The sequence below is a fragment of the Oceanobacillus massiliensis str. N'diop genome (assembly GCF_000285495.1).
Taxonomy (GTDB): Bacteria; Bacillota; Bacilli; order Bacillales; family Amphibacillaceae; genus Oceanobacillus; species Oceanobacillus massiliensis.
Map to the genome: position 1 here is coordinate 190,201 of NZ_HE610977.1, position 42,819 is coordinate 233,019.

Annotated in this window: 39 protein-coding genes, 3 pseudogenes and 1 other annotated feature (1 of these 43 only partly in view); of the genes and pseudogenes, 1 reads left to right on the forward strand and 41 read right to left on the reverse strand. The window is 41.9% G+C overall.

Features of this window, described 5'->3' with window-relative positions; translation table 11 throughout:
- The 15 genes and pseudogenes from spoVM to OMHG_RS06630 form a co-directional block, all read right to left on the reverse strand.
- Positions 1 to 30 carry the beginning of a stage V sporulation protein SpoVM gene (spoVM, locus tag OMHG_RS06560; protein WP_010649391.1) on the reverse strand. Its footprint begins 54 nt before the window's first position, so 30 of the gene's 84 nt are visible here — the first part of the coding sequence; it begins with the start codon at positions 28 to 30; the stop codon falls past the left edge of the window.
- A gap of 33 nt (positions 31 to 63) precedes the next feature.
- On the reverse strand, positions 64 to 720 hold the full coding sequence (locus OMHG_RS06565; RefSeq protein WP_010649394.1) for a thiamine diphosphokinase: 657 nt from the start codon (positions 718 to 720) through the stop codon (positions 64 to 66).
- The gene (gene rpe / locus OMHG_RS06570) at positions 720 to 1,382 is read right to left on the reverse strand and encodes a ribulose-phosphate 3-epimerase (RefSeq protein ID WP_010649395.1); all 663 of its coding nucleotides are present in this window, start codon (positions 1,380 to 1,382) and stop codon (positions 720 to 722) included. Before rpe ends, OMHG_RS06565 begins: the two co-directional genes overlap by 1 nt.
- Before the next feature lie 3 nt (positions 1,383 to 1,385).
- Positions 1,386 to 2,267: a ribosome small subunit-dependent GTPase A gene (gene rsgA / locus OMHG_RS06575; protein ID WP_010649396.1), complete on the reverse strand. Its 882-nt coding sequence runs from the start codon at positions 2,265 to 2,267 to the stop codon at positions 1,386 to 1,388.
- The gene (pknB, locus tag OMHG_RS06580) at positions 2,268 to 4,346 is read right to left on the reverse strand and encodes a Stk1 family PASTA domain-containing Ser/Thr kinase (RefSeq protein WP_010649397.1); all 2,079 of its coding nucleotides are present in this window, start codon (positions 4,344 to 4,346) and stop codon (positions 2,268 to 2,270) included. It abuts the gene before it with no gap.
- Positions 4,343 to 5,101: a Stp1/IreP family PP2C-type Ser/Thr phosphatase gene (locus OMHG_RS06585; protein ID WP_010649398.1), complete on the reverse strand. Its 759-nt coding sequence runs from the start codon at positions 5,099 to 5,101 to the stop codon at positions 4,343 to 4,345. Before OMHG_RS06585 ends, pknB begins: the two co-directional genes overlap by 4 nt.
- A gap of 95 nt (positions 5,102 to 5,196) precedes the next feature.
- Positions 5,197 to 6,543 carry a 16S rRNA (cytosine(967)-C(5))-methyltransferase RsmB gene (gene rsmB, locus OMHG_RS06590; protein ID WP_044476811.1) on the reverse strand — a complete coding sequence of 449 codons (1,347 nt, stop codon included), beginning with the start codon at positions 6,541 to 6,543 and terminating at the stop codon, positions 5,197 to 5,199.
- 1 nt (position 6,544) lies between these two features.
- Positions 6,545 to 7,492: a methionyl-tRNA formyltransferase gene (gene fmt, locus OMHG_RS06595; protein WP_010649400.1), complete on the reverse strand. Its 948-nt coding sequence runs from the start codon at positions 7,490 to 7,492 to the stop codon at positions 6,545 to 6,547.
- A gap of 39 nt (positions 7,493 to 7,531) precedes the next feature.
- Positions 7,532 to 9,940: a primosomal protein N' gene (gene priA / locus OMHG_RS06600; protein ID WP_010649402.1), complete on the reverse strand. Its 2,409-nt coding sequence runs from the start codon at positions 9,938 to 9,940 to the stop codon at positions 7,532 to 7,534.
- Positions 9,937 to 11,154, reverse strand: a complete 1,218-nt coding sequence (gene coaBC / locus OMHG_RS06605; protein WP_010649404.1) for a bifunctional phosphopantothenoylcysteine decarboxylase/phosphopantothenate--cysteine ligase CoaBC — start codon at positions 11,152 to 11,154, stop codon at positions 9,937 to 9,939. The genes priA and coaBC overlap by 4 nt, the downstream gene beginning before the upstream one ends.
- A 169-nt stretch (positions 11,155 to 11,323) precedes the next feature.
- Complete coding sequence (rpoZ, locus tag OMHG_RS06610; RefSeq protein WP_010649405.1) at positions 11,324 to 11,518, reverse strand: DNA-directed RNA polymerase subunit omega; 195 nt, start codon at positions 11,516 to 11,518, stop codon at positions 11,324 to 11,326.
- Positions 11,515 to 12,135, reverse strand: a complete 621-nt coding sequence (gene gmk / locus OMHG_RS06615; protein WP_010649406.1) for a guanylate kinase — start codon at positions 12,133 to 12,135, stop codon at positions 11,515 to 11,517. The genes rpoZ and gmk overlap by 4 nt, the downstream gene beginning before the upstream one ends.
- Before the next feature lie 32 nt (positions 12,136 to 12,167).
- Entirely contained in the window at positions 12,168 to 12,428 is a 261-nt protein-coding gene (gene remA, locus OMHG_RS06620; RefSeq protein ID WP_010649407.1) for an extracellular matrix/biofilm regulator RemA, read from the reverse strand.
- 184 nt (positions 12,429 to 12,612) lie between these two features.
- Entirely contained in the window at positions 12,613 to 13,509 is an 897-nt protein-coding gene (locus OMHG_RS06625) for a YicC/YloC family endoribonuclease (RefSeq protein ID WP_237566158.1), read from the reverse strand.
- Positions 13,510 to 13,638: 129 nt separating this feature from the next.
- A pseudogene (locus OMHG_RS06630) lies at positions 13,639 to 16,292 on the reverse strand (calcium-translocating P-type ATPase, SERCA-type).
- Positions 16,293 to 16,386: 94 nt separating this feature from the next.
- Between OMHG_RS06630 and OMHG_RS06635 the strand changes: the two are divergent.
- Complete coding sequence (locus OMHG_RS06635; protein WP_010649411.1) at positions 16,387 to 18,099, forward strand: Rqc2 family fibronectin-binding protein; 1,713 nt, start codon at positions 16,387 to 16,389, stop codon at positions 18,097 to 18,099.
- Positions 18,100 to 18,124: 25 nt separating this feature from the next.
- Here OMHG_RS06635 and OMHG_RS06640 read toward each other — a convergent pair whose 3' ends face one another.
- The 26 genes and pseudogenes from OMHG_RS06640 to spoIIGA form a co-directional block, all read right to left on the reverse strand.
- Positions 18,125 to 18,550, reverse strand: coding sequence for an organic hydroperoxide resistance protein (locus tag OMHG_RS06640; protein WP_010649412.1), 426 nt, complete (start codon positions 18,548 to 18,550; stop codon positions 18,125 to 18,127).
- Positions 18,551 to 18,632: 82 nt separating this feature from the next.
- The gene (locus tag OMHG_RS06645; protein ID WP_010649413.1) at positions 18,633 to 19,520 is read right to left on the reverse strand and encodes a LysR family transcriptional regulator; all 888 of its coding nucleotides are present in this window, start codon (positions 19,518 to 19,520) and stop codon (positions 18,633 to 18,635) included.
- A gap of 400 nt (positions 19,521 to 19,920) precedes the next feature.
- On the reverse strand, positions 19,921 to 20,292 hold the full coding sequence (locus OMHG_RS06650; RefSeq protein ID WP_010649414.1) for an iron chaperone: 372 nt from the start codon (positions 20,290 to 20,292) through the stop codon (positions 19,921 to 19,923).
- Between the two features lie 199 nt (positions 20,293 to 20,491).
- Positions 20,492 to 21,106, reverse strand: a complete 615-nt coding sequence (pyrE, locus tag OMHG_RS06655) for an orotate phosphoribosyltransferase (RefSeq protein ID WP_044476813.1) — start codon at positions 21,104 to 21,106, stop codon at positions 20,492 to 20,494.
- Positions 21,090 to 21,803, reverse strand: coding sequence for an orotidine-5'-phosphate decarboxylase (pyrF, locus tag OMHG_RS06660; RefSeq protein WP_010649419.1), 714 nt, complete (start codon positions 21,801 to 21,803; stop codon positions 21,090 to 21,092). Before pyrF ends, pyrE begins: the two co-directional genes overlap by 17 nt.
- Complete coding sequence (locus tag OMHG_RS06665) at positions 21,800 to 22,717, reverse strand: dihydroorotate dehydrogenase (RefSeq protein WP_010649421.1); 918 nt, start codon at positions 22,715 to 22,717, stop codon at positions 21,800 to 21,802. The genes pyrF and OMHG_RS06665 overlap by 4 nt, the downstream gene beginning before the upstream one ends.
- Positions 22,714 to 23,469 carry a dihydroorotate dehydrogenase electron transfer subunit gene (locus OMHG_RS06670; RefSeq protein WP_010649423.1) on the reverse strand — a complete coding sequence of 252 codons (756 nt, stop codon included), beginning with the start codon at positions 23,467 to 23,469 and terminating at the stop codon, positions 22,714 to 22,716. The genes OMHG_RS06665 and OMHG_RS06670 overlap by 4 nt, the downstream gene beginning before the upstream one ends.
- Positions 23,466 to 26,669: a carbamoyl-phosphate synthase large subunit gene (gene carB / locus OMHG_RS06675; protein WP_010649424.1), complete on the reverse strand. Its 3,204-nt coding sequence runs from the start codon at positions 26,667 to 26,669 to the stop codon at positions 23,466 to 23,468. The genes OMHG_RS06670 and carB overlap by 4 nt, the downstream gene beginning before the upstream one ends.
- A complete protein-coding gene (locus OMHG_RS06680) occupies positions 26,662 to 27,762 on the reverse strand; it encodes a carbamoyl phosphate synthase small subunit (protein ID WP_010649426.1) in 1,101 nt (366 codons plus the stop codon). Before OMHG_RS06680 ends, carB begins: the two co-directional genes overlap by 8 nt.
- Positions 27,755 to 29,037: pseudogene (locus OMHG_RS06685) on the reverse strand (dihydroorotase). Before OMHG_RS06685 ends, OMHG_RS06680 begins: the two are co-directional and overlap by 8 nt.
- On the reverse strand, positions 28,991 to 29,917 hold the full coding sequence (locus OMHG_RS06690; RefSeq protein ID WP_010649431.1) for an aspartate carbamoyltransferase catalytic subunit: 927 nt from the start codon (positions 29,915 to 29,917) through the stop codon (positions 28,991 to 28,993). Before OMHG_RS06690 ends, OMHG_RS06685 begins: the two are co-directional and overlap by 47 nt.
- Before the next feature lie 140 nt (positions 29,918 to 30,057).
- The gene (gene pyrR / locus OMHG_RS06695; protein WP_010649433.1) at positions 30,058 to 30,600 is read right to left on the reverse strand and encodes a bifunctional pyr operon transcriptional regulator/uracil phosphoribosyltransferase PyrR; all 543 of its coding nucleotides are present in this window, start codon (positions 30,598 to 30,600) and stop codon (positions 30,058 to 30,060) included.
- Positions 30,601 to 30,764: 164 nt separating this feature from the next.
- Positions 30,765 to 31,673 carry an RluA family pseudouridine synthase gene (locus OMHG_RS06700; RefSeq protein WP_010649435.1) on the reverse strand — a complete coding sequence of 303 codons (909 nt, stop codon included), beginning with the start codon at positions 31,671 to 31,673 and terminating at the stop codon, positions 30,765 to 30,767.
- The gene (lspA, locus tag OMHG_RS06705) at positions 31,670 to 32,140 is read right to left on the reverse strand and encodes a signal peptidase II (protein WP_010649437.1); all 471 of its coding nucleotides are present in this window, start codon (positions 32,138 to 32,140) and stop codon (positions 31,670 to 31,672) included. The genes OMHG_RS06700 and lspA overlap by 4 nt, the downstream gene beginning before the upstream one ends.
- Before the next feature lie 143 nt (positions 32,141 to 32,283).
- The gene (gene ileS, locus OMHG_RS06710) at positions 32,284 to 35,040 is read right to left on the reverse strand and encodes an isoleucine--tRNA ligase (RefSeq protein WP_010649439.1); all 2,757 of its coding nucleotides are present in this window, start codon (positions 35,038 to 35,040) and stop codon (positions 32,284 to 32,286) included.
- A 133-nt stretch (positions 35,041 to 35,173) separates the two neighbouring features.
- On the reverse strand, positions 35,174 to 35,317 hold the full coding sequence (locus OMHG_RS18270; protein WP_154648221.1) for a hypothetical protein: 144 nt from the start codon (positions 35,315 to 35,317) through the stop codon (positions 35,174 to 35,176).
- A 60-nt stretch (positions 35,318 to 35,377) separates the two neighbouring features.
- Positions 35,378 to 35,598: a binding site (T-box leader), on the reverse strand.
- A gap of 62 nt (positions 35,599 to 35,660) precedes the next feature.
- Positions 35,661 to 36,160 (reverse strand): annotated as a pseudogene (locus OMHG_RS06715) (DivIVA domain-containing protein).
- Between the two features lie 103 nt (positions 36,161 to 36,263).
- A complete protein-coding gene (locus tag OMHG_RS06720) occupies positions 36,264 to 37,040 on the reverse strand; it encodes a YlmH family RNA-binding protein (RefSeq protein ID WP_010649445.1) in 777 nt (258 codons plus the stop codon).
- 17 nt (positions 37,041 to 37,057) lie between these two features.
- Positions 37,058 to 37,324, reverse strand: a complete 267-nt coding sequence (locus OMHG_RS06725; RefSeq protein WP_010649446.1) for a YggT family protein — start codon at positions 37,322 to 37,324, stop codon at positions 37,058 to 37,060.
- 6 nt (positions 37,325 to 37,330) lie between these two features.
- On the reverse strand, positions 37,331 to 37,762 hold the full coding sequence (locus OMHG_RS06730; protein WP_010649448.1) for a cell division protein SepF: 432 nt from the start codon (positions 37,760 to 37,762) through the stop codon (positions 37,331 to 37,333).
- Positions 37,763 to 37,789: 27 nt separating this feature from the next.
- Positions 37,790 to 38,461 (reverse strand): YggS family pyridoxal phosphate-dependent enzyme, encoded by a 672-nt coding sequence (locus OMHG_RS06735; protein WP_010649450.1) that lies wholly within the window; start codon positions 38,459 to 38,461, stop codon positions 37,790 to 37,792.
- A gap of 27 nt (positions 38,462 to 38,488) precedes the next feature.
- Positions 38,489 to 39,298: a peptidoglycan editing factor PgeF gene (pgeF, locus tag OMHG_RS06740; RefSeq protein ID WP_010649452.1), complete on the reverse strand. Its 810-nt coding sequence runs from the start codon at positions 39,296 to 39,298 to the stop codon at positions 38,489 to 38,491.
- A gap of 71 nt (positions 39,299 to 39,369) precedes the next feature.
- Entirely contained in the window at positions 39,370 to 39,630 is a 261-nt protein-coding gene (locus tag OMHG_RS06745; protein WP_010649453.1) for a YlmC/YmxH family sporulation protein, read from the reverse strand.
- Between the two features lie 157 nt (positions 39,631 to 39,787).
- On the reverse strand, positions 39,788 to 40,570 hold the full coding sequence (gene sigG, locus OMHG_RS06750; protein WP_010649454.1) for an RNA polymerase sporulation sigma factor SigG: 783 nt from the start codon (positions 40,568 to 40,570) through the stop codon (positions 39,788 to 39,790).
- Positions 40,571 to 40,693: 123 nt separating this feature from the next.
- Positions 40,694 to 41,407 (reverse strand): RNA polymerase sporulation sigma factor SigE, encoded by a 714-nt coding sequence (sigE, locus tag OMHG_RS06755; RefSeq protein WP_044476853.1) that lies wholly within the window; start codon positions 41,405 to 41,407, stop codon positions 40,694 to 40,696.
- A gap of 20 nt (positions 41,408 to 41,427) precedes the next feature.
- Positions 41,428 to 42,348: a sigma-E processing peptidase SpoIIGA gene (gene spoIIGA / locus OMHG_RS06760; RefSeq protein WP_010649458.1), complete on the reverse strand. Its 921-nt coding sequence runs from the start codon at positions 42,346 to 42,348 to the stop codon at positions 41,428 to 41,430.
- Positions 42,349 to 42,819: the final 471 nt, after the last annotated feature.

Sequence of the window (42,819 nt, forward strand, 5' to 3'; positions counted from 1 at the left end):
TCTTGGAAGTTTAATAGTATAAAATTTCATAAGCTGGGACCCCTCCTGTTCTACAATTCAAACTTATGCCTGAATCGCATCACAACTCTTTACTAGTAATAGTATGCCTTTTTCAAAAGAAAAAGTACCACTTTTTGAAAGAAGCTTGTTTGAGATGCAAAGAGTAGATCCCCATGATATATCCGCTTCGGTGAGAGGGTAGTAAAAACCTGTTAAATGGATGCCCTCCACCGTTTTTGTATATGGGATAAATGAAATATACGGATACATTTCATCTCTTAGAATCGTATAGCTGCCCGGCGAAATCATCTCCAGTTGGTTGGTTTTATCTACAATGTATCCATGAATCCCTTTATCCTCTATTAAGTAAAGTAGCTGAATATTAATCAATTCATGGTCCAATCTTCCACCTGTAACCCCGAATAAATAAATGCGTTCGGGATGAAGCATGAAAGCCTTGTTTAGGGCGATTTCCAAATCTGTTTCATCTTTTTCGGATGGAAACTCTTCGATGGATATTGCATGCTGGATGATGGCCGCTTTCTCAGCTGCTGTTATGGAGTCAAAATCCCCAACCGCATAATCTATTGGAATTTTGTTTGCAGCCAATACATATGCCCCTCGATCGGCACCAATCCATATATCAACCTTATCCTTATAGTGAGACAGTTCTGGCAGCAAGGCATCCGGACCATTGCCGATAATTCCCACTGAAAGCATTAATTGAGCCCCTTTGAAGCCTGCAGAATATCTTGTATAGCTTGTTTACGATCACGCTGGTTGAAAACGGCGCTTCCCGCGACGAGTACGTCTGCACCTGCATCCGTACATAGTTTTGCGGTTGTCGTATTGACACCGCCATCTACTTCGATTTCAAATTCAAGGTTGAGTTCTTGACGCCAAATGTTGACCTGTTCAATCTTTTCAATCGTTTTATGGATAAATGATTGCCCGCCGAAACCTGGATTTACTGTCATGATCAAGACGAGATCGATTTCAGATAAAATGGGCTTTATCAGCTCAACCGATGTCGCTGGATTGACTACAACACCAGCCTTTGATCCACTTGCCTTGATCAGTTGAATCGTCCGGTGCAGATGGCGGCATGTCTCCTGATGAACCGTAATGATCGATGCTCCAGCTTTTGCGAATTCAGGAATATAGGCATCCGGATTTTCAATCATGAGATGGACGTCGAGCGGTAGTGCCGTTTTTGGTTTGATCGCTTCTACTATCAGTGGTCCGATTGTGATATTCGGTACAAAATGGCCATCCATTACATCAACATGAATGTAATCGGCTCCTCCAATTTCTACTTCCCTTATCTCTTCACCCAGCTTTGCGAAATCAGCAGATAATATTGATGGTGCGATTTTTGTCATTGTTTAATACCTCGGCTTTCTTGATTGGATCTCTTCGAGGAAGCTTAGATAATGATCATAGCGGAATTGTGGGATTTCCTCTTTTTCCACTGCTTCCTTCACTGCACATTTAGGTTCTTTATGATGCATACATCCGCGGAATTTACATTGCTCTCTTCTATCCCGCATCTCCGGAAAACAATCGGTCAGTTCTTCTGCTTCGATTTCACTAAAGTCAAGAATACTGAAGCCAGGTGTATCTGCAACAAGTCCCCTATTGATCTGCATGAGTTCCACATGTCTTGTCGTATGCTTTCCTCTTCCTAAACTTTTGGATATCTCTGCTGTCTTTAGCAGCAGAGATGGTTTTAGGACATTTAGCAGCGAAGATTTACCCACACCTGATTGGCCGGCAAATACGGATACCTTATCCGCAAAGTACTCCTCGAGGTCCGGCAGGCTATCTGGTTCTTTCGATGATAGCAGCTCCACGGTATAGCCAATATTTTCATAAATCCCCTTAAATTCTTCAATCTGCCTTCGTTCTTCCTCAGAAATTAAATCAATTTTAGTAATAAATATTAATGGTTGAATATGTTTTGATTCAATCAATACGAGAAAACGATCCAGCAAAACGGTGCTAAAATCAGGAGAAACAGCAGAGCTGACAATAATGGCTTGATTGATATTCGCTATTGGCGGCCGGATAAGTTCGTTTTCCCTTTCTGCTATTTCCATGATGTAACCTTCACCGGGATTACTCTCCTCGAACTGGACAAAATCTCCCACAAGCGGCGTGATTTTTCTGTTTCGAAAAACCCCTCTCCCTTTACAGGAGTAAATTTTATCCCCTGATTTAACATAGTAAAACCCGCTTAAAGCTTTTACAATTCTGCCTTCTGCCATTTAGTCACCCTCTTCACCTTCATAGGTTACTGTTTTATCTACAACGATTTCTTCATCTCTCGTTATTTTGTATTCACCTACATTTCCAGGTGAAATTGTCAGTGTAAATTCAACTTCCGTATCTTCTGTAATGGTCTGTTCCTTATAAACATCCGTTATATTATTATTTGTATCACCAATATAGATACGAATTATCTGTTCAGCAGGCTCTGCTGCTTCCTCCCCGTCTGCTTCTTCTGATTCACTTTCCTCATCAGAAGCTGGTTCAGGGTTATATGGAACAAGATATGTTACGGAATGGGAACGCGGCGGTTTCTCCTCAGGACCAATGGATATATATACATTGACCGTTGAACCTTCCTCAAGCTCCGTACCAGTCTTTGGATCCTGACTGATAACTTCTCCTGCAGGCACCGTTTCAGAATTCCTCTCACTTACATTCATCACCAGATTTTTACTGTCCAGATAATCTTTTGCTTCTTCCCGTGTCATTCCGGTAAGATTGTTCAGACTGATCAGTTCCGGTCCCTTACTAACTTCAAAGATGACTCTTTCATCACTTGGTATTACTTCCGTGCCTGGTACAGGTTGAATCTGATTGATAATCTCACCAGCGGGCTGGTCCGAAAATTCTTCATAGATTTTAATGTCCGTATATCCTGCGGTTTCGAGCAGTCTCTCAACTTGTCCAATATCACGTCCCACATAGTCATCAAAGGCGACCTTTTCTTTGCCCTGACTGACATAAAGTGTAACAGTGGAACCCTCTTTGGCAGTCCTTCCGGCACGGGGATCAGAACTGACGACAAACCCTTCCTCGATCTCCTCCGAAAAAACATCTTCCTGCTCGACAACAAGCCTCTGCGATTCCAGTAGTTCCGTAGCCTCATCAGCTTCCATCTCGACAACATCGGGAATGGAAATATCCTTTGGCTGGGCAAAGTAGTAGGCAGCCGCACCACCAGCAAGCAATAGCAATAGAATCAGCAAACCAATTAGCCATTTTTTCTTGCCCTTTTTTTCTTTAACAGGCTTCTTTTTCTTTTTGAGCTGCTTATCTACTTTCTTTTTCTGCTTGCCCTGTTTCTGTGTTTTCACCAGGTTTTCTTCCGGATAGTTTTTCGTCCCATCATTCGTTTGATGAACCAATGTCGCCTGTTCCATGTCTTCCTCTAACTGATGATCCGTGATGATAGGAATCGCTTTTGTTTCTTCACCTGCTTCGATTGGCGGCGAAAAAGGTACTGCATTAAGATTAGCAGGATCCAATGCTTGTTCGATCGCTTCTTCCAGTGCATAAATACTGTCATAACGATGAAAGGGGTCCTTGGCAGTTGCCTTAAGTACAATATTCTCCACACTCTGCGGGATGTCCTGATTGAATCTCCGTACCGATGGCGTATTGCTTTGCAGGTGTTTTAACGCAATGGAGACAGGGGATTGTCCAGAAAAAGGCAAACGCCCTGTCAGCAATTCAAAGAGCACGATACCCATGGAGTAGATATCTGACTTTTTAGTAGCCGTTCCACCCCTTGCCTGCTCTGGTGATAGATAATGAACAGATCCAAGGATCGAATTAGTCTGGGTCAATGATGTCGCACTTAATGCTATCGCAATCCCGAAATCGGTAACCTTCACTTGACCAAAGCTGTTAATTAAAATATTTTGCGGTTTGATATCCCGATGCACAATTTCATTTGCATGGGCATGGGCAATGGCTGACGAAATCTGTTTCATGATATCGAGAGATTCCTGTACTTCGATTGGGCCATACTGCTGTATGTATTCTTTCAGTGTCATTCCATCCACATATTCCATTACCATGTATAGTAGATGCTCTTCCTCGCCAACATCATAAATATTTACGATATTCGGATGTGAAAGGCTTGTTGCAGACTGTGCTTCTCTGTCGAATCGGGCAATAAATTCCTGGTCATGGATGTATTCCGTCCGCAAAGCCTTTACGGCGACATCCCGATCCAGAATGATATCCCTTGCCAGATAAACATTGGCCATTCCGCCTCCGCCTATCTTTTCCTTGATTTTATATCGTTCATTTAAGAGGTGACCACTTATCATTCGTTCTCACCTGCTTTCAGTGATGAATCATGCTGTACCAAAATAAGTGAAATATTATCTTCCCCGCCCCGTTCATTGGCAAGTTCAATCATTTCTGAACCAATATCTCCCAAGTCTTTGGCTTCCCGGATAAATGCTGCCAAGTCTTCATCGTTCAACTTATTGGACAGACCATCAGAACATAGAAGCAGCCTGTCACCCGCTTCCCATTCTACTGTCAATATATCTTCAGACACGTTGGTTTCCGTGCCCATCGCCTTTAATAAAACATTTTTCCTTGGATGCTGTTCTGCATCATCTTCTGAAATTTGTCCTGATCTGACCAGTTCATTGACCAGCGAATGATCATTTGTTATTTGTTTAAAACCGTTCTCATTCAAAATATAGCACCGGCTGTCGCCGACATGGGCAATGGTAACAAATTCCTCCAAGCATATTGCGATTACAATCGTAGTCCCCATACCTTCACATTCTTTATTTTTCAGTGAATATTCATATATCGAATGGTTTACCTCCGACACCGTATTCGATAACCATGTTTCAATCTTTTCAGGTGAACTGATACCGGTCTGCGGCAGCCACTTATCCCTTACTAGGTCGATTGCCAGCTGACTGGCAACATCACCAGCCTGGTGTCCTCCCATTCCGTCAGCGATAACAGCTAGCAACTGCTGATTGGAATTATAAAATATGCCACCAGAATCTTCGTTATGACTTCTAACCTGACCACGGTCAGTCAGAAAGTGACCTTCCATGCTTTTTCCCCCTCACATTTGAGCAAGTAACTAAATGAATAGCAACAACGCACTTACATAGAGTATTGCACAATTTTACCAATAAAAGAACTAAATTATCCCATTTTTTTTAGGCGTGTCAAAAAGAAACCATCCGTTTGAAACGTTTGTGGAAATAACTGAAGTCCCTGTTCCGTAATCCCTGGCGACTCTTTTAATTCGGAAGGCAATGTTTCGAAAAACGACGGATCGATTTGGAAACCAGTGTTGTTTAAGAGGAACTGTTTTATAACATTTTCGTTTTCTTCAGCATCCACCGTACAAGTACTGTAGATCAGCAGACCATCTTTTTTGAGCAATGGTGCAGCACTCTCCAGAATTTCTGTTTGGATTTCCGATAACCGGTGGATGTCTTCTTCTCTTTTATCGTATTTGATTTCAGGCTTGCCCCTTATTACTCCTAGCCCTGAGCATGGCGCATCAATCAGAATTCGATCAAAGCTTTCTCGCTCATGCATGTCCTCCAGCTTTCGCGCATCTCCCGGCTTCGCATCGATGATGGACAGATGGAGCAATGCAGCCTTGTCATCAATCAGTTTAACCTTCTTCTTATGAAGGTCATATGCGTGGATAACACCTTCGTTTTCCATTTTTTCAGCAATATGGGTCACTTTGCCTCCAGGGGCGCTGCATCCATCGAGTACATGCATTCCTGGCTGCGGATCCAGCATTTCGGCGACTAGCATAGAGCTCTGGTCCTGAATTGTCACATAGCCTTCTTTAAAAAGCATAGTATTTAAGATATTTCCCTTATCGACTATGATTCCCTGCGGTGAAAAAATGGACTTCCTCACTTCAAAGCCTTGCTCCCTTAAAACCTGCATCGCTTTTTCACGAGTGATCTTAAGTGGCTGTACCCTTATGGAACTATGTTTTTTGGTTAAGTTTGCCTCGCACATTGCTTTTGCCGTTTGCAAGCCATAAGTAGAAACCCAGCGCTCAACCAGCCATTTCGGATGACTTGTTTCAATCGATAGTCTCGTTGCATCGTTTTTGATGGAAGCTGTTTCCGGCACACCATTTCGCTGCACATTTCGCAAAACACCATTGACTAGCGAGGAAACACCTTTATGTCCACGCTGTTTTGCTATTTCAACAGCTTCGTGAATAATGGCATGATCAGGTACTTTGTCGAGATAGATCATTTGGTAAATGGACATTCTTAGCAGCATCCGTACCCATTGATCCATTTTCTTATTGGCGTTCACAAAGTGATTCAAAAAGTAATCCAATGTCATTTTTCTCTGAATCGTTCCGTAGACGACTTCCGTCAGCAGGCCTTCGTCTTTAGGAGCAATACGTTTTGATTTCAATTCGTTGTCTATTACCAAGTGGCTGAATCCGCTGTCTTTTTCGATTCTGATCAGCAAATCAAGGATGGTATTTCGCAATTGATATTTCATATTATTCACCTAATATAATCCCAGTTTTTATTCGATCCTGTGATCCCTGTAAATATTCTTTTACGGTCATCCTCTTTTTTCCGGCGGGTTGAATCTCTATAACGTTTATTCCTTTTCGATCACCACATACGACGATAAAGCTTTCATTATTATCCGCTATTTCAGCAATTTCTCCGGGTGCCTTGTCCCTATAGCTGGCATCTGCAGGTTCGCCCCACCAGATTTTCATTACCTTTCCCTCATAAGTGGTAAAGGCTACGGGCCATGGATGCAGGCCGCGAATTTGATCATAGACAGAATCACTATCTTTTTTCCAGTCGATTTTCTCCTGGTCCCTCTTGATATTGGAAGCAAAGGTCGCTTTGGTTTCATCCTGTTTTTCAGGGTTCAGCTGATTCGCAAATAGTCTTGGCAAGGTGTCTATCAAAAGCTCTGCACCGGCCTTTGACAGTTTTTCATGCATGGAGCCAACATGATCATTTCGCCCAATCGGTACCGAACGCTGGGTTAATATGTCCCCCGCATCCAGTTTCTCAACCATATACATAATGGTGATGCCTGTTTCTTTCTTCCCTTGCATGATTGCATAATGGATTGGTGCACCACCACGCAATTCAGGTAATAATGATGCATGGACATTGATACAGCCGAATTCCGGTGCATCAAGAATTTCATTTGGCAAAATTTGGCCATATGCCGCTGTCACAATTAAATCTGGCTCATACCGCAGGATTTCTTCATAATCGTTTCGAAGTTTTTCCGGCTGGAATACGGGAATGTCATGACTTTCAGCCTCTACTTTAACTGGTGGAGGGGTTATGATGCGTTTTCTGCCCTTTGGACGGTCCGGCTGAGTGACAACAAGCACCACTTCATATTCTGACTCGATTAAATTCCTTAAAACAGGAACTGAAAAATCCGGGGTTCCCATAAATACTATGCGTTTCATAATTTACTACCTTCTTTCACTTCTCTAACTCAATATTAGCTACATCATATGATATGGCTGCATATCCACTGTAATCAATAAGTTGTTTTTCCGAACATCATCTGCAAATATTGTTTTTATTTTATTGATGTATTTCCGTAAATGTGGTTCATTTCTATATTTTATCATGCATTGATAGCGATATCTATCTTTGATACGCGGCACGGGAGATGGCGTCGGTCCCAATACCACGGTATTATTCCCAACATTTTTCAATAACAATTGTGCAATCTGCTGGGTCGTTTGGACTGCCTTTACATGGTTTTCATGCGATACGGTAATCAGTGCCAAATAAAAGTAAGGAGGGTACTGAAATGCCTTTCGCATCCCCATTTCCCGTTTGTAAAAATCATTGAAATTGTATTCACTCGCCATCTCAATGCTGTAGTGTTCCGGGGTGTACGTTTGAACGATAACTTCTCCCGGAAGTTCATGTCTGCCAGCACGTCCGCTTACCTGCGTAAGCAGCTGGAAAGTCTTTTCCGATGAACGGAAATCTGGCAAATGAAGCATCGAATCCGCTGTAAGGACACCGACTAGCGTTACATTCTCAAAGTCCAAACCCTTGGCAATCATCTGGGTTCCTAAAAGGATATCTGCCTTTTTATCAGCAAATTGGCCCAGCAGCTTTTCATGAGCACCTTTCCTTCTCGTTGTATCTACATCCATCCGGATTACCCTTGCTTGCGGAATAAGAGTCGTTAATGTCTCTTCCACTTTCTGTGTTCCGGTCCCGAAGAATCGGATGAGGTCGCTGCTGCATTCAGGACAGACTTGAGGCACCTTCTCTTCATATGAACAGTAATGGCATTTCAGCTGATTGCTGTTTTTATGGTAGGTCAATGCGATATCGCAATGCGGGCATTCTTTCACATGTCCGCAATCTCTGCACATAACAAATGTGGAATAGCCTCTCCGATTCAACATAAGCACTATCTGCTCGCCCTTTTCCAGGCACTGTTCGATTTTTTCCTTAAGCGTTCTGGAAAACATGGAACGGTTGCCAGCATGGAGCTCGTTTCTCATATCGATCACATCCACTTTCGGCATGGCCTTGTGATTTGTCCGTTCACTTAATGTTGAAAGCTTATAGACACCTTTTGCTGCGCGGGCATAGGATTCCAATGCCGGAGTAGCACTTCCCAGCAAAACAGGGCAGCTATTGGTTTGTCCTCTGTGAATCGATACATCGCGGGCATGATAGCGAGGCTGATCTTCCTGTTTATATGTCGTTTCATGCTCTTCATCAATGATAATGATACCAAGATTTTCAAATGGCGCGAACACGGCTGATCGTGCTCCAACAACGACTTTTACTTCTTTCCGCTGGATTCTGCGCCATTCATCAAATTTTTCACCTGCAGAAAGTGCACTATGCATTACGGCAACATTTGAACCAAATCTCCCTTTAAACCTTTTCACCATCTGAGGTGTCAATGATATCTCGGGAACAAGTACGATTGCTTCCTTGCCCTTGCTTAAGACCTTTTGGATTGCCTGCAGATAGATTTCGGTTTTTCCGCTTCCGGTTACTCCATGGATTAGGAATACGTCATGTTTATTAGCTTCGATCGCTTCATCGATCGGATCGATGGCCTTTTGCTGCTGTTCGGTCAACGGGAGTGGGGCTGTTCTTTTGAATTCATCATCATTATATGGATTCCTCATTATTTCCTGTTGGTATGTTTCCAGCAAGCCCTTTTCGACCAATGCTTTTACAGTGCTTGTCGTTGTCTGGATTTCTTTCAGCAGCCGCTGTTGCTCTATCGGTTTCTCAAATTCTATAAAATATAGTAAGAGCTGCCTTTGTTTCTTTGCTGTCTTGGCTAAATCCGCTAAAGCCTCTTCCAGTAAATGCATTTCTTTTGCTGGTCTAACCATGGTTACCTTCTTTTTGGTAATTCTTGATTTCACTAGGTAGTCGATCGATACTTCTCCAGCTTGAACTAGCTTCTGAAGCTGATAATAGCTGATCGGAGAGGCTTCGAATTCTTCATATGGAATATAATCTCTCCCAGCAAACAGATATTCCATATCATCCGGAAGCCTCCCTTCCGTCAAACGAACCAATTCTTTTTTGTACTGCGATTTCAGTACTTGCGGCAGCATCGCCTGGAGTGCAGTAATCGATAGACTAAGTGTTTCATTCGCAACCCATTTTCCGAGTTCCAGCAATTCCTCTGTCAAAACAGGGACTACATCAAGCACATCAGAGATACTTTTCAATTTATCAAAGGTTGATTCTGAAGTGATATCGACGACAAATCCCATAATTTTTCTTGGACCGAATGGAACAATCACACGCATCCCCACCGCGAGCATGTCTGTGAACTTATCTGGAATCATATAATCAAATGTCTGATTTGTTGAACTTGCAGGTACATCCACAATTACTTTAGCAATATTCAATGCAATTCATCCTTCATATCCCGATTGATTAAGGTGAGTATTTTTTCTGCAACTTCCCTTTTCGAGGCAATTGCCACCTCATCCTGTTTCCAATGTTTATTTACATACGTAACGCTATTGGTATCCCCTTCAAAACCTGCACCGGCAGAAGAAACATCATTGATTACAATAGCATCCAAATTCTTCTTTTCTAATTTTTTCTTCCCGTATTCCAATAAATTGTTTGTTTCTGCTGCAAAACCGACCAAATACTGCTTTGTCTTCACTTTTCCTAAGGATTGAAGAATATCCCTTGTCCGTTCCATTTCAACCAGCCATTCTCCATCCTTTTTTTTCAATTTTTCTGCATACACTTGTTTTGGCCGATAATCGGCTACCGCTGCCGCTTTAATGACAATATCCTGACCAGGAAAATAACGGTGCATTTCGATATACATTTCATCAGCAGTTGTAACATTGATCCGTTTAATGTTAGGATGCATAATGTTTTCCGAAACCGGGCCGGATATAAGTGTTACCTCTGCACCACTGTCCGCTGCCGCTTCGGCAAGTGCATATCCCATCTTACCTGATGATCTGTTCGTAAAAAATCGGACAGGATCAACCCTTTCTCTTGTAGGCCCTGCTGAAATGAGGACCTTTTTCCCTGAAAGGATAGGTTCTTTTTCACGGTTCTCCTGATGTTTCTGGATTGCTTTCATGATACTCTCAGGTTCCTCGAGGCGTCCTTTTCCTACATAGCCACAGGCAAGATATCCGTCCCCTGGCTCAATAAAGTGATAGCCCCATTCTTCCAGCTGCTTCATGTTCTTGATTACTGCTGGGTGGGCATACATATGTACGTTCATTGCTGGAGCAATATAAACATCTGCCTGTGTCGCAAGCAAGGTTGTCGACAGCATATCATCTGCGATTCCATTTGCCAGCTTTCCAATAATATTTGCAGTAGCAGGTGCTATCAGAACGATATCCGCCCAATCTGCAAGATCGATATGCGCTATTTTCTGTGGATTCTTTTCATCAAATGTATCTATATATACGGGATTTCTCGATAAAGCCTGAAAAGTCAGGGGTGCGACAAATTCTGCAGCACTTTCTGTCATGATGACTTTTACGTTTGCACCCTTTTGCGTTAATTTACTTGCCAGTGCACACGCTTTATATACTGCTATCCCACCGGAAACACCTAATAGAATGTTCTTTTGATCAAACAAGGTTCAAACCCCTTTCCGGAACTTATTACAATTTTATTCTGGTTTATTTATAACATATTGAGAACTCATTTGCCTTTTTAGAAGCCTGGTATTCATACTCGGGCATTCCTTTCATCACGTAAAAAATAAACCTCCCACTGTAATATGCGGGAGGTTTAAGTTTAAAAAATTAATTATCCAAGTATAATTTGCCGGCTTCTATTTCTTCCAAAGCCTTTCCAACATACTTGTGTGATTTAGGATGTTCTATCATTAAGTCGTCTGTTTCACTTAATATTCTGGCGCGTCTTGAAGACAATGTAACCAGTGTATATTTCGATTTGATTTTCTCCTGCAGGGCATCTATTGATGGTTCAAGCATCATGATAATTCATCCTCCAATATTTTCTTGTATTGTTTTGCAACGCGTTCCCGTTTCAGATGTTCACTTTGGATAATTGCCTTTACCTTATCGACAGCATGTTCAACATGATCATTGACGACGACATAATCATAGGCATCCATCATTTCAATCTCTTTGCGGGCTTCTTTTAAGCGATTAAGCACCAATTCCTGTGATTCCGTACCGCGGTTTACAATACGGTTCTTCAATTCTTCCAGACTTGGCGGAAAAAGGAAGATAAATACGCCTTCAGGGAAATTCTCTTTAACCTGTAAAGCGCCCTGTACTTCTATTTCCAGAAAGACATCCTGCCCTTTCTCAAGCGTCTCCTCCACATAGGCGCGCGGCGTCCCATAATAATTGCTTACGTATTTCGCATATTCCAGAAGCTGGTTCTGTTCGATCAGGTTTTCGAATTCCTGGTTGGATTTATAAAAATAATCAACACCATCTACTTCACCTGGACGCATGTTTCTAGTCGTCATGGAAATGGAATACTGCAATTCGGTCGCTTCCTCAAAAAGCCTTTTTCTAACTGTGCCCTTCCCAACTCCGGATGGACCAGAAAGAATAAATAAAATCCCTTTCTCCTCAATCAACATATTTCCTCCTAAAGCTCTTCTATAATGGTTTATTCATCTGAAATTTCATCGTTACTGATTACGCGTTGTCCGACAGTTTCAGGCTGAACAGCAGAAAGAACGACATGGTCACTGTCTGTAATAATCACAGCACGGGTACGTCTTCCGTATGTAGCATCAACCAGTTTATTATTTTCTCTAGCTACTGTAATAATTCGTTTTATTGGTGCTGATTCTGGTGAAACAATCGAAATAATACGATTTGCAGAAACAACATTTCCAAAACCGATATTAATCAAACTCAAATTCAACTTACTTCCCCCTTGAACAAACTCCAACGATATTCAGTCATTTTTGTATAATAGTATCATTATACTTTATCTGAGCGGAAATTTATACTATTAAATTTCAATAAGGCTGTTTTTATGCTACATGTTCCCAGCAAGCTTGTGGGATGACTGCGAAAAGCTGGCCATAAAAGCCGGCCGGTATCTGCTATTCTATATTCTGTACTTGTTCCTTCACTTTTTCGATCTCACTTTTCAGCTCGACAGTCCATTCGCTGATTTTGGCATCCGTAGATTTGGACCCGATTGTATTTGCTTCACGATGCATTTCCTGCGTAATAAAATCAAGCTTTCTTCCGGCAGCCGTTTTACCTGACATCATCCTTCTAAAATGTTCAATATGGCTAGAGAGTCTCGTTATCTCTTCTGTAATATCTCCCCTATCAGCGAGCAATACGACTTCCTGCATGATTCTTGCATCGTCCTCCGGTATCTTCCCTTCCAGATACCCATGAACTCTCTCCGTTACTCTTCTCTGATATTCGATCCGGACACTACCCCTCCGATGATGAAGTTCACTGACGATATCATATATCGTTTCGAGTCTTTTCTGCAAATCTTCTTTTAGGAAGCGTCCCTCCTGTTCCCTCATAGACTCTACTTGCTTGCACGCTTTATCCAGCCCGTCCAGAATCAGTCTATGCAGTTCGCTTGGTGTTTCTTTCGTTTCTTCAATACTGAAAAACCCGCTCATCGAAGGAATTACCGACATAGGCACCTCTTCTTTGAGATCATATCGTTGTCTTGCTTGTCTCAATTGTGCAATGTATTGATCCATCAGCTCCCAGTCTGCCCTTAATTCCCTTTTCGAAAACCTTTCTCCATCCAGTTCGATATATACCTCAATCCTACCTCTTTCGAAATAGGATTGAATGATTTTTTTCAGCCTATCCTCCATGAACAGGAAGGTCCGCGGTATCTTTGTCGTTATATCAAGGAACCGATGATTGACACTTCTTATTTCAATTATTAACGTACTGTTTTCCAAATGGAGCACTTCTCTGCCATAACCAGTCATACTGCTTGTCAATTCCATCACCGCCATCTAATTTAGAAGTTATATGAGTTCAGATTCTATTATAGCAATCACTTTGCCTATAGAAAAATAATCCATATAAACAAGAAAATCCCAAAGCAGTCAGTTTGTGACCGACAACTTCGGGAGGAAGGGATTTCACTTCTTGGAAAAGCCGAATAAGACAGTAGGGATTGCACTTAATCCGATAATAAGCAGCCAATCTCTTAATGTAAGTGCTACCGTATGGAACACAGGCTGAAGCGGCGGCCAATAAATGACAATAAGCAATAACAGCAGGGAAGAAATTACGGCGAACACAAGATATAGGTTCCCAAACGGATTCCTCGAGAAAACAGAGTGCTCACTGCGACAATCGAATACATGAATCAATTGTGCCATCACGAGTGTGGTGAACGCCGTTGTCTGGGCAAATATTAAATTATCAGGATCGTTCTGATAGGTCAAAATAAACCCGATCAATGTCACTGCACCAATTAAAATCCCCCTGCTAATTATTTTGTAGCCAAGTCCTCTTGCAAAAATTCCTTCACGGGGATTTCTTGGCGAGCGCCTCATTACATCCTCTTCCGCCTTATCAAGACCCAGTGCCATTGCCGGAAGTCCATCAGTGACAAGGTTAACCCATAGAATCTGTACTGGAATTAGGGGTAATGGCAATGCCAAAAGCATCGCAAAGAGCATAACAAGTATTTCACCTACATTGGAAGCTAGCAGATATCGAATGAATTTGCGAATATTTTCATAGATGTTTCTGCCTTCCTCAATAGCAGATTTGATTGTCGCAAAATTATCATCCATTAAGATTAATGACGAGGCTTCCTTTGTAACATCGGTGCCACTGACGCCCATGCTGATTCCTATGTCACTAGCTTTTATCGCCGGTGCATCATTGACACCATCACCTGTCATGGCGACAATATGCCCCTTTTCCTGAAAAGCCTTGACAATCTTCAGCTTATGCTCCGGTGTCACACGGGCAAACACATACGTATCCTCGATAACATTGCTTAGTTCCTCCGTACTCATCCTATTAAGCTGGTAACCTTCAAGTACTAGTCCACCATCAGGTAGCAGATTTAAATTCTTCGCAATTGCCTTGGCGGTGTTTACATGGTCCCCGGTTATCATTACTGTTTTAATTCCTGCCTCCCTGCATTCGCGGATTGCAGTCTTCACTTCTTTTCTAGGTGGGTCCATGAGTCCATATAATCCAATAAAGGTTAAGTCATCCTCGAGGCTTGCAGCTTGAAGAGATACATTTCCCGACAAGGATTTAATCCCAATCGCTATCGTTCTTAACGCCTTATTTGCCATATCATTAATCGCGCTTTCTATCTGCTGCTGATTTTGTTTTTTAATAGTTTCTTCCCGTCCCTGTCCAAATAAAAGGATGATCTAGGAAGCAGCACATCAGGCGCTCCTTTTGTAATCAAGAAACGCATCCCGTTTTTATCTTCAACAACGACACTCATTCTTTTCCTGTCTGAATCAAACGGAAATTCCTTTACAATCCGAAAGTCTTCTGCAAACCCGGCATTTAGGCCAAGCTTTCTCGCAGCAACCAGCAAGGCACCATCTGTTGGGTCGCCATCAATGAAATTTTTCCCTTTTTTCACGTATAGAGATGCATTGTTACATAACATCCCATAGAGCAGCATGTTCTCGAGATTCGGTGTTTCCCGTTCTACTTTTTGTTTGTCACGAAAGAAATCTCCCTGTATCTGGTACCCATCACCAGACACATACAAATACTCTCCATTCACGTATATCTCCTTTACCGTCATTTGATTTTCAGTCATTGTCCCTGTTTTGTCAGAACAAATAACGGAGGCACATCCGAGCGTTTCAACAGCTGAAAGCTTTCTGACAATCGCCTTTTTCCGTATCATCCGCTGTACCCCTAGTGACAGAGCTACAGTCACAATTGCAGGCAGTCCTTCCGGGATGGCGGCGACAGCAAGTGATACTCCCGCAAGAAACATTTCATACATGGGATGACCCTGCATTATGCCTAGGCCAGAGACAAGAACTGTTAATAGGACTGCTACGATAATTAAGATCTTGCCGAGCTCTGCCAATTTCATTTCAAGCGGGGTTACTGTCTTCTTCGTTTCTGCCATTAACGAAGCAATCTGTCCCATCACGGTATTCATTCCTGTTCCAACAACGATACCGATACCGGATCCCCTCGTGACGAGTGTACCCATAAATCCCATATTTGCCTGGTCCTGCACATCGATATCGCCATTCATGATTGCAGTCGCATGTTTACTGACCGGCAGGGATTCCCCTGTGAGCGCTGACTCCTCTGTTTCCATTCCATTAGATGTAACAATACGCAGGTCTGCAGGAATACGATCGCCGCTATTGATTTTAACGATATCTCCGACAACCACATCCCGGGACGATACTTTCTCCCACCTTTCATTACGCATGACATTGGCCATAGGAGCTGACAATTCTTTTAATTTTTCTAATGAGTTTTCTGCCTTCTGTTCCTGAAAGAAACCGATAAATCCATTGATCATAACAATGAACATAATTGCAATTGCGTCAACGAATTCACCAAGCAGTCCTGCAATCAACGTAGCAGCAAGCAGAACAATAACCATGAAATCCTGAAACTGCTTTAAAAAAATGAGCCACTTAGAAGTATTTTTCTTTGCTTCAAGAATATTTTCCCCATATTGCTTCCGACGTTCTTCAGCCTGCTTAGAGGTCAATCCCCTATTTGCTGTAACATGCAACTTCTGTTCAACCTTTTCTGCATCCAATTGATACCATTTCATCTGCATTCCTCCGCGCATTTAGATAGTACAAGCTATTACAATATCTATGCCTAACCGTATGAAAAAATGCTATAATTACGCAAGAGGTGATTTTATGCCATTCGATGGTATCGTAACAAGAGCAGTTACAGAAGAATTAAAGGATAAATTGGTTTCAGGTAAAATAACAAAGATATATCAGCCAACTGCGACCGAGCTTATTTTCACAATCAGAAGTCAGGGGAAAAATCATACATTATTGTTTTCAGTCCATCCAACATATGCAAGATTCCATTTGACGGATGATTCATATACCAACCCAAAGGAAGCACCCATGTTTTGCATGGTGTTAAGGAAGCATCTGTCGGGGGCCATTTTGGAAGACATCACGCAATATGGCATGGAGCGAATCGTAACCTTTTCCATAAAAACAAGAAATGAAATAGGTGATGTCAGCCATAAATTGCTGGTAGCTGAACTCATGGGAAAACATAGTAATGTGATGATTGTCGACAAGGAAAAAGGACATATCATTGACAGCATTAAACATATTTCCATGGCTCAGAACCGTTACCGGACCATATTGCCCGGTCAGGAATACAAACTGCCCCCATCTCAAAATAAATTGAATCCACTGGAGATTGATGGAGAGCAGCTCATTCGAAAACTCGACTTTAATGCGGGGAAAATCGATCAGCAAATGGTCGGGATACTGGAAGGATTTTCACCTTTTATCACGAGTGAGATTACCAGCAGGGCAAATTTCGGCTCCGATGACGTCTATGCCGATAAGTTTTCAGAAGTGCAGCAGCAGATTATCGGGAATGAATATAGTCCTGCCATTTACCGTAACGTCAAGGAGGATTTCCATGTACTGCCAATCACTTCCTATACGGGAGAAAAAGCGGAATTTGACAGTGTCAATGTCATGCTGGACACATTCTTCTCCGGCAAGGCAGAGCGGGATCGTGTCAAACAGCAGGCGAAGGATCTCTATCGATTCATTAAAATTGAGAGAAACAAAAATATACGCAAATTAAAAAAGCATAAGCAGACCATTAAAAAAGCCGAAAAAGCAGGCTATTATCAGCAAATGGGTGAGCTTCTGACTGCCCATATGCATCTGGTAAAACAAGGCGATACCAGTATCACCGTTACCGATTATTATGACCCGGAACAGGCAGAACGTAGCATTGAACTGAACCCAAACAAAACACCAAGCGAGAATGCACAAGGTTACTTTAAAACCTACCAGAAGCTGAAAACATCAAAAGCAGTAATCGAAAAAGAGATAACCCGCACGAACGCGGAAATCGAATACTTCGATCAATTACTGCAGCAGATTGATGTGGCAAGTGTGGAGGATATCGAAGGAATTCGCGAGGAACTTCGCGAAGAAGGCTATTTAAAGAAACAAAAATCAAACCGCAAGAACAAAAACAAGCCATCTAAACCGGTACCTGAAGAATATACTGCCAGTGATGGCACGTTAATTCTGGTCGGTAAAAACAACAAGCAAAATGAATACGCAACAACTAAGCTTGCACACCGGGATGATACCTGGCTGCACACAAAGGATATACCCGGATCACATGTCATCATTCGTGCGAAAGAATATAGTGAACAGACACTGATGGAGGCAGCAGAGCTTGCCGCTTATTTCAGCAAATCCCAGAGTTCGTCTTCCGTTCCGGTCGATTACACAACGATTCGGAACGTCAAAAAACCTAACGGAGCAAAACCCGGCTATGTTATATATGATAATCAGAAAACACTATATGTCACACCACTAAAAGAAACAGTAGATAAGCTTAAGAAAAAAGGATGATTCCAATTTGGAATCATCCTTTTTTTTATTGAATAGCCTGCGGATTTAATTTCACTTCAATATTGCCTCTTGTTGCCTTTGAATATGGACAAGCCTGATGGGCAGCTTCCGCCAATTCCTCTGCTTCTTCAGGATTGACACCCTCCATCTTGATATTCAGCGTTACTCCAATTTTATATCCGCCATCTTCAGCATCCTTCATGAAACTGACATCAGCAGTTGTTTCCGATTCAACTTGCTTTTTCTGCTGTCTCGCCACAGAATTGAGTGCCCCATCGTAACATGCTGCATATCCTGCAGCAAATAGCTGTTCCGGATTGGATCCTGTTTTATCCGTTTTATTTTTTGCCGGGTTCACTAATTCTAGATCGATTAAACCATCATCGGATTTCACATGTCCATCCCTGCCGTTCTTAGCTGTAGCACTTGAAGTAAATATAATATCACTCATTAATAAACATCCTCCTTGTTATGTCGTCCCTATACTATACCTTTCCTTTTTTATAGCTTAGGTAAACATGTACAACAGGATATTAATCCAATGCACTTAATGGCTGCTGATGCGGGAGGAATTCGGTATTTGTTAATGCTGTTATGAAATGATCTACCTGTGGCAGCTTACGAATGCCTTCCTGATAACAGACCCATGTATCTCTGGTCACACTTTTTCCCGCAAGCTTTAAGGCAATATGCGGATAACGATCCATCATGGAGTCCGATACACTTTCCGGGAGTACGGCCATTCCTATTCCCTGTTTCATAAATTGCTTGCAGGTTTCAATCTGATCCACCGTCATTGTCTTTAAAGGTTTAATCTTTTCTTGATGATACAGCCAGTTATCAACAAGTTCATGCATGCTATCGTCACTCTTGAAGGAAATTAATGGCCGCTCTTTCAATTTATCTTTCGGAAATGGTTCCGTATCAAACATGAATAGCGGGTCATCAAACAAGCGGATCGAAGTAGTTTCCCTCAGCTTTTCTCCTCTTATGATACAGACATGGTATTTCTTATGATCACGTCTGATATCTTCACTGATTCCGGTGACAAGATCAATGGCAACCTTTGGAAAAGCGGCCGTAAACTCACCCAGTATTGCTGGAAGAAACCGCTGGCTGATTAGGGACGAGCACGCAATCGATAGTGTTCCCTGAACATCTTTTCCGGATTCCGCCAGCTTATTTTTCAGTTCATGTTCTCGCGCTATTACTCCGCTTGCATGTGCTAAAATGATTTCACCGACCGGAGTCGGTATTAATCGCTTCGATGTCCGTATAAAAATAGCCTCACCAAAATAATCTTCAATATATTTCAGCCTTTGCGTAACAGCGGGCTGCGAAATTAAGATTACCTTTGCAGTTCCTCTAATAGTACCAATCTCATTCAATTTGAGCAGCAGTAGATAATCATCAATTTTCATATAGGCATTCCCCCAGATAACAATACATATTTAGTTCAATTATATATCAGTATTGGACTTATTACACAAAAAGTGTGGTTGCGGCAGTATATTGGCCATAATTCGGTAGAGGAACAGATACTCTCATAATCGATACGCTGTATGGAATTTCCGATAAGCGGCAATGAAGGCAACTGTCTTAAAAGGACCGGACATATTATTAGACGTATCTAAAATGTCCGGTCCTTTTTATGCATATTTCCACTCGATTCCAAATCTCAATATGTAGTCACATCCAGGCAAAAAATCAATATTCCATGCGGTAACCTTTTCTGAAGTGAATAATAGCAGGCTATTTTCCTTTATGCATCCATTAGCATTTAAGCAGTAAATCCGCATATGACGGCGATGCTATTGTTATTTATTTCCTCCAAAAAGCGGAACAATCTGCCTTATCCGAAATATTGAACTCGATCATTTTTTCAAGTAACGAGAAATCAAACGGACGATCCCACTCGAACCGTACCAGCTGCTTACTGTGACTATAGCCGGATTTAATAATTTCATCAGAAAAATGAAGAATCCCTGCCCGTTCAGGTGAGACAGCCAAGTGATGCTTTGCAATGCTGAAGCCGATTATAAATGTGCCATGATCGGTAAACATAGGCTGATTCCAAGCAATCCTTGGCACTAAACCAGGAAATTTCTTCATTACCCAGGTTAGGACTTCTTCCGTTCGCATCCGTTGCTGTGGGTTATCAATCCTTGCTAAATAGTCTTCAAAAACTTCCATATTGTTCCCCCTCCATATTCATCTCCCAACGATTTTAATGCCGACAGCCAGAAGAAGCTGCGCTTTTAAGCACCCTTATTACTTTACGATACACTTTACCGCACTGGCCGTCAAAATACGAATGGCCGGGGGCATGCCCCCCTACTTAAGAAAAGGCTATTCGGCTTACCTCTGCCTGATTATGAAAATTTCCGGTTCCCTAAAGACTGTCTCTCCAGTCGAATAATTTATTTTTTTCATTGCTGTTAAGTTTTCCTTCCTCAACCAGTGCTTCCACAAGCTCATCGAAATTTGTGATTGTTTCAAAAGGAAGCTGTGCGTTTGCAAACTGTTGCTCCGCCTTTTTAAGACCATATGTAAAGATGGCAAAGATACTTAATACTTCAGCACCCTGTGTCTGCAAGGCTTTAGCAGATGCAATTGCTGACCCGCCCGTCGAAATCAAATCTTCTATCACGAGCACCTTCTTTCCTTCGGTGATATGCCCCTCAATCTGATTACCTTTCCCATGGCCTTTTGGTTTTGAACGTACATATACCATCGGAAGATCTAATCTGTCAGCAAGCCAGGCAGCATGCGGAATTCCTGCGGTAGCACAACCAGCAATCACATCCGGTTTCATATCCATTGATGCTATTTTTTCTGCAAATGCCTCACTGATTTTCGCACGTATTTTAGGATAGGACATGGTTAAGCGGTTGTCGCAATATATTGGTGATTGAATCCCCGAAGTCCAAGTAAAATAATTATCAGGATTTATTTGCACGGCTTTGATTTCCAGTAATTCTCTTGCCAGTTCATCTTTCAATGCCATTATCCCACTCCTCAACTGCTAATCTGTATGCTTCATTAGGGTTTTGTGCTTTCGTTACACTTCTGCCAATTACAATTACGTCAGAACCATTTTCTCTGGCGAATCCTGGTGCTGCAATTCTTTTTTGATCATTACTTTCTGTTTGCTGAAGGCGGATTCCCGGTGTAACCGTTAAGAAATTTCCACCACATGCCTTTTTTATCCTGCCGGCTTCATGGACAGAGCAAACGACACCATCTGCGCCGCTGTTTTGTGCAGTTTCTGCGAGATGGACTGCATTATCATCAAGCATGCCTGGTATCCGAAGCTCTGTGTTCATTGTTTGCTGGTCCATCGAAGTCAGGATGGTTACTGCGATTAGCTTTGTAATTTGACTGCCGCTTCCATTGACAAGACCTTCCTTGGCAAACTTAATCATTTCGCTTCCGCCAAGTGCATGGACATTTGTCAATTCCACCTCAAGTTCTGCAATCTTCTTCATTGCACGCATAACGGTCGTCGGAATATCATGAAGCTTTAAATCAAGGAAAATAGGATGGTTGTCCTGCTTCAGTTTTTCAATGACAGCTGGTCCCTCTCTATAGAAAAGCTCCATACCGACTTTTACTGGAACTCCTTGCAAATTATGATCATGAAGGAATCTTTTTGCCTCTTCCCACTCCGGAAAATCGAGTGCCAGATAAATTTGACTAGTCATGTGTTACATGCCCCCTTTCCAATTGCTTCCCCAACAGAGGAAAATCCGTACTTCGCTAATGTCTTAGGAAGTGCCTCGATGATTTCCGGACAAATATAGGGATTGCTGAAATTTGCGGTTCCGATGGCAACAGCACTCGCACCTGCAAGGAGGAATTCCAGTACATCCTCCGCACTGTCCACACCACCCATGCCAATAATTGGAATGGAAACATGCTGCTTCACTTCATAGATCATACGAATCGCTACAGGTTTAATGGCTGGACCTGAAAGCCCGCCCGTTCTATTAGCAATTAATGGTCTTTTAGTCGGTAAATCGATACGCATTCCCGTAATCGTATTAATCATGGAAAGTCCGTCTGCCCCTGCTGATTCCACGGCCATTGCCATCTCGGTAATATTACTTACATTTGGTGACAGTTTAACATAGACTGGAAGGTTGCTTGCCTTTTTAACGACTTCCGTTACCTTGGCTGCCATTCCTGGATCAGTACCAAACTGGATGCCGCCTTCTTTCACATTGGGACAGGAGATATTCAATTCCAATGCATGTACTTGATCGGTATGGTTAAAAGCCTCTGCAACTTTTGCATACTCCTCGATCGTACTTCCAGCAATATTTGCAATGATTGAGGTATTGTATTTTGCAAGGTAAGGAACTTCCCTGGCAATAATCTTATCCACTCCAGGATTTTGCAGACCAATTGCATTAAGCATTCCCGAAGCAGTCTCCGCAACACGCGGTGTAGGATTGCCAAGCCGTTCTGACCCTGTTGCTGCTTTCATTATTACAGCACCAAGCTTACTAAGATCATAAAATTCACTGTATTCTCTTCCAAATCCAAAGCATCCGGACGCAGGCATAATCGGATTTTTAAGCTCCAATCCTGGTAAGCTTACCGCCAGATTATTCATAGCGAGACCTCCTCAGCATAGAATACCGGTCCATCACTGCATATTTTCTTATAGCCCCCCGGTTCTTCGGAGGGAATCACACATGCCATACATGCACCAACCCCACAGCCCATCCGCTGTTCAAGTGATATCATACCTGGTGTACCGGGCAGCATTGCAGTAATCGCCTTTAGCATTGGCAGTGGTCCACACGTATAGTAGCTATCAAACTGTCCGACTGTTTCAATGATATCTGTAACAAATCCCTTTTTACCATAGGAACCATCATCGGTAACAATATAGGTTTCGCCCAGTTCCCTGAATCTCTCCTCATAGAAAACATTTGCTTTTGTTTGAAAACCAAGGATAGAAATAATTTCTGCATCTATGTCCGCTAATGTCTTTCCCAGATAATACAGTGGAGGAACACCGATTCCTCCACCAATTAGCAAGACGGATGTTTTGTCTTTATTAGCTGTATTGAAGCCATTCCCGCTTGGTCCAAGCACATTAAACGTCATACCCGGACTCAGAGCAGCTAGCTGTTCCGTACCAGACCCCACTATTTTAAATAAAATAGTAACTGTTTCTTTTTCTCTATCTATATCTGCAATTGAAATCGGTCTTCTGAGCGTGTGCCCCTGAATTGCCACGTGCAGAAACTGCCCAGGAATCGCCGTTTTGCTTATATAAGGATTGGCTGCCACCATTTCGACTGTATCCAGTGCGATTCTGTTTATGGCTTCTATTATCATTGTCTCTTTTTTTATCATACTGTCGCTGCCGCCTTCTGGTCCATAGGCTTTGCACTGAAGGTGGTAGAGTCGATAACATTCAGAATTGCATTTGCCGTATCCATGTTTGTAAGACATGCAATACCATGCTCTACTGCTTCTCTGCGAATCAGGAAACCATCCGATCTTGGTCTTTTTCCTGAGTTAAGGGTATTCACTACAAATTGAACCTGACCATTTTCAATAATGGAAAGTACATTTGGTTCAGTGGATCCAATCTTGGCTACTTCAACGACCGGTAATCCGCCAGTTTTTCTCACATAGTCGGCCGTTCCCTCTGTTGCATAGAGCAGGAATCCCAGCTGATGGAACCCTTCTGCAATTTCAAGCATTTCGCTTTTGTCCTTATCGGCGACCGTCAGAAGAACGCCTCCTTCTTGCGGAACTGTCAGACCTGCTGCGATTAAACCTTTATACAAAGCCTTTTCCAGTGTTTTGTCATAACCGATTGCTTCACCGGTTGACTTCATTTCCGGCCCAAGTATCGTATCGACACTGCGTAACTTTTCAAAAGAAAATACCGGAATTTTTACCGATACCTGGGATTGCTCAGGCAGAATACCTGTTTCATATCCCAAATCCTTCAGTTTAATTCCCAAGATGCATTTTGTGGCAATCTTTGCCATTGTCACACCGGTTATTTTACTCAGGAATGGAATTGTTCTGCTTGCACGCGGATTTACTTCCAGGACATACACATCTTGCCCCCGGATGATAAACTGAATATTGATTAATCCCTTTACATGCAGTGCGTTGGCGATTTTAGTTGCAGCATCCAAACATTTTTCATTAACCGACGCACTCAGTCTCTGGGGCGGATAGACGGCCATTGAGTCTCCTGAGTGTACACCGGCACGCTCGATATGTTCCATAATCCCAGGAATGATGGTCGTTTCCCCATCACTGATTGCATCTACCTCTGCTTCAATACCCGTTAAATATTTATCGATCAAAATTGGATGCTCCGGGTCGATGTTATCGGATTTGGCAAGATACGTTTCCAATTCCTTATCGTCATAGACAATCTCCATTCTGCTTCCGCCGATGACATAGGATGGTCTTACAAGCACTGGATACCCAATTGTGTTTGCCACTTTGATTGCCTGATCCAGTTTTCGTACTGCCTTCCCATTTGGTCTCAGCAGATTCAATTCATCCAGCAGAATTTCGAATTTATCGCGGTCTTCCGCTCTGTCAATTGCCTCCAGATTGGTGCCTAGAATGGAAACCCCTCTTCGTTCCAAACCAGCTGCCAGGTTGATTGCTGTCTGACCTCCAAATTGGACGATTACACCTTCAGGCTGTTCCAATTCTACAACATGCATGACGTCTTCCAATGTCAACGGCTCAAAGTAAAGCTTATCAGAAATACTGAAATCGGTGGAAACTGTTTCTGGATTATTGTTCATGATAATCGCTTCATAGCCCATTTCTTTTATTGCCAGGACAGAGTGAACCGTTGCATAATCAAACTCTATTCCCTGGCCAATTCGAATCGGCCCCGATCCGAGAACAAGAATTTTCCGGCGTTCTGAAGTGATGGATTCATTTTCTTCTTCATAAGTGCTGTAAAAATACGGCGTTTCTGACTCAAATTCCGCTGCACAAGTATCCACCATCTTAAAGACCGGTCGAATATTCCGGTTCATTCGGTGGCTATATATATCATCAACTGTTGCATTCCATAATCTTGCTATCTGCGAATCCGCGAAACCAATTCTTTTTGCCCTATCCAGCAATTCATCTGAAAATGGATTTGCTTCCAGTTCTCTCTCAAGCCCTATCAATCTTTCCATCTTCACAAGGAAGAAAGGATCAATCTTCGTCATTTGAAAAATATCATCTACTGAATATCCTCGGCGAAATGCTTCAGCGATAACGAATATGCGCTCATCATCCGCCTTTTTCATACGTTTTTCCAAAATATCATCGGTTAGCCGGATAAGCGATTTAAGCCATAGCTCCTCTGTTCCCAGTTCAAGAGAACGAATTCCTTTTAAAAGCGATTCTTCAAAGTTACGTCCGATTGCCATGACTTCTCCGGTCGCTTTCATCTGTGTGCCAAGTCTGCGATCACCTGTTGTGAATTTATCAAAGGGAAATCTTGGGAACTTTGTCACAACATAGTCCAGTGCCGGTTCAAACATCGCATATGTTTTACCTGTAATCGGGTTAATGATTTCATCCAATGTATAACCAATTGCAATTTTTGCCGCTACCTTTGCAATCGGATAACCAGTTGCTTTGGATGCAAGCGCTGATGATCGGCTGACCCTTGGATTTACTTCGATTATGTAATAGTCAAAGCTGTTCGGATCAAGCGCCAGCTGAACATTGCAACCACCCTCGATTTGGAGTGCCCTGATAATTTTTAAAGATGCATTCCGAAGCATATGGTACTCCCTGTCACTTAAAGTCTGGGAAGGCGCGACAACGATTGAATCACCCGTATGAATTCCAACAGGATCCACATTCTCCATATTGCAGACAACAATAGCCTGGTCATTTTTATCACGCATGACTTCATACTCAATTTCCTTAAATCCGGCAATATTTCTCTCTACAAGACATTGATTGACGGGGGAAAGTGCCAGGCCATTCTTTGTGACTTCCTTCAATTCCTGTAAGCTGTAGCACATTCCTCCACCCGTTCCACCGAGTGTATATGCGGGTCGTACAATAAGCGGGAAGCCAATCTCATCTGCAAAATCGAGAGCCTCGTCTACCGTATGGACGATACTGCTTTCCGGTACTGGCTCGTTTAACTGATTCATCAGATCTCTGAACTGCTCCCGATCCTCTGCTTTCTGGATTGCCTCCAGTGTTGTGCCGAGCAGCTGTACATCGTATTTTGACAGAATGCCTTTTTCTTCAAGAGCCATAGCAAGATTCAAACCTGTTTGTCCACCAAGTGTCGGTAGTAGTGCATCCGGTTGTTCCTTTCGAATAATCTTCGTTAGAAACTCAACGGTTAAAGGTTCCATATATACTTGGTCTGCTACAGTATTGTCTGTCATAATCGTGGCCGGGTTTGAATTGGCGAGAATAACTGTAAATCCTTCTTCCTTTAAAGCCTGACAAGCCTGGGTTCCGGAATAGTCGAACTCTGCGGCCTGACCAATGACAATGGGGCCTGAACCAATGACCAGGATTTTCTGGATGTCTGTTTTTTTAGTCATATGCTTCCTCCTCATTCTTCACTTGATTTTCCGTAATCATGTTCAAAAACTCATCGAATAAGTAATTCGTATCCTCCGGACCAGGTGACGCTTCCGGGTGGTACTGTACCGAAAAGGCTGGGTAGACCGTATGCTTGATCCCTTCCACTGTATGGTCATTCAGCGCTATCTGTGTAAGCTCCAGATCGGTCGCATCCAATGATGCAGCTCTAACTGCATAACTATGATTTTGTGAGGTTAAATACGTCTTGCACTTCACGATATCCTTGACAGGATGATTGGCACCACGGTGTCCAAATTTCAATTTTTCAGTATCCGCTCCACAAGCAAGCGCAAGTAACTGATGGCCTAAACATATACCAAACACCGGAACTTTCCCTAGGATTTGCTTTATCATCTCAATTGCCTCTGGCACATCTTTTGGATCTCCAGGACCATTTGTCAGCATAATTCCATCAGGCCTTAAGCGCAAAATAGCTTCAGCACTGTAATTATGCGGAACTACAGTAATATGGCAATTACGCTTTGTTAGTTCACGCAGGATGCCATGTTTCGCTCCAAAATCCACCATCACGATACGCTGTCCCCTGCTCGGTACAACATATGGCTTTATTGTAGACGTTTGCTTAACTTGATCGGTCGGCATAATCAGATTTCTCACCTGATCAATAAGCTTTTCGGAAGAAACATCCACATCAGTGATCATGGCTTTCATTGTTCCGTGCTTACGAATGATTTTCGTAAGTTTTCTTGTATCGATCCCGTAAATGCCAGGTATATCATGTGCTTTCAAAAAGTGATCCAGGTTTTCTTCATTCCGGAAATTCGATGGTGCATCACTTACTTCTTTTACAACAAATCCGTGGATAAATGGCGTTACGGTTTCAAAATCATCTCGATTTATGCCATAATTCCCGACTAATGGATAGGTCATCGCAACGATCTGTCCGCAGTAGGATGGATCTGAGATAACTTCCTGGTAGCCTGTCATACCTGTATTGAATACAACTTCACCTTTTGCAGTCTGCTCACTGCCAAATCCTTCACCAATAAATACCGTACCGTCTTCAAGAATCAATTGTCGTTTAGCCATGAATATCCTCCTTGTATACAACGTTGCCAGCAGCGAGTGTCAATACTGGTATTCCTTTTACCTTCCATCCTTGGAAAGGAGTGTTTTTCCCCTTTGAGCAGAAAGTCTCTTTATCTATAACTGTTTCTTTCTCTAAATCTATCACTGTTAAATCTGCTGGACTGCCTATCTCAAGCGTCCCGTATGGAAGAGCGAAGACGCCAGCAGGCTTATTTGTCATCCATTCTACCAGCTGGTTTAGCGAAATTTTTCCAGTTTCAACTAAGTTGGTATATAAAAGCGAAAATGCTGTTTCAAGTCCGACAATACCAAATGGCGCATCTACAAAGCCTTTCGCTTTTTCATCGATGGAATGGGGAGCATGGTCAGTCGCTATGAAATCGATTGTTCCATCGAGAAGCCCTTCCCATAATGCCTGCTGATCTTCTTTAGAGCGTAAGGGAGGATTCATCTTATAATTTGCATCATTCTGATGGATATCTTCTTCGTTCATCAGAATATGATGCGGTGTTACTTCAGCTGTTACATTGATTCCGGCTTTCTTTGCATCGCGAATGACGCGCACCGATTCCTTTGTACTCACATGGCAAACATGGTAGTGACAGTCTGCCGCTTCTGCAAGCAGGACATCTCTGGCAATCTGCACGGATTCACTCAATGATGGTATACCAGGAAGATTCAAACGTTTGCTCACCTCTCCATCATGTACAACCCCGCCATATACGATTGAATTGTCCTCACAATGTGCCACAATCGGCACGCCGCATGCTGCTGCCTCCTTCATGGCCCGCAGCATTTGATCTGCTGTCTGTATGCCGACACCATCATCCGTGAATGCAAATGCTCCCATTTCACTTAATTCCTTGATGTTGGTAATTTCTTTCCCTTTTAGCCCTTTAGTAATCGCCGCATAAGGAAGTACCCTGATTTTTGCATCAGTTTCTATTTTTGCAAGCAGCGCTCTGAGGGCATCCCCGCTATCAGGAACCGGATTCGTGTTCGGCATTGCGCAGACTGTAGTATATCCGCCTCTGGCAGCAGCTGCCGTACCAGTAAATATGGTTTCTTTATGCTCACCGCCAGGCTCCCGAAGATGGATATGCACATCAATGAATCCTGGCAATACCAGTCTTCCTCCAAGGTCAATCGTTTCATCGGCTTCATCTGGAATGCTGGTATCTATTTTTTTATTTTATTCTCTTCAATCAGGATTTCACATGCCGTGAATTCATCTGTTGGCAATAAGCGAGTAGCGTTTTTCAATATTGTTTTCATTGATAATCCCCCATTCATTTAATACATGCATCATAATTGCCATTCTTACATATACACCATTTTCCATTTGTTTAAAAATACGGGAACGTCTGCATTCGACCAAGTCTGTATCGATCTCAACACCCCTGTTAATTGGGGCAGGATGCATGATAATTGCCTGCTCCTTCATTCTTTTTTCCCGTTCCTCTGTTAATCCATAGAGCTCCAGATAATCAGATGTTTCAGCTTTATGAAGATGCCTTTCATGCTGTATTCGCAGCAGCATGGTAACATCACAAATTTCTACTGCTTCATCGATTGAAATATAAGGAAGTTCCAGTTCATCATCTTCAAATCCGGGGGCAGCAGTCAAAAATACAGTTGCCCCGAGTTTTTGAAGGGCCAGTGCATTGGAGCGTGCCACCCGGCTATGTTTGATATCACCGGCAATTGCAATCTTTAATCCTTCAATACATCCAAACTCCTGATAGATTGTCAGCAGATCAAGCATACATTGGGTGGGATGCTCTTCTTTTCCTGCGCCCGCATTGATTACCGGTATGGATAGCCTGTTATCCAGCTCATCCAGCCAGTGGTCTGATGGATGGCGAATGACGAGGAGATCAGAACCGATCGCTTCAAATGTCCTTGCCGTATCGTAGAGTGACTCCCCCTTAAGAACACTGGAAGATTCAGAGTGAAAGTCGAGAATTTCAAGACCCAATTTCTTTTGTGCCACATTAAAACTCATTTTTGTCCGTGTACTCGGTTCAAAGAAGAGATTTGCTGCAAACAATTGCTGGTTTAGCATAACCTTTTGTTTTTGATAGCTTTCGGCTTTCCTTAGGATTGCATATATTTCCTCTGTCGTGAGCTGATTAACGGATACAAAATGTCTCATAGGTCCTCCTTGGGATAAAAGATTTTTGCATAAAAAAACCTCTCTGCAAAAGGCTGCAGAGAGGTACACGTGCAGGATATGCACGTATTTGCTCAGACAACCTTTCAAATCTCTCTGGATTTGATTAAAAGTTGAGATATTTACTTTTCATAAATGGATACCTGATCCATTTGATCGGTCTCATCTAACTGGACCACAATGATCTCTCTATCGGATGTGGGAATGTTTTTCCCTACATAATCCGCCCGAATCGGCAATTCACGGTGGCCCCTGTCAACGAGGACACCTAGCTGAATCCGGGAAGGTCTGCCAATGTCCATTACGGCATCCATTGCTGCACGTACAGTTCTTCCGGTAAAAAGTACATCATCGATTAAAATAACATTTTTACCAGTTAACTCGACATCAATGATTGCTGATTTAATCTCCGGTTCATTGCTCAGGTTGGCTTTATTTAGGTCATCACGATACATCGTTATATCCAATTCACCTAGCGGAACCTCTATCGATTCAATCTGTTTAATTTTGTCCTGAACCCGTTTTGCAAGCGGCACCCCTCTGGTTTTCACACCAACCAGAACAAGGTCCTCGCCACCTTTGTTCTTTTCCAGGATTTCATGGGACATTCTTGTCAATGCTCGGTTGATTGCCGCAGTATCCAGTATCTCTGTTTTCTTCTTCACTTAAATGCACCCCAATTTCATCCATATAAAAAGCCCTCTTCTCCTGCATCGGAAAAAAGGGCTTTACTGTACACTAAAATGCCGCTCCCTTTTTAGCCTCACAGGACTAATGCTTAAAGGTCATCTTTTGATTACATTTATTATTTCAAACTATCGACAAGATGTCAATACATTTTTTTGATTGTATCCAAGACTTTCTGGAATACGGCTGGAGCCTCCACTTCAAATTCCAGCCATTCCTTCGTACGGGGATGCTCAAAGCCAAGCAGCTTTGCATGCAGTGCCTGTCCGTCCGCATCCAGTGTTTTACGCGGTCCATATTTCGGGTCTCCCACTAGCGGAAATCCAATATATCTCATATGAACGCGAATTTGATGCGTGCGGCCTGTTTCCAGCTGACATTCCACATGTGTAAAGTCAGGAAAGTGTTCTATGACATTAAAATGTGTTACAGCAGGTTTCCCATTGTCAACGACACCCATTTTCTGCCGGTCTTTAGGGTCTCTTCCGATTGGAGCATCGATCAATCCGGATTCATGAGAAATCTCCCCATGAACGATTGCCTCATATTTACGTTTAATATCTTTATTCGACAACTGTTCCGATAGATGTGTGTGGGTATGATCGTTTTTAGCTACAACGAGCAATCCGCTAGTATCTTTATCGATCCTGTGAACGATACCAGGACGCTCCACACCATTGATACCTGACAGGTCCTGGCAATGATAGAGAAGGGCATTGACAAGTGTACCGCTTTGATGGCCTGCAGAGGGATGAACAACCATTCCCTTTGGCTTGTTGACAACCAATAAGTCACTGTCTTCATATACAATGGAAAGTGGTATATCCTCCGCTTGAATATTCAGCTCCACCACTTCCGGAATCGACCATTTCAGTTCATCGCCTGCTTGGCATTTGTAGTTCGCTTTGGCTGGTTCGCCATTGACCAATACATGGTCTTTACTAATCCAATTTTGGATCTGTGAACGGGAACGATCCGGATTTATTTCGGAAAGCACTTTATCCAGACGCATTTTATTTTGTTCTTCGGTTACTTCATGTTGAAAATTCATTTTTTTACGTTTCCCTTCCTTTTTTCATCAATTATGGTGGCGATAATAACTAAGATAACGCCGATGGTGAGAGCAGAATCTGCTACATTAAAGATTGGAAAATCATAATTAAAAATAATAAAATCGGCAAAATCCACCACTTCCTTACGTAGAAGCCGGTCAATAAAGTTACCGATTGCACCACCTAGAATCAAGCATAGGCCAAAGCCGAGCAATCTATCTTTCTTCGCGTATCTTTGCATATAATAAATAATTCCTGCTACTACAGCCACTGTAATGATATAGAAGAAAAACATTTTCCCTTCCAGTATACCCCAGGCTGCACCGGTATTCCGATGGGATGTAAGATAAAAAAAGTCTTCGATAATCGTTATCTGTTCTCCTAGTTCCATTTCTTTTACAATAATCCACTTTGTCAGTTGGTCAATTCCACTTATAATCAGTGCAATGAGGTAATACAATTGCATCCTTTTTCCCCCGATTCTATTTCTAAGTCTTTATTATCTTATACTTTACCCATGTTATTTTCAAGAATGAAACTGAGTTAACAGTAGCAAGGGACATAAAAATATCCCTCTATTTTCAAGAGGGATATTTTAGCAGGGCTTCATTATGCAGTATAATGCTCTTTTACCACTGTTGCACAGCGAGTGCATAATTCTGGATGGTCATGATCTTCGCCAACTGTTTCCGAAGCGACCCAGCAGCGTTCACATTTTTCACCAGGATGTTTTTCAACGAATATATCAACATATTTATACGCTTTTGCCTGGTCACTGCTTTCACGGATGACAGCATCAGATACAATCAGGAATTGATGCAGATGTTCCATGTTTGCTAATACCTTTTCCGTCTCTGCATCTTTAGGAACAATCGTAATTCTTGCTTCCAGTGATTTACCGATTGTTTTCTCGTTCCTTGCTTCTTCAAGTGCCTTCAGGACATCATCGCGGACTTTCATAAAATGATCCCATTTGGCTTGCACATCCTCGATTCCAGCAACAATTCTAGCTTCCGGAATATCGGTCAGCTGCACACTTTCCGCTTCTACACCCGGGATGTATTCCCAGACCTCATCCATTGTATGCGGAATAATCGGTGTCAACAATTTGACTAACGTTGTCAGGATTTCGTAGTAGCCAGTTTGGATGCTGCGGCGGCGCTTATTGTCAGCTGCCTCTATATATAAAACATCTTTAGCAAAGTCAAGATAGAATGAGCTCAAATCAACTGCACAGAAATTGTGGATTTGATGGAATGTTTGTGAATACTCATATTTCTCATAGTTTGATCGAATATCAGAAACAAGCTGCTGCAGGCGATGCAGCATATAACGATCTACTTCTTCCAGTTTTTCGTCCGCCACTTTATCTGTTGCAGGATTAAAGTCAGCCAGATTAGCCAGTAAGAAACGGAATGTATTACGAATTTTACGGTACGCTTCAGAAGTCTGTTTGAGAATATCATCCGAAATACGCACATCTGCTTGATAATCTACACTAGCAACCCACAAACGTAAAATGTCTGCGCCAAGCTGTTTCTGTACTTTGGAAGGTACGATTACATTTCCAAGCGACTTACTCATTTTCCTGCCATTTCCATCCAAAACAAAACCATGACTGATAATCGTCTCATATGGAGCTTTGCCAGTAACTGCGACTGCTGTAGACAACGAGGAGTTGAACCATCCTCTATACTGGTCACTTCCTTCAAGATAGATATCTGCAGGTCTTCTATGATCTTCGCGATTCATCAGCACACCTTCATGCGATGAACCGGAATCAAACCATACATCCATGATGTCCGTTTCTTTCGTGAATACACCGTTTGGACTATGTTCAGAACTAAATCCTTCAGGCAACAGCTCCGCTGCTTCTTTTTCGAACCAGATATTTGATCCATGTTCACTAAACAGGTTAGACACATGTTCTACCGTTTCATCGGTAATGATTGGTGTACCATCTTCACCATAGAATACCGGGATTGGAACCCCCCATGCACGCTGACGGGAAATACACCAGTCTTCTCGGTCACGGACCATATTGTGCAGCCTGGTTTCTCCCCATTTTGGATACCAGTTTACCTGTTTGATTTCATCAAGAATATCTTGACGGAAATCCTTGATCGAGGCGAACCATTGTGCGGTTGCACGGAAAATGGTCGGCTTTTTCGTACGCCAATCATGCGGATATGAATGCGTGATGAAGCTCATTTTCAGTAATGCACCGACTTCTTCCAATTTTTCAGTGACGACTTTATTGGCACTGTCATAAAATAGCCCTTCAAATCCTGGAGCTTCTTCAGTAAACACGCCTTTATCATCTACTGGACAAAATGCATCGATACCATAGCGCTTAGAAACGTAAAAGTCATCTTCCCCGTGTCCAGGGGCTGTATGAACACAGCCAGTACCGGCATCTGTAGTTACGTGGTCACCGAGCATAACAAGTGAATCACGATCATAGAATGGATGCTTTGCAACCACACGATCCGCTTCTTTACCTTTAAATGTCTTGGTTACTTTTACAGCTTCCCAGCCAAGCTCTTCTGTAACTGTATCCAATAAAGCCTGTGCGACAACGAACTTTTCTCCATTAGCTTCGGCAACAACGTACTCCAATTGGGGATGAAGGCTGATTCCAAGGTTTGCTGGAATTGTCCATGGTGTTGTTGTCCAGATGATGATTTTTTCTCCGCCATCTAGTAAGTCTTTACCGTCTGTTACCTCGAACGCAACATAGATTGATGCTGAACGCTTATCCTGATATTCAATCTCTGCTTCTGCCAGAGCTGATTCGGAGGACGGAGACCAGTAAACCGGTTTTAATCCTTTATAGATATATCCTTTTTTCGCCATTTCTCCAAAAACTTTAATCTGTGCCGCTTCATAGTCTTTCGTTAAGGTAATATATGGATTATCCCAATCGGCCCGAATCCCCAGCTGTCTGAATTGGCTGCGCTGACTATCGACCTGACCAAGTGCATACTCAGCACAAAGTTTTCTGAACTCAGCAACACTCATTTCTTTACGCTTAACCTTCTTGTTTTTTGTGAGTGCCGTTTCAATCGGCAGACCATGCGTATCCCAGCCGGGAACATATGGTGCATGGAAGCCTGTCATGGATTTATAGCGAACGATAAAATCTTTGAGAATTTTATTGAGCGCATGACCGATATGAAGATCTCCATTCGCATATGGAGGTCCATCATGCAGAATGAATAACGGCCTTCCCTTGGTTCTCTCCAAGCTTTTTTCGTACATATTTGCTTCGTCCCATTGTTCCTGTCTTTTGGGCTCTTTATTCGGTAAGTTCCCCCGCATTGGAAAATCTGTCTTTGGCATGAGTAATGTTTCTTTATAATCCATCTGTGCTTCCTCCTTTTAATTGTCAAACAACGGCTATTGGACTTCCTTCTCCTCCGTTCGATAAGTCAACATCTGCTCCCTTTGATCGCTGTGTTTCCTTTATCTCCTTCGGTTCAGTCCAGTCCATACGCCGCTAACCGGGAGCATTCGCTTTTGTTTCGGCTAGCTTTCTGCTCCCAACGGCTATTGGACTTCCTTCTCCTCTGTTCGATAAGTCAACATCTGCTCCCTTTGGTCGCTTTGTTTCCTTTATCTCCTCCGGCTCAGTCCAGCCCATACGCCGCTAAACGGGAGCATTCGCTTTTGTTTTTTAAATGCAAAAAAGTCTTCTTATCCCAGAAGGGACGAGAAGACTCGCGGTACCACCCTTATAAATTTAAAAATAAAATTTAAATTCACTCGAAATCCGTAACGAGGATGAATCGTCCATTACTACTATTGAGTTCATAATGGATACTCAGGAGTGATTTTCTAAAGGATGCTGTACCGGACTCACACCATTCTCCGGCTCGCTTACCAGCAAATTACCTTTATACTTCTCTCCATCAACGCGTTTATTGTTTATATTGACCTATATCTGTATGAATTATATGTAAAAATCCGGCATACGTCAAGGTCTATTACTCATTCTCGATCAGTTCAAGCTCTTCGCCCATCTCCGTATCGAATAATTCTTCCCAATCATCCGTACCGAGCATTTCAAGCTGTGCCTGCACGAGCATTCTCAATCTCGTACGGAAAACTTTGGCCTGTTTCTTAAGTTCTTCTACGTCCATTGAAATTCTGCGGGATTTGCTTAAAGCCTCGTTAATTATCCGGTCGGCATTTTTCTCTGCTTCTTTGATAATCAGTTTGGATTCCTTAGTTGCATTCCCCTTCACTTCCTCTGCGGTCTCCTGTGCAACAAGAATGGACTTGTTAAGTGTTTCTTCGATATTCGTAAAATGGCCAAGTCTCTCGTTTAGCTGGCTGACCTTTTCATCAAGGTCCTTTTTTCTCTTAATACCATTTCATAGTCTTTAATGACCTGATCCAAAAACTCATTAACCTCGTCTTCGTCATATCCGCGAAAACCTCTTGTAAATTCTTTATTATGAATATCTAGTGGTGTTAATGGCACAATGGCCACCTCCTTAAGGAATTTATGTATATAATAATCATTTCAAAAGTAATGGTATTTAAATTAATTCGACAGAAAAGCGACAAATCCTGCATCGAATAAATTATTTTAATGTTGCAACACTGATTTTCCATTTATCTTTCTTGGAAACACCCTTAATTGCCATAAGCTTGCTTCGCCCTTTTCCGCGAAGAGAAATTAAATCGCCTTCTTGCAGATGAAATTTATTGTCATCTACCACTCTATAATTGACCTTGACCTGAAGTTTCTGAATGTAGGCTGCAGCATCTTTCCTCGATAATTTGTATATTTCCTTTAAAACTGCATCAAGCCTTAGGGAAGATACAGTTTTATCTGTCTCTATCCATTGTTCCTTTTTGATCTGCATGGAAGATAGATCTCTCTCCTCGAAAATTACATTCGCTTTCTTTATTGAGGTCAAATTTGCAATCACATAGGCAGCAATCTCCTCAGCAAGGATAATCTGAATGGTTCCGTCTCCAGCGAATATATCACCAAGTTTCTTTCGGTGGACCCCTAGTGACATAAAGGCTCCCATCACATCTCTATGTTCAATTGTGATAAATTTATCCTGGTAGCTTGCCTCTAATAGAGTAAGCTGGCAGGAATCCTGTGTGACTACTTCATAAAACGGGGCGATAACCATTCGTTTCCTCTCAGCACCATGACCACCGCCATGTTTATAAATTTTCAGTTCTTCCTGACTCGTGCCAATGAGCATTTCTACAATCTGCTGTTCTCTCGGATCAAGAAAATCTGTCAATTTCGGCTGGAAAGTTAACTCCACTTGCTCTTTCCATGATAATACCTGGTCGATAAACGGTTGTTCTTCTTTTCTGAAATGCTGATAAATATCCATATTAAATCATACTTCCTTTAAAATAAAAACATCCTGAAAAACTCTCCAAGTCCGGCCCGTGCCAATTGGAGTACCAATATAGCTACAATTGGAGACAGATCTATCATTCCCAGCGGAGGAATAAATTTCCGAAACTGTTCTAAATACGGTTCACAGATTCTGGTCAGAATTCTTCCGAATGAAGACTCCCGTGCACCTGGAAACCAAGACATGAAGATGTACACGATAATAGCATAGCCATAAAAGACAAATGCATAATGCAATAATGTATATAATTCAACCATTCAGTACTACCATCCTTTTTCAAATTCATCCTGTTCTGTAAAAAATTCCGAAATAGATCCGGATACTTCCACATTATCAGGTGTACATAAAAATGTTTCTGAACCAAGCTTTTGAATATCTCCATTCACTGCGTATACAGTACCGCTTAAAAAATCTACAATTCGTTTCGCCTGCTGATTTTCCACACGCTGGAGATTGATTATGACAGCACGCCTATTTACGATATTATCGGCTATTTCCTGTGCCTCATTATAGTTGCGTGGTTCATACAATACCACTTTTGATGTTGATTGCTGAACACTTGTCAGATTCACGACATTTTTTGCTGCCTTTTTGGCAACTGCTTTATCCTCGGTTTCAGATGCTTCTTCAACATATTCATACTCGTATTCGTCATCCATGGTGAAATAATTTTTAATCTTATTTTTAATACTCATTTTCTCACCTCTTATGATAATTTTGAATCAGCTGCCCACGAGCTTTGAACCAATTCGTATATGGGTCGCTCCCTCTTCAATGGCTATTTCATAGTCATTGCTCATCCCCATTGACAGGTATTCGCATGGTGCATAGCTTAACTTTTTGCTCTTGACAGTATCTCTCAGTTCGGCTAAGTTGCGGAATACAGTTCTGATTCTTTCTGGATCCTCAATATGAGGGGCCATTGTCATTAGCCCTATAATATGAATATGTTCATACGTCTGAACCTGCTCAATAAAAGGAATAACTTCCTCAGGATCCATTCCATGCTTCGATTCTTCACCACTGACATTCACCTGGATAAAACAATCAACCGGAGAGTCCGCTCGTTTATTTAATTCCTTGGCAAGCGAAATTCTATCAAGCGAATGGAGTACATCAATCTTGTCAATGACATCCTTGACTTTTCTTGTCTGCAGCGTTCCGATAAAATGCCATATTGCCTGATTGCCAAAATGCAGGTATTTCTCAAGCAGGCCTTCATTACGATTTTCGCCAAGATTCTTAATGCCTGCATCAATAGCTTCCTTTGTTCGTTCTATTGTAACATATTTTGTAACTCCAATAACGGTTATATCTTCAGGATTACGTCCGCTTCTTTCGCATGCTTGTCCAATTTTCTCCTGAATTACATTGAGATTTGCTGCTACTTTCATAATACGTATAATTCTCCCATCCAATTATCACGCCAGAAAACCAAGGAATCCCAGCATTCTCCCTGTCTTGCCCTGATCTCGTCTATGTGAAAAAAATAGGTCTTCATCTTGATAGGTGCAATAATTTGTTACCTCTATATTATGACGAAATACACCAGATTGTAAAAGGATTTCTACATTTAATTGCTTTAAATCCAATAAATAACGGTTATTCTCCAAAGAAGTAACCGTTTTTTCTCTGTATTCTTTGCTGATTGACTGGATTACCTTGTCATCCACTTCATAGAACTTCTTTGAAATACAAGGGCCAATTGCCACTAGCAGATTCTCCGGATTACTGCCTTTTTCAAGAAATGCATCCACCATCTTTGCTGCCATCAAATTGACTGTTCCCTTCCATCCTGCATGGGCGATTCCAATGTACTCTGTTACAGGATCAAAGAAATATAAAGGAACACAATCAGCAAAAAACGCCGTACAAAGAATCCCTTTTCGATTCGTAATCAAACCATCTGTTCCTTTTATAGAGCTTTCGTAGGATACAGAGCCTTTTCCTTTTTCCTGTTCGGTAACCTCCTGGACAGCTGTCTGGTGAACTTGCTCACCAGAGATCCAATTATGCAAAGGGAACTTCAATTTTGCAGCGAGAATCTCTCTGTTTTCCACAACATCTCTCTTATTGTCAGGAATATGAAGCCCAGCATTCAGTGTATGATAAGGTGCGCTGCTTACCCCGCCGTTTCTCGTAGTAAATCCTGCAATAAGCTTTGGATGGAGCTGCTGCCATTTTTCTATATTTAAATAGGACTCTTCGTATCCCGCAAATGGTTCTGTCATGATTAATCCTCCTGGAAATAGACTTGTCTTATTTTATCATATTTCCGGATAAATTCATGCTAAAAGCAGCATTATGCCTTTACATATAGATCAGGCTGCTGTACTTCCTTTACAAGAATGACATCGGAACCGATTCTGACAATTTGGTCCCAGGAAATGATTAGTTCGTCAGCTTTGGAGAACATGCCACTTTTCTTTTCTCTTGCAACAACAACAATCGCAAGAATTTTACCCTGGTTACTATCGATCTCCAGGTCAGTAATATGCCCCAGTCTGCTGCCATTGTCAATAACGATAATCTCTTTTAGCTGTAATTCCGATAATTTTATCACGATTCTCACCTGCCTTTATTTAACTATATGCTGGCAAAAGGGATTATTTCGTTAATCATACAAAAACCGGAAAAAACAGATCCGTAATCTGTTCTTCCCGGTAACTTCCAGTTCATTCTATATTCAGTTGAAACAGGCCAGCAGCAAACCATCCCGCTTATTCAAACATTTGCTTATTCATTTGACTGATTGCAGCCTTCTCAAGCCTTGACACCTGTGCTTGTGATATCCCTATTTCGTCGGCTACTTCCATTTGTGTTTTGCCTTGGAAAAAGCGCTTATTCAATATCATCTTTTCTCTTTCATTTAATTGATGCATTCCCTCTTTTAGGGATAGCTTATCGACCCATGTTGAATCTTTATCCTTGTCATCACTAATTTGATCCATAACAAATATGGGATCTCCGCCATCATTATAGATTGGCTCAAATAAAGATACAGGATCCTGAATTGCATCCAATGCGAAAACAATGTCCGAATGGGGTATTCCCATCTCTTCCGCTATCTCGGCCGGTGTTGGTTCTTTTGAGGATTTGCTGATCAGCTTTTCTCTGACTTGTAATGCTTTATACGCTATATCACGCAAGGACCTGGAAACCCGTATTGGGTTATTGTCACGAAGATATCTTCTGATTTCTCCAATAATCATTGGAACAGCATACGTGGAGAATCTTACATTATGTGATAGATCGAAATTATCAATTGATTTCATCAACCCAATGCAGCCCACCTGGAATAAATCATCTACATACTCTCCACGATTGTTAAACCGCTGAATCACACTCAATACTAATCTTAGATTACCGTTTACAAGTTCTTCACGCGCAGATATATCTCCTTCCTGCTGCATCCTTACAAACAGTTTCTTCATTTCATCATTTTTAAGTACAGGAAGTTTGGATGTATCAACACCGCATATTTCTACTTTTTGTCTAGTCAATCTGTCAACCCTCCCAGTCGGTGATGCTGTTCAAGGACAGTATCTCCCCCTGGAAGGGTTTTTATGCACAGCCAGTTCTTCGTTTAGATGGCAGATTTCGCCTCAAAACCTTATCTGCTATAGCTAGACCATTTTATTAAATTCTTTTTTCAGACGGCGAATAATCTTTTTCTCCAATCTTGAAATATAGGACTGTGAAATTCCAAGCATATCCGCTACATCCTTCTGTGTTTTCTCTTCTTCCCCAATCAACCCAAAACGAAGCTCCATGATCTGTTTTTCGCGTGCGTTCAGTTTTTCCAAAGCACTTTTAAGCAAACTTTTATCCACATTGGACTCGAGATTTTTTGTAATGATATCATCATCTGTACCAAGCACGTCAGATAATAATAATTCATTTCCATCCCAATCAATATTTAAGGGTTCATCAAAGGATACCTCTGATTTCAATTTGTTGTTTCTGCGAAGATACATTAGAATTTCATTCTCAATACACCTGGATGCATATGTTGCAAGCTTAATCTTTTTCTCGGGATTGAAGGTATTTACCGCTTTGATCAATCCTATTGTACCTATACTGATCAAATCCTCAATATTAATACCGGTATTTTCAAATTTACGTGCAATATAAACAACCAGACGCAAATTCCGCTCAATCAATACGGCTCTTGCTGCCTTATCGCCTTTAGGCAGCAGGATGAGCAATTCCTGTTCTTCTTGCTTGGAAAGGGGGGGCGGAAGTGCCTCACTGCCACCTATATAGTAAATTTCCGTAGATTTTATTTTAAATTTGATTAATAGCTTATACCATCCCAGTTTCAATTTTAACTTCCACAGACTCACGTTCCTCCACTCCCTTATGCTGATTGTATTGTTGCTAATTTGATTATTTGCGGATGCAGCAAACAATGATAGCTGCTATCCTTGACCAATGTTCCAAACTGGATGCCGATTAAAACATTACTTGTCAACAGTTTTTGATTTTCATAATCTACCATTACCTCATCAGGTCTGATAGCAAGTAAGAAATTGCTATTTCCTTCGACACCCTGATAGGGGATGACTTGTATTTTATGCTCCCAATCTTCCGGAATCTGCTCCAGGGCCAAATTATCATTCGCTTCTTTCAATTGGTCCCATTCCTCATTGGAAAACCAGTTTTTTAAAAATAATTCATCACAAATGACGACTGGCCTTTTCGTGAGTGGATCAAGAAGCTGATTTCCACTATCAATATAGCCCATCGTAGAAAAAGCAGCGTTTTTTATTTGGACATTTACTTCGCACAGCTGGTCGTATCGTATCTTATCCCCCGCATGCTCGTCCATTCTCTTCTTGGTAAAGTACCATACAATCGGAAATCCAATTATGATAAACAGCCAGCTGACAGGGTCTCCATAACCCTTATTAAAAGTCAATATACCGTTCTCTGTTGTCGTAACAGGATTTGCAAGCAGAAAATATACTCCTGTCAATCCACCTCCAATTGCAAAAGATGTGAAGTAAAATAATAATAATAATTTCATCAAGCGGTAATAACCCTTAAAGCCAAATGCACAGAAGACAATGAAGACCGAATAAAGAATCTTGCCAGCAAATCCATTGATAAAACTATCAGGAAAATAAAGAGTGATCGGTACAATTAACGAGGCTATAAATGCCCCAAACAACAATTTTAAAATCCCCGATTGATCCCTGGCCAGTGCCTTTGTCAGCATTAAAAGCATCAAGTCCAGTAAAAAGTTCAATGCCCATACAGCATCAAGGTAAATGGTCAATCCTTCTCTTCCTTCCCTGCAAATCGACTTCATCATTTAAAGTAAAAGATAACTTCATAGATAGATGGAATTACTGAAAAGTATAGAGGACTGCAGAAGCAAAGTCTGTCACTTCTTGTATGCGGATATAGGCTAATTTTCACTATTTCTTAGAGAGTTTGTCGTCCTGTTTTGGCAATGAAGCGCACGTCCTAATATTAAATGCTAATTTTAAATATAGAATGTAGACAGTTTTTTATAAGGTTATTGTTCTTGCCGCATAAGAAATAAACTGTGATGTAACTAGAAATCATTGGTGTTTTATCCGCACTCCGGAAATACACTGCGCTTTCCGCGGGCTCACGCTAAGCCAGGGTACGACTTGCGATTGCTTCCTTGCTCCCTTGCACCGAAGAAGTCTGCTTCGAAGCGTCTTCGGTTTTATTGAAGACAAAAAAGCCAAAGAGAATTTCCTCATTTCTATGCTGCTTT

Coding starts and splice junctions, on each gene's coding strand:
- OMHG_RS06640 (WP_010649412.1), bottom strand. CDS start 18,550: ATGAGTGATATTATATTTACTTCAAGTGCTACAGCTAAGAACGGCAGG.
- OMHG_RS06725 (WP_010649446.1), bottom strand. CDS start 37,324: ATGGTTGAATTATATACATTATTGCATTATGCATTTGTCTTTTATGGC.
- lspA (WP_010649437.1), bottom strand. CDS start 32,140: ATGCAATTGTATTACCTCATTGCACTGATTATAAGTGGAATTGACCAA.
- ileS (WP_010649439.1), bottom strand. CDS start 35,040: ATGGATTATAAAGAAACATTACTCATGCCAAAGACAGATTTTCCAATG.
- OMHG_RS06720 (WP_010649445.1), bottom strand. CDS start 37,040: ATGGATATTTATCAGCATTTCAGAAAAGAAGAACAACCGTTTATCGAC.
- rpe (WP_010649395.1), bottom strand. CDS start 1,382: ATGACAAAAATCGCACCATCAATATTATCTGCTGATTTCGCAAAGCTG.
- OMHG_RS06625 (WP_237566158.1), bottom strand. CDS start 13,509: ATGGCGGTGATGGAATTGACAAGCAGTATGACTGGTTATGGCAGAGAA.
- rpoZ (WP_010649405.1), bottom strand. CDS start 11,518: ATGATGCTTGAACCATCAATAGATGCCCTGCAGGAGAAAATCAAATCG.
- OMHG_RS06645 (WP_010649413.1), bottom strand. CDS start 19,520: ATGAAAATTGATGATTATCTACTGCTGCTCAAATTGAATGAGATTGGT.
- OMHG_RS06650 (WP_010649414.1), bottom strand. CDS start 20,292: ATGGAAGTTTTTGAAGACTATTTAGCAAGGATTGATAACCCACAGCAA.
- pyrF (WP_010649419.1), bottom strand. CDS start 21,803: ATGACTAGTCAAATTTATCTGGCACTCGATTTTCCGGAGTGGGAAGAG.
- OMHG_RS06690 (WP_010649431.1), bottom strand. CDS start 29,917: ATGAGACATTTTGTATCCGTTAATCAGCTCACGACAGAGGAAATATAT.
- pgeF (WP_010649452.1), bottom strand. CDS start 39,298: ATGACAGAACCATTTGCGGGATACGAAGAGTCCTATTTAAATATAGAA.
- OMHG_RS06565 (WP_010649394.1), bottom strand. CDS start 720: ATGCTTTCAGTGGGAATTATCGGCAATGGTCCGGATGCCTTGCTGCCA.
- OMHG_RS06585 (WP_010649398.1), bottom strand. CDS start 5,101: ATGGAAGGTCACTTTCTGACTGACCGTGGTCAGGTTAGAAGTCATAAC.
- OMHG_RS06665 (WP_010649421.1), bottom strand. CDS start 22,717: ATGAATAATCTGGCGGTAAGCTTACCAGGATTGGAGCTTAAAAATCCG.
- rsgA (WP_010649396.1), bottom strand. CDS start 2,267: ATGGCAGAAGGCAGAATTGTAAAAGCTTTAAGCGGGTTTTACTATGTT.
- fmt (WP_010649400.1), bottom strand. CDS start 7,492: ATGAAACGCATAGTATTTATGGGAACCCCGGATTTTTCAGTTCCTGTT.
- OMHG_RS06700 (WP_010649435.1), bottom strand. CDS start 31,673: ATGAATTTTCAACATGAAGTAACCGAAGAACAAAATAAAATGCGTCTG.
- OMHG_RS06670 (WP_010649423.1), bottom strand. CDS start 23,469: ATGATAAAAAAAGAGACAATGATAATAGAAGCCATAAACAGAATCGCA.
- pknB (WP_010649397.1), bottom strand. CDS start 4,346: ATGATAAGTGGTCACCTCTTAAATGAACGATATAAAATCAAGGAAAAG.
- OMHG_RS18270 (WP_154648221.1), bottom strand. CDS start 35,317: ATGGGCTGGACTGAGCCGGAGGAGATAAAGGAAACAAAGCGACCAAAG.
- carB (WP_010649424.1), bottom strand. CDS start 26,669: ATGACTAAAAAAACAGACATCCAGAAAATCCTGGTCATTGGTTCAGGC.
- OMHG_RS06635 (WP_010649411.1), top strand. CDS start 16,387: ATGCCATTCGATGGTATCGTAACAAGAGCAGTTACAGAAGAATTAAAG.
- OMHG_RS06730 (WP_010649448.1), bottom strand. CDS start 37,762: ATGAGTATTAAAAATAAGATTAAAAATTATTTCACCATGGATGACGAA.
- OMHG_RS06735 (WP_010649450.1), bottom strand. CDS start 38,461: ATGAAAGTAGCAGCAAATCTCAATGTAATTCAGGAGAAAATTGGACAA.
- rsmB (WP_044476811.1), bottom strand. CDS start 6,543: ATGAAATATCAATTGCGAAATACCATCCTTGATTTGCTGATCAGAATC.
- OMHG_RS06680 (WP_010649426.1), bottom strand. CDS start 27,762: ATGGCTAAACGACAATTGATTCTTGAAGACGGTACGGTATTTATTGGT.
- pyrE (WP_044476813.1), bottom strand. CDS start 21,106: ATGGCATTGAAAGATGAACTGGCAAGAGAATTACTGGAAATCAAAGCC.